Genomic DNA, 57671 nt, shown 5'->3' on the forward strand with positions numbered 1-57671 from the left:
ATAAAGGTAGTCAGTATCTATCGATTAAGTACGGTGAACGGCTTAAACAATCGGGACTTGCCGCATCAGTCGGCACGACAGGCGATTCTTATGACAATGCTCTAGCTGAAAGCGTGAATGGGCTATATAAAGCGGAGGTGATTGATTATTTGAAACAGGAATGGGATGGCGTAAATGATGTTGCGCTAGCGACCCTTGATTGGGTACACTGGTACAACTATGAACGATTGCATTCTACCAATGGATATGTATCGCCTGAACGAGGAATAGCGAAGCACTGCTTCGCCCGAGTGCAAGACGGAGAGCTATGCTCGTAGTGGATGCGGAAAATATGTACTATTGTTCATTAATTCCGTCAGGCTATGCTGCCTGACTCAAGCAAACCTGTCTCCGATAATACCAGGACGGTTCACTTGAGTACGTTCGCTCAGGTGATACGTTAGTAGTATGGAAGTTAGACAGACTATGTCGAAGCACAGCAGAGTTACTTAAAATTTCTGCTACTTTAAATGAAAAAAGTGTCAATTTACTTAGTCTAACAGAAAATATTGATACTACTACGCCCACCGGCCGTATGTATTTCACAATTCTTGGTGCTATTGCTCAAATGGAGCGTGAGCTAATACAAGAACGTGTTATCGCAGGACTTGAATCAGCTCGCAAACGTGGTCGTCTTGGTGGACGGCCTAAATCTATGACTGAAGCTAAAGTTAAGATTGCTCGACAATTGTTAGAATCAGGTTTAAGCTATGATGAAGTAGCTGAAAATATCAATGTGCCAAAGCCAACTCTTTATAAATATTTACCAGCAAGTAAACTTTAATCAAGAAGGAATTGAGATGTTTAACAAGCCATCCGATCAGATAAGCACAGTCAGAATCAAGAAAGGTAATTTTGTATACTATAGAACAATGCAAGGAAAGTTAGCCAATCGATTGAACATAGACTTAACTTGTTTTTCACTGGCTGAGCTTGAAGTTATTTTGAAAGACTTATTGCAAGAAATGGATCTAAAGGTTAGCTTATCTATCTATAAAGGCGACAATCATATTCGTGTTTCTTCACAAAATGCTAGTGAGGATTATTTGTTAATTGGTGATAGACCGTTGATAATCGATGGCGAACCAGTGACTGAATAAGATATCGCATCCATTCCATAAACTCAGCGTTAATCTGGAATTTAATGATGAAAAATAGATATACCTATGCAGCATTGGTAACAGTCTTGTCGATTATAGGAAGTATAGTAACCATTCTATCAGTGTGGTTGATTTATTAATTGAAACAGATTTTGATCAATACTCATAGCATCTAAAGCAAAGGAGTCTGTTTTGCATTAAGCTTTATGAATGATACAGCTAGAATTGTTGAGATTATAAAAAATAGCATAAATAGTATAGGTTCAGATGGTACCTTTAAAAGACGCGCATCAACTATCCGATCTTGGACAAAATGGATTATAGATGAATTAGAGGCCTAATTTTATTGATTAGTACATGCGCAGAAGATCAATAAAATTAAAAATAGTTGGATAAAAAATACTTTTTAAGAAATTTACTGGGTGTGTCCCTATTTGGATAATGAGGCTAAAAATAGACTAAATCGCTAGCAAAACAAGGCAAATTGTGCAGATAATATTGAAATATTGTCAAACAATTCAACGCAGTTTTGCCAGATTTAGGCATTTTAGGCCATTAAAAATACTTTGTTCCGAATTAGGGACACGCCCTAGAAAACAAGCTAAGAATGATATCAATATTGTTTAAAAAACTTCGTAATATGTGTTAAATTTAAATAAAAAGTAGGATAAGATTATGGATGGAATTAGCCCCACAATGAAATTTTTTATAGTAGGTCAAGGGATATTTTTTGCATTATTTTTTGGCAGCAGAATATACCGGTTCTTTAAGATTCGTCGTCGTGAAAAGCAGTGGGATCGTGAAGAATTAATTGAACAATTTGGTGAAAGTTATCAAAAAAATCCTGAATACCTTGAATATAAAGCCTTGATGAAAAAAGTAGGGATTAAGGTTTAGTAGGTTTAAGCGACAAGTGATGACGTAGATTCATAAGGGAACAAAATGTTTATCTTATGATGTAAGAGTTAAGGGCAACGTTCCATGAAAAGACTACTTTGCTAGTTTCAGACAAAGAAAAAACTCTCTATTTCGATTAATTTATAGCTGATATATAGGAAAATTGTATGCAAAACGAACATGAAAAGACTACTTTGCTAGTTTCAGACAAAGAAAAGGTGGTTGTTCCACGAGTTGAACATGATACGAATTACAGCAACTACGGTACGATTGTTAAATCCGATCAACGTAAAAAATTATGTGAAATTTGGCTTAACGATCCGCTTGAAATTAATGAAAACAATTATCATCCAGTAGAGTGTTCAATGCTTAATGCTTACGCTAATAGATTAGCGGATAAGTTTGGCACTCTCAATAAAGCATTGGATAAATATGGCGATTTAAAGCTTGCTATTAGTGAGCATCATCGCAGTATAAATACGGCCGATAAGATGGCAACCCTCGCTTTACATCAGGTGTTAAAAATTAATGACACTCATGCGGTCATGCGAGTCGTAAATGGTTGGATTTATTACTATGTAACTGACAAGAATGAATATACGAATGGCGTATTTTTAGCTGATGATGGCAATAGAGCAACCTCTAATGCACAATATGAAATGAGAAATATTATTAGACGACTTGAGCATGAAATTAAAGAAGGGTTTTTTAATTTAGTTTAATTGTCATCCTTATGTAGTACCTGCACAAACTAATGGGAAATTTGACGATGCAATCAGCAGATTTTGATAAACTCACTTCATCTCGACCTGTCAACAAACTAGCAATGATTGTCACACAGTCAAATGGGGTTGATAACGTTCAAGAAATTTATGATAGATTCAGAGATTTAGATGAAAGCATCGGACGTTTGACCGTTGAACTTAGAACAAGCGACTTAACCAAAAAAGAGAAGGACAAAATCGGTAAACAACGTAGAAAATTACGTTTAGAGAAAAACGAACTTAGCCGCAAATATCCATTTCTATCAAAGAAAAAGAAATTAGAGCTTACACCGCTTATTCTTGATGAAGTCAAAAAGATAATGAGTAAGGAAGATTGGAACGCTTGTGTAGTTAGAGCCAAAGCAAAACTTGAGCAGAATTTCATCGAAAATGATTTAATTGACCCAAATTCCCTATAAATTACGTCCCCCATTAAAAAACCTCTTGGCTTAACAAGAGGTTTTTGTCTTTAGGATAATGAGATTTTAAAAAGGTATGGGTGCAGAAATCAAATGCCCCAGCTGATTGTTTCTAAGCCAATTTTGCCATTGCGCGGTATATTTGACCAGTTTTTTTCGATATATCATATTATAGGTAGGCGTCCACGAATGATACCCTGATGCCCTACTATAATAATCTAATCTACCCTTGCTGGATTGATTTAGAGCTTCTGATAGCAGCATGGCTGCAATCCTAGCATTGTAGCAGCCACGATGCAGCAAATCATACTCTGAGCCGCCTAATCGAGCAATACGCGGCAGATGCGTAGAATTGATCTGAAACGCCCCAATATCATAGGTTGTGTTTCTGTTTCCTACCTTCTGTCCGGTCAATCCTCTTTCAATCGACTGAATACCTAATAAAAGGTCCACAGGCACCCCTTGATTAGCTGCAATATTAGCCACACAGGTAAGCGTAGGACGCCCGATTGGATAGTCTTGAGGGTTTAGGCTTGTAGAGCTATTACCTAAGCGTGAAAACGCATTATAAGGGGCTTGTTGGTAGCTTACGCGGCTGGCTTGAATACCTACCTCATTAGATGGCTGAAAGATAATTCTCGGATAGCTACTAGCTGAATTTGAATTATTATAAAAAGGATTATCTGCAACCGCATATCCACCAATAAACGTCATCAGTAAGATTGCAGATTTAGTCAACGTTTTAGCCAACATAAACACTTTTACCTCGTTCTTCGTCATTATGTAGCACTTGCACAAGGATTATTTTAAAAAAGGCAGGTTTACCTTTTGTTAATCAAAATAATTTACCAAATTTGTAATTCATGCTAAACAGGTGTTGCGGATGCCCATCTTTAGATTTTTTTATAAGCACTTTGCGACTACTAATAGTCCCCACCTTTGTTTTGGTTAAAGTGGGGTTGATTTTTCTGTGCTTAAGCATTATTTTTTTTAACGTTTATAATTTTTATAAGAAACAATGGAATACCTGCCATAATTAGTATTATTGGAAAAGCGTATATACCAAATATTTTTATCAACCAGTAAGAGATTAAACCCTCAATAAACAATACAATTAAAGGTAGAATTACTTTTAATTTTTCAGAGTCAACGTTCATTAAAGTTCCTTATGCTTAGTTGGGTGAGTAAGGGGGTATAAATGCTGATTTTTAACCTTTGTTTTGTGCAGGTGCCACATCATGAGATCGTTCTTTAATTAGTCAGTGGGTTTTTAATCCATAAATTATTGAGTGCATATTGTTTAAATTGGGCTTTGCCATCGACCGGGTATAAATTACCAGTGGCTAACTGCCAAGCACGATAGCCATAGCTCGCCACTATTAGTAATAAAAAAACTAGCAACGATAGCGTAGCGATAAACAGTAGAAAATGTCCCTGGATTAAGAACAGCATATCAACGATAAACACCATCCAAGCCATTAATGCTACGACACGCGCAGCAAATACGCGCTTCATAATAATGCTATGAACCGCATCATTGTCGAGCTGACGATTAAGCTTATGGCCGTTTACACGAATATATTGTCGCAACGCATCAATATCATCGGTATTGGCAGTAACCCTAAAGTTACAGGATGGGCAACCCCATGCCTCATTCTTAAATTCTAAATTAGCCGATAAGCACTTAGGGCAAACTTCCGTCTCAGCTTTTTTCTTAAAACCGCGTGTTCGATAGCCAACACCCCTTGGCATTACTAAGCGTAATGGTAGCGTGGCCACAACCAATGAACCGCGCTTTACCTTTTGGGTAAAGGGGTTTGATTTTTTGTCAGCAAGTTTGGTATTGCTTACAATATGATGTTCGGTATCTTGGTTGTGTTGTCCCATTTTTAACGTCCCCTAGCCTTATTAATAAGCTGCTTGGCAGTACGGTGATACATTTCGTATTCCCCGGTTTTTTCAGGGGTTACACCAGTAAAGATGCTGTAACGATGTGTGGCCTCATTGCTATCTTCCGGTCTTGGAATAACCATAAAATTTCCATACGCACCGGTAATGTTTGTCCCTGGCGTGTACCCCATGTATAAGCTACAAAGTGGCGCATTGGCAGCAGGGTAAAATCCCCCCATAGATACAAAAGCTAAGTTTGGGTTTTTAAAGCAATACATCGCTGAGTTAACACTCGATACCACCTTGCCAGTCGGTTGACTATAACCAGCCTTTTTATTATCAGCTGGACTTACACCTTGATCGACGTATTTTTGGTTCATATAAATTGCCGCATCGGGCAAGATTTGTTTGGCTTTTTCATCGACCACAACCACTAAGCTGTAATCTTGTTGCGGTTTACCGTTAATATTAGGGTAGAATGAAAACAGCTTTAAATCCCCTGCAAAGTTTGGCTGCTTTAATTGTGCTGCTTGCGTCAGCAGTAAGTTAACGGCACCAGGCTTACAAAAATTGTAGGCTTTATGCGAGGATTTTTTTGATTGCCAATATAAGTCCCCATAAGAATTACAAAGCACGTCATAACCCATGACTTTTTGTGTGCGGATATCGCCCACGTCGATACTGTCAGACGCGAACACTGGTACGCTTGACGCGATAACTGATATTGGTAATACAAACTTCATAAAATTGGTCAGCATTATTATTTTCCTTGTTTCTGTTTATTAATTTGATCAATTTTCTCTAGGATGGCATAGACCTGTTGGGTATGTGCGTAATTCATGTTACCTGAGTCGCTGTTCGCCGATCTACAATAATTTGGACCCGTACACTTATCAGGATCGCCCACCGATGACCATTCGTAAGCAACTTGTTTTTTCGCTTCTTTAAGGCTGACATTGCCCTTACCAAGTATGAAATCACCAAGTTGTTTGCGCTTAGATAACAATAACCACTCTCTAGCAACTGCTTCCTGCACTTGTGGGCTATATGGCACATTGGCGTACTTGCTCCATAATTTAGGTGCGCGTTGCTTCATATCAAGCACAGCAACATATACCATTTGATACTTACCTGCCGCCCAAATTGCACCTTCATTACAACGATTGCTGGTATTCATACTAAGCTGTGATAATAGCTGTGATAAGTTTCGATTGGTAATATCGTAAATTACTTTGCCTTGATAAGGTCCTGGACTCGTCCAGGAAGTATTACAGCTATATGCTTTATTACCACCGCCACGGTTAATAGAGAAATAACTACCGCGACTTTCATTGCCAGCAACTTTTTCTAATAATGTGGTCATTAGTGCGGTGATGTCATTCGGTAAGTTAGCGATATCAAGTGGCGTTGCACTGTCGCTTGTATATTGATAAGAGGTGACATATTCATCACCACTTGCTTCTAATTCACGGTCAATGACTTTAGGAATTGCCTGAGCGGTGGCAATCGCTTGTAGGGTATCAACTTTTTTACTGTAGTCGTGCATTCTTGCTTGTGCTAACGCAGCTAAAGCAACCTCAATACGCTGCTGCATCGCATCCGTCATTGCCTTTAAAAAATTCTCCTCAGTAGTCATCATAAGGTATTCAGTCATCATGGCTTTACTAGATAGACCAGCCATTGCCTTATACCACTTTGGATTGCCATATCGGTGCGTCCCTATTTGAGACACAATTTGAGCAATCGACATTTCATTAAAGTTGACCGGTGAAGCTAGTGGAGGCAGCGTACCGAAGGCTGCACCGTCATCACTGGCCAAGAAAGACGCCAATGCTTGATAGGACACGTAATTACCACCAAGATTGTAACCACTCATATCGGCGGTGACCGCGCCATTAACCGCACTCATGTTGGCTGCGCCAGCAGATAGCGCATCCCAATTACCAAGTTTGGTTACTGCTGGGAATGGTGTTAAGTTGGTAGCAACTGCACCACTACCATAGCGAGGCACGTTTAATGGCATGTTGGTGCCATAAAGCGCATTAAATTGCTGGCGAGCTGTGTTTCCTAAATACTTAGCATAGCGTTGATCTGCACCGCCAGTAAATCTGACATCAAAGCCTAAATGAGGGGTCGGATCAGATAATCTTCTGCCTGGCTTTTGATTGATATTTATAGGACCTCGACCTTGAGTATAATAAGGCCCTTTAACAACATTGGTACCAAATTGCCCTCCTTTGCCTCTTTCACCCAACCATAATGAGTACAAAGGTTCGTTGTTGGCCGCATTGTATTGCATGTGCAAGTGAACAGGGTAATTACCGCCTCTATTCCCTTCGATCGCTACCTGCTGACCGACAGCGATCGGGATATTGGCAGCTTTAGGATTAATAGTGTGCATGTATTCTAAGATACCACCATCTTTATTTCTCACCCCGACAGTATGAGAGCTATATCCTAAAGGGGGGCGCGTGGTGACACCGCTCCAAGGGGCATATAACGCATTATTACCAGTGGCAATATCAATACCTTCATGAAAGCTGGCATACGTGCGTCCATTCTTATCTTGACGCCATCTAAAATCACCAAAACGGCCAGTATTACTAGAATCGGCTCTAACCCTACCGTGCGGTGGCGCAGCTAATACCGTTACAAGCGGCGTTGGCTGTGGCGTTTTACTACTTTGAACGCCCTGAGGCAAAGGCGCGTCGGCGTAACTGGTCATCACGCCCAATACAGACAAGGTTAAAACAGATAATCGAAGGTGTTTTTTGCTCATTAGTAAATTCCAGCATTACTAATCATGAATGTAGTTCCAACACGACTTGGCCAGTTGGAAATCTACTTAAATCATGTTCTGCTTTTTGAAGGGTTTGGAATACGGAATGCGATACTGCAACGCCATAACGGTTTTTGAGTAATTGCAATGCCGTGTAGGTATCAAATTCTATTTTAGTTTCATCGACTGTCTGTGAGCCTTGAAACATCACATTTAGGTAATCTGCTAAAAGATTGGGACTTGCGACATATCCAATAAGACGCTCAATGTTTCCAGCAACCGCTACGCCAACTACAGGCGCAGGTCTAATGTCGTGATAAAAACAAGGATGCGTTGGGTTATTAAAAAAGGCATAATTGCTATCAACACCACCCAAACTACCCACCAATATCGTTACCAATTCAAACGGCAATATCAGCTTATGATTTAGTTCATTTTTAAAAGCAACTGATTGGAATATCTTACGATTGTGATAACCAAGATAATTGATGATATTAAACTCGGTTTCAGTGAGATCACAGACGAGAAGTAGAACCGATTGGCTAATAATACAAGGATCACTTGATGGTAGCCGTCGGCAATACAACTTTGCCTGGTTGACTGGCGTGATTGAATCAATTTTTTCTTGATTAATCAGTTGGTAAGCAGTCGGTCCCCCCACTAATTTTCGGTAATAATCTAGTAACCCAATGCTTGACGCGATATAAGGCGAATTATCCTTTAATCCACCTTTTCTAATTTGCTGTTTGCAGTTGTTTAATGCCAATTCGATCGTTTGGCCAATCGGATTAAAAAAGTCTGCCATTACAGTACACTCTCAAAGCGCATTTTGTTATTAACACCACCCACCGGGGTTGCACTAAGCAGATCAACAGCCAAACTTCTTGCTTCCACGATGTCAGGGCAGCCATCTTTTATTACACTTAAACCAACTGTCACATGATTACACTGTTTAATTCGCTCTATTAGTTTCGGTAGCAACACATTAAAGCTTAGGCGTATGGGCGGTAATCTGTTATCCCCATATTTCACAGAAGAAAAGTACAGGCAATAGGAGCGCGAGTTAGTTTCCACCCAGCCAAGCTTAAGTTCTAAATGCTTAATTGCCTCGTAGGTCGGTTTTTGAAAACCCACAATAAAAACGTCCTCATAAAACCCGAGAGCTATGAAAGGTAGGAAAGCATTTGGCATAAGCAGTCCACCTGAACGGCTTGATAAAATAGGACTGCGTTTATTATAAACAGCCAATATGGTAAATAATCTGATATAAGCCAAACATCGTGTGGCTTCTAATGCTGACTCTCGCCTTGCCATTGCCATGAGCTGCAAGGTTTGCTCTTTATTAAGTCTCAATCCCATAGGGTTTATCTTACTCCAAGCAGCTCAAATCACTTTTCTTGTTAATATCAACGCCCATTTTTTTAAGATAATTTTCCGTGGTAGCAACCTGCAAATTAGCCATGTCATCGGTGCTGGTTTGCTCGACACCATCACCTTTTTTATTCACAAGCATTACTGGTTCTTTTGCCATACCTTTAAGGGCTTCGACTGGGGTTTTCACCGACGAAGCTGATGTCTCAGTTTCCGTGGATGGTTGATTATCTTTGTGTTTTTCATAGGCATATACCACGCCACCACCAAGAATTGAAATAATCGCCGCAATCGCAATGTTTCTTTGCACTCTTTTATTTAAAATAGGGTTAATGGCTTGATGAAATTTCTTTTTGGAGGGTGTATCGCTTAGAGCATTGTTATCACCTTGATAAGCGTTTTTAAATGCTTGGTTATAAGTATCTTGTATGTAAGAGCGAACAACGTCTATCGGTAAAAATTCATTGGTTGAACGGCTTGGTTTGACCACATAAAACACTGGACGGTAGCACTGCCCGACGACTTGATTGCTGGCTTGATCCAAATAACTGATTTCCCCAAATACAATCGCATTACCCTTCATCATTTCAGAACGACAATTATCAATCAAAACCGATTCGTCATAATCTTCTAATCGCTGATTAGCAATAAATTCAGCGATCGTTAAATGATTTTGTTTGGTAGCATAGCTATCAAAGCCTTTAAAAGACAGTTGTAGGTTGCCAGTGGGTGCAAGTGTGGTTTTTTGGGCATACTGTGGTAAGTACAGATTAGCTGGGTCTTGAACACTAAAAGTTTTGCCTAATGGCTCAAAACCAATACCAAAGGTAGGATGAATATCCATTGCGGTGTCATCATCTTGCACGGTTGCGGCGTAAACAGTTTCATCAACCATAACTTATTCCTTTATAGTAGATTGGCGAGCAAACTACTCGCCGAATATAGATTTACGAACTTCGGGCAACGAAGAACCATAGACTAATCGAGGTTCACCTGTACGCTTATCTAAGAAGAATGCAGCAGGTACAGATGGCGTCGTTGACTTGCCAGCAAAGGCAGTTTTATGCGCTTCATAAAACAAAGCAAAGTTATCTTTGATAGCTTGTTTTTCTTTATCAGTCACAGCCTCAGCTTTCACCGCATCTTTACCAAGGGCTGCTGCAAATTCATCAACAGTCTTGGCTCTCATACCCGCAGCTGCTTGTGCAATAGCATCGGTACTTTCGCCTAAGGCCGTGGTTGGCAACCATTTAATCGTTGCACCTTTAGCTTTTAAGTCAATTTTTCGAGTATCTTCAAATAGTTGATGGCAGTATGGGCAACGTGGGTCATAGATAATATAGATCGTGTTAGCTGGCGAGATTGAAGCATTTTCTTTGAAACCACTTAACGCATCTAGAATTGGGAAAATATCGGGTACTTTGCCTTTAAACTCACCAATCGCTTGACCGGGTGTTAAGTCATTTTGGCCATATTCAGCATACGCACCTGCACTACTAGCAGCATTGGCTGATGCCGATTGCGCGGTGGCAGATTGTTGTTGTGGTTGGTTTTGAGGGTTGGTGCCGACAGTTGACTTACTATTCATGTTGCTGAACATGACATCCTGCGTATCAGCTTGATAAGCATCGCCATAAAATAGTGCTTTAGTGCCTTTGGCCCCATAGACGACGCTTTTATCACCATTAGGAAGCTCTAGCAAATAGCTTACTGCGCCAGCTTGTTCTTGTTTTTCAAGAATTTTGCCAAGTTTTTCAACGTATTTGTCAGGCGTTTTATTATAAGTAATATATTGAGCCACATTACTTGATAAGGATAAGACAGCTAGTAATGCCAAACCAAGTACAGCAGGGCTACGTTTAGCTGTCGATAACACAGGAGGGTTCGCCGTTGCAGATGATGTCTTTAGTGTCGGTTTTCGATTAATTACTGATAAATCTGCTGGCTGTGGGTTGTTAGACAAACTCATTGGGCATCCTTATAGATAATTTTATAAAATGGCTTAAGAGAATATAGGTTGCCGCAAATCTTATTTACGATGATCGCTACAATACTTGCCACTACCAAAGATGCAACCACATCAAAAAGGCTATGATTCATCACAAAGTAGATTAGGCTCATGATTGCAACAAACAAAAGCCCAATGAATACCGCTGAAAGCGTGTTGGCAAGCTTGCGATATTTTTTAGCAACATTTTCTAAGTCTGATGCCTGTTCGAGTAAACTTGGTTGAATATAACCAAAGCCCAAACGATTGTAAGTTTTCAATGGCTTATATTTCATAAATTCTCTGCACCTATCGAGTATTTAATAGAATTTTATAATCATTTTATCATATATATAATGCACTTATAATAGTTATTTTATATATAAAGTTTATCACCCCTTGCCGTAAAACCACCGACTTTAGGCGGTGGATATAAGGCAAACAACACGTCGTATAATGACGTATAGCCAATCTAGCACCTTGAAACCTTAAACATAACTTGCCACACTAATTCCGATGAAAACACTCAAGCTACGCATACGAGATAAACACACAGCAAAGCTTAACCGCCTAAGTGGTTTGGTTAATTTCGTATGGAACTATGTCAATGCGTTAAGCTACGAGCATCTTAAGCGTACTGGCAAATTCTTTAGTGCGTATGATTTAAACGAATATACCAAAGGTAGTGGTGAACTGCTAGGCTTACACAGTCAGACCATCCAAGCCATCAACGAAACCCACGCCAAATCGCGTCGCCAATTCAAAAAAACTAAACTAAACTGGCGAACCAACAACCCAAGCTCTAAGCGTAAGTCATTAGGTTGGCTACCGTTTAAACAATCTGCCATCAAACACATCGCCACACACCAAACTGGTAAAAAGGGCTTAAAATCCACCTTGCAACTAAGCCTAGCCAAAGGGCAAAAACTCATCATTGACCTATGGGATAGCTACAACTTATCACTATACCAAATCAATACCTGCGAGATTGTGCAAGACAGCCGTAACCGTTGGTACGCGTGTATCACCGTCAAGGATTACCCAAAACAAACCTGTGGAACTGGTAGCGTCGGTATTGATTTAGGTTTAAAAGACAGTGCCACCGCCTCAAATGGCGACAAGCTACAAATCAAGCAAACACTGAAATATGCCAAAGATTTAGCCATTGCTCAAAGAGCCAAAAACAAACGACGTGTTAAGGCAATCCATGCCAAAATCAAAAATACACGCCAAGACCTCATACATAAATTCACCACCCAATTAGTTAAAGATAATGCGCTAATCGTGGTCGGTGATATTCAGAGTAATCAATTTAATAGTAAAAAAGGCAAACTCGCCAAATCGGTTTACGATGCAGGCTGGTTTGAACTGAAACGACAACTGACCTACAAATGCGAGAACGCAGGTTGCCGTTTTGAAATCGTGAATGAGAGATACACGACCCAGCGATGTTCGTGTTGCGGTGACATCACTGCCAACAGTCCGAAAGGTAGAAAATCGCTTGGAATAAGAGAATGGACTTGTGCAACGTGTGGCACACGGCATGATAGAGATATCAATGCTGCTAAGAACATTCTTGCGGTCGGGCTTGACCGTCTAGCTGTAGAAATCCCCTTGCTTTAGCAAGGGGAGGAAGTCAACTATTAGACATAATAAAAGCCAGTTAACTGCTCAAGTTAACTAGCGATTGATGCGCTTTATTTATTATAATTTCTAAAGTTTTGGTGATTTAGAAAGCTTTTTAATTGTTTGGGTAATGTCATACTGCTTTTGCTTAGTCTTGGTATTGTTGACAATGTGCGATATCCAATCAGCTGTTTGATTAGCATGGTCAACATCAACTTCATATTGTGGCAAATCGCTGATTAATGGTTCAAATGGCTGTGAATTTTTAGTCATATTGCCAATTTCTAATTTCTGTTCAGCGGTAATTAACGCATCTTTCTCTATTTCACCAAAACCTTCACTTTCAATGATAATGGTATCGTCTTGATTTTGGTTCTGCATGGTAAATTGAATATCATCAAATGCAGCAAATTGAACCGTCTGCTTGTAGTTTTTACCACTGGTGTCGGCCTTATTCATGTTGTTAAAGCTGGTCATAAGATAAGCAACCATACTGTCAACGCGATTTTTTAACCCAGCAATACTCTGACTACTGGCCAAGCAATCATCATATTGGGTTGTTATCTGCTTAGTGGCTGAATGAATAGAGCTAGTTTGGGAGTCGCAAATATTATTAATATCTGATAGTAGTCTATCTTCCATTAAAGCGTTATATAAAAAAGTAGATTGCTCAGTTTGATAATCTTCTAACTCAACAAGACGTGAAACTGGAATAAAGCTATTAATATACATATCCGGTGAAGAAGTTACGTCTCCAGTAAACAAACTTTCAAAGCGAATAACCCTAGACCCACCTTTCATTGCCCCATCTTCGGTCTTAGAAACAATTAAATGGAATTGACCTTCGGATTGGGCCGCTAAATCATGCCAGTCTATCACTGGACGTGACTCCCGACGAGCAGAACGGTTTGCTCTGAAAATTAAGTCGCCCATATTATTTTCATGTTGGTGATAACCATCAATATACATTTGCTCAACATCACCTGCGATGCCTTGCACTTTTTGGACGGTTTCTGACTGCTTACCATCGGACAGTTTACCAATCATTTTCATATTACAGTTCGCCCAAATTGCTTCTGCTTCCTCGGCGGAGCCACGTTTAATATCTGAAAAAGATTGAGCAGCAAATACCATCGCGATATTAATGCCGCGAGCCTGGGCTGGTATGATGGAAATTCCGATACTCATCATATAGCCGATTTCATCTAGCACTACACGAAATGCGCTGTCCGCAGAGGTCGGTCTTGAATCAACAATCAATCGTTTACTACCCTCTAGAGCCGATCCTAAAGAACCAGCCATCATTTGTTTAATCGAGGCAATGATTAGCTTACTAAGCATATTGAGTGTGGGTACAGAACGCTCAAGAGCTGGCAGCATAACAGCAAGGCATCGACGGTTGAACACCACGTCAGAAATATCGACATCACCGATCTCAACACCGAAAATATGACCATAGTTATATCCTAGGTCATTAAACACACGCGTTAGCTGCATAGTGATAAAACCAAATTGCTCATTGGTTTTACCCTCTTGTGAGCCAGGCGTTTTACCCACAATATAACCCGGCAGCGAAATTAAGAAGTCACGTAGCCCTGCGGAAACTTGCTCAAATCCGTGGTACTTATTCATGTAAACCTGATTATTGGCCAATCGTTCAATTTCAGCCAATTCCATATAGGACAAATAGACAGCCGGTGAAAGCTCAATTTCACCTTGGTCTCGTAGGTAAACCAGTACCGAAGTCAAACAGGCAACAAAAGCGACGCAGCGGCCTACCCAAATGTCATTCCCATTACCGCCACTATCTAACATGCCGGAGATAATCTCGGTCAACATGCCAGCGGAGGTGTCGGCCATCATATTAAAGGTGTTGCTTGGTTTGTCGTCTTGCGGCTTAGAAAAATCACGCTTACCTGCGGCATAGGAAATAGCTAACAAGTCATCATGCCTCGCCAATCGACGTAATAATGAGGTCTGACGCTCGTAAAAACCGACCTCGCCTTTGGCATCACAGGCAATGAAACCACTGTTATTGAGAACCTGATTAAACAATAGGTTATGTATTAGCTCGGTTTTACCTGAACCTGTGGTACCCAATATCAACGTATGTACCCGATCGTCAGAATCCGTGGTCCAAAGCTGCAAGTTCGTTTCGCGATCCAATCCATACATGGAGACGCCCTTACCCCAAAATTTTGAGGCAACTGACGGTTTAAATTTACCAGCGGTATGCGAGGTTGAACCATCGGGCATGTTTAAATGTTTAGGAATGCGGTAAGGCACATTGTGCAGTCGTTTAGAAGGCTGTAGAAACTTACGCGCTAAAATAGCATTGACCGGGCTGATTAACAAAGCAGCCAGCGGCATGATGTTTAGAACAATGGAGACAGCACTTAAGAATAATGCCAGCAGTAAAGCGTCGTCAGGGTTAGACCACGCATCTGCCATTCTTACTGACCAACGCCGGGTATCGACACGTTGTTCTGTTGCAATTTTATCTTTAATCGCCCCTTGAAATATTGCCATCTTTCATTTGCCTTTTTTAAATCTGCCTTAATCTAGCCCTATTGTTAGTGGTTAATACTACTTTATGAGGCCATTAGATAATTATCACGTTCAAGCAACGCTTGACGCTGCTGGGCTAGATAATTGTCATAACTCATTAAGATGCTTCTTGCTAAATCACGTACTTGGTTGGCATGGATGGCTTTAACCTCGTTACGATCTTGAATTTTACTCTCCAGTCGTGCTTGCATTTCTCTAATCCGTTCTTTGGCATCTCCCACTTTAAAGATATAGGATAGCGCGGCAATAGCGTGTCGGCGCGTACCGGCAATTTCATACATATAATCGCGCAGTAGCATTTCCTCTTGGTCAGTGGTCAGTGACCATAACCGTTTAGGACCAATCGGCAAATTAAGCGGCGTACAATACTCATTATTTTTGGTTCGGGTGAATGATAAGAAGTTAAGGCCTTGAGACGACATACCAATCGAAGGCAAGATATGTTCAATCGCACGATTTTTGCTAAAGAAATTGCGGAAGGTTGCCAGCTCCGACCCACTAATTTGACTACATAGACATAACTGCGTGACGCCGCTTAATAATTGGATGTCATCTTCGCCGGTACCAAAATCAAAGTCTGTTAGACGCTGTGAGCCGAAGATCAGTTCTAACCCCCACTTACGCCCTTCACGCACATCCGTATCGACGAGTTTAATAAAAGTCATGTCATCGGTTGCATTGTGCATCTCATCAATCGCCAAGATTTTTTTATCTTCTTTGATGTTTTCATACATTCGCTGATAATAGGACTGAAAACTGTCATTAAATCTTGGGAGGTCATATTCGGTTAATGAGAATTTTTTAATACCTACCATGCGAGCCACTTGGTAAAACAGTGAGGTTTGTTTTTTATTATTTTTAGAAATTACATGTTGTAAATCAAGCGCGACAACACGCGCAGTATCGACATCAAACTCAGTTGGGTTACAGAAACATGGGTAAGAGTTTTGAATATCAGTGATAGTACGTAGCATGTAATCAACCATCGAGTCCCCACCGGGCGTCTTATTCTTATAAGTGTTTTTGATGGTGGGTTTATTTAAGATGGCTGCAAAATCGGGCAAAATAGGTACTGCGTAGCGTTGGGCTAAATCACGTCCACGCATTAACGATAAGTATTCATCGCTGTCATAAGGATATCTTTCTGCCATACGGTGCATGGTTCTCACCAAGCTTAGATACGTGGTATCTTCGGGATGGGCAATGTCAATTTCCTCAATGGGTTCACCATCTTCATTAAAGACAACCTTGGTTTTAAACTTAATGACATTGTTGTCAATAATAATGCGATCTAATTCTGAATTAACCCTTGATACATATTTTTTTGGAGCGGATGAGGCATCGGTTTCACTATAGTACAAAAACACTTCATCAATCAAACGTGCCACAAACGCGCCAGTATCTTCATAAGGTTCCTTGCGTTCATTGGGTGTCAGTAACGCGGTTAAAAAAGTAATCATTTGATCACGTTCACTTTCCAATGGAAATTGTAGCCCTGGTCTGATATCGAACGGATTAATCGAGTATTCTTTAGACTTTCTTAGCTGACGACTAACCACTTGACTTCGTTTATTACTTGGCAAACCATCAGACAGCAGATGAATAAACCCTGTTGAGCTGATTCCTTTATCAATAACGGTAATTAAAGGCAATCGTTTAAGGTTTGGCATAAAGCAGCTTTCAAGTAAGTGATTATTTAATGACACCGACTTACCTGAACCTTGACGCCCAGCATAGACAGTGACCCATGCACTCATGTTTGAACTAAATTTCTCAAGTGGCATGAGCTTATTATCTAAGGTGCGATGTAATACCGTACCATTTGGAAACGCGGACGCAGGGCGTGTTAAGGGTAATAATTCAATCGCTCGAGCTAAAGGAACAACTGCTTTAGTACCTTGATGCTTTTTACTCAGACCTAGGATATTGCTTTGAAATAACATCACCGGATCGCCGATATTTTCAACGACGGTCATGCCACCCCAAGAAGATAATGTGGTGGCCAATCGAGTTTTTAACGTGCGTAATTCTTTACGACCTATTTCGGTATCTTCCACCCAAGTCATTGCTGAGACTTGCATACCAACAATCGCCTCATTTTTCGAGCGTTTTAAGAAGTTAAGCTGTTCAAAGGCAGCTTTCACATTCATGTTGGTATCTTTAGGAACTTTGGCTAAAAACATCGTTAGCATTTGTTTGATGCTTGTACCTGCCATACCATCACTTGAAATCATATAGCAGACTGAATATGGCATAGAGCGACGATTGCCGTCAGCTTCCTCACTGGCCGACTCACTATAGGACTGATTGAACGAGCCAAAAAGTCCATTAAAGATAATGGGTTGGTTTGGTGGGATATCCATCACAAAGGCTGTATATAAGCGACCGCCCACTGAAATTGTGTTTTTGGGCAAGCCTTCTTTTACCCCATATACATTGATGGAGGATGTCATAATTTGCCGTGGAATTGGTGGCGGTAAAATATAACTAATATCATCGGGGTCAGCTGTATGTGACCATCTGACCGGTGTATGGTAGTTAGGAATACCAAGATATTCTGCGTTTGCAGTACCCAATGGGATGCTTGGCAGCCAACTATCACTGGTGCGGTCCGGGGCAACCTGATGACGAATAAATTTGATAGCGTCTAATACACTAATCACTTCAAGTTTTGTGTAAAAAGACTCTACGCTAAAGGCGGCCACAAATTGTTCAACAAAACTAATGTGTCTTGCTCGTAGCACTTCAACTGGCATTAAAAGATTTTGGCAATCGCGCATTAAGGGGCCGATCTGTTTTGAACGCTGCTCATTTTCAACTTGTAAGTCAATGTCCTCTAATACCCGAGGCTCAGTAATCAAGCAGAAATAAATTTCTTCCCCATACACGCTATTACTATATAAGTTGGTATCTTCATCAATTAAATCATCCATTGATAAATCAAGTGTTTTGGCCGTTTGCTTTTTCAGCATTCGCACCTTTTGCAGTTGAGAATTTGCCTCTAAATCTCGACGAAAAACACATCCTATCTTATAGCCATTTTGTGACATAAGCCCTGTTAACTGCTTATCAATGTGATCGACCATCTGTATAAATATTTGGTCATCTATCGTCGATAACAGCCCGTCATAACGAACAAACGTCATCATAGAACGGTCTTTTAGAACTAGCGTACTATAATCATCGGTTGTTTCAATATCACAGTAGTCCGATGGGTTTAACTTCATGGCAGATAACGCACCAAGAAATAAGTTATATATGATATTAGCAATCTTCATGGATAGCCTTACATTCAACAAAAATGGGGAATTTTTATGTAGAAATTGTACGAATTTCTTTAAATTTTAACATAATTTTTTTAAAAAAGAATAATCAACGTAATTTCGCTGTAACAAACCATGCAAAAAACCTTTTTTTAAAGTGTTCTATTTCTCAAATTATATATTTTTACATTTATTATCAAATACTTATGTTATTAACCAAATTAGCTAGGTTGCGTCCATTTTGTTACAATAACTTAGTAAAACTGTGTTTTGGGTTAACCCAAGCGTATTTTTAGTAAATTATATATATAGGTAAAAAATATGATATTTGAAAAAATTATAAATAACGAAACATTGCTAAATTCATTTAATAATGGCGATATTTCAATCGAAGAACTGGTTAATTTAATAGACAAAAGTTTAGAAGAAAACTATCCAAATACACAGCTTACCAATGAGCAAAAACTTGATGCGCTTGGCCTTAACAAAGCAGTGGTCAGTGACGAATATCAGCAAACAATGGCTGAAATGCAGCAGTTTGAGCAAACCTTGCCAATTTATCAAAATCGTATCGTCGATGAACCGGATTTAGCACTGGACGAGATTGACGAAAATAATGTTAAAAATGTTGATAAACAAACCTTTTTGGCATTTTTACAATTAACCGCCAGCGCACGTTATGGTGAGCCACACACGCTATTCCCCGATTATAATTCCGTTCAAAATGACACAGAATTTCGTAATGCCTTAGAGCGTGTTGCCAATTTTGATAACGATACCGGGCTATACCGTGTGTTTATCAATAAAATTCATCGCGCCCGATTAGATGAAAACAATCCACAATCATTGCGTGAGTCAATGGCATTCTTATTTGGTAATAAGTTGCTATCACCACCAACAGGTTGGAGTAACAGTAACACCAACGATAAAAGTTTAGCTAAAGCAGATTTTGATGAACGTGTTAAGTATGAGCAACAAGCAAAGCAATTCGCCGATTTAGTCAATAATCGAACGCCGCGTGAACCTTCTACCTATTTGCTTAACCCTTTTGTTGCCAAAGAAACGCATCCCAACGCGTTTGTAGGGCGTGATGCTTACTATAATGTGCAGCCACAAAACTTGCCATACACCGTCATTCCCCCACTTGATCAGAATGGTTATCCCATTAACAACATTGAACTACCGCAGGTCAATCATAAGCCAGTGCTGATTTATCCTGACCCAGCAAGATATACCAGTGACTATCAATATCGTGACTTCATCAAACAGATTGCCAGCCCTATTCGCTTAAAAGGCTTAACTGTTTTTGCGGTAACCGAGGATAATTTCCCAAAACGCTATGCCAATCTAGACGGTACCGTGGGTCCTTACAAACTTGCCGACAATAAAAAATATATTGAGACCTATCTTAACTATAAGTTGACCGGTAAGAACCAACGCGAAAGCCAATCGAAGGCTGCCTTTATTTATGAAAATGGCTTAGATAAAGTACCTAGCTATGAGCAGATGAAAAAGGACTCCCATGTCTTTGATGTATTTTTAGAGCTTGAAAACGATTATGTCTTAAAGCGCAACCGAGCCTTAGCCAATGAAATTAATGCAGAATTGGTTAAACCACGCCAGTCTGCTTACCGTCCACCTAGTATTCCGGTAGAAAGCAAGCAAGCCAAAGAAATCCAACAACGGCTATATAACAAAGCCAAGGCTGGCAAGCTCAATGAGGTAGAAAGCGCACAGTGGCAACAATTTCTCGATTATAAACGCCTAGGGGTCATCACTGAATGGGTCGAAAACGATAACCCAAATTCAAATAGTTATGGTCGCCGCCGCTTCGTTGACAATATCAATGATATGATCCACCAAGATTTCCCAGGTTATCTTGCTACCGGGGGAACCATTTTAGAATTTATCAATAAGCACAAACTCTATGAATTTCAGGGCAATCGAAAGTCACAAACCAGTCGTCCTGAACTCAAGTCGCTTGAGAGCATTGCTTCGGAAATTGGTCATAAAACCTTGATGGAGTCGGCATTAAACTTGGCAGAAGCGAGTGAAGCTTTTGGTGAGGCCAATGCAAGCTCATTGCGAAATGTTAAATGGCATGGTGGCTGGCTACGTGCAACCGTTTATGGTTCTGAACGTAACGGCGGTGTCGCTATTAGTGACAAAGGCATGGTGTCAATCTCAAGCTTTAAGGACGGCAATGTCACCTTTAGTAATGGTAAGCAAGCGATTGTGCATCCAACCATACAAGGCATCCTTAATGACTATTACAAGGGTAACTACATTGCCATCAAGCAACACTTGGATAAGCAAAGCTTTGATAAGTGGTTCGCAGCAAGTCAGAACGATATTAATTTGCATCAACAAGAGCAAGTTAACTTAGAAGCAAAACATGAAACTGAGCAAATGGTATCAGAGGCCATTACGCAGTCAGAGGCAAGTTTTGCAGAACAATTTACCAAAGAGCATAATTTTAAAGAATTACAGACGTTTTTAAACAGCGTCTTTACCCTATCTAATTTCCATGAGGATAAATTAGACCTATCACAAAACTATTACTTGGCTGAAACCAAAGGGTTTGTGGATTTTAGTCAGGTAGGCCCGGATGTTTTGCTCATTAAAAATGGCGTAAATGATCGCCAAAAAACATTTTTCCAGCATACCGGGGAAATGGATATTTCAAGCTCTAATCTAAGTAAATACGCAGTTAGAAAGGTTGAAAATGGCAAACAAGTCAAAGATGGGGCAATCTATCTTAGGAATAATGACCTATTAACACGATTATACCGCTTTGGTGAGGCTGGCCAGCTGGAAATTGCCGGGGCGCAGCATATCTATACTGAAAGAAAGAAAAACGCGTATGGTAGTTATCAAGCCAATACCACCAAAAACCATGTCAAACATACCGAGAAAAAAGGGGCATTTACGGTCTTATTTGATCAAGGCACGTATCGCACAGTCGAGGCCTTAAATAATGGGCAACTAGAAAACCAGGAAATTATCTTTGTTGAAGGTCAGGCAACTGGTATTTCAGCTAAAAAGTTTGCCCCAAATGCAATCGTGGTTTTCTATGGTGATGCTCACAATCTTGAACCAGTGTTAGATGAATGGGTGGGACGCTTTGGGAAACAGGGGCATGATTTTATTATTGCCGCCGATAATGACCACACTAAAGACAAGCTAGGCTATTTTAACAACGTTGGTAAATCGACTGCGGTAGAAGCGGTTGCCAATATGAAAGCCAAATACGGTGAGGATGTTTCGCTATCGTTAACCCTACCCGATTTTCAACATGCTAAGACCCTTATTGACCAAGAGGTTAAGCAATATGTTCAAGACGTCAATGAACTGATCAAAACTTATGCCAATGTGGATGGTGCATCAATACAAAAGCCCGATGGCACGTATGACTTGGAGGCGTTTAAAAACCTACAAAACAATTTTGCTCAAAGAACCTCAGATGATACTTGGCTATATGATTATCATAAGGTAGAAAGAAAAGTTCAGGCAGCCAATACCGCTGTGCGTCGCTCTAACTCTAACTCGATGTTAAAAGGTAGCGACTTTAACGATCTGCACAAAAACATTTACCAATCTAGCCCTATTTTGCTTGAAAATGATGCGATATACAGAGAATCGGCTGAACAGGCAGATTTTGGCATGCTACATGCCGATCCTAAAATTAATGAGGCCTTAACGCGTCGCAAGGTTCACGAACTCTATCGTGCTTACAAGCTTCAAGGAGAAACAAGCGATTTTTCAGAAGGCACCTTGCTTAATCAGGTTGCTAGTCAATACTTCTCAACTGAACCAAGCGGTGAAGCACGTCGCCAAGAGAAAACACAACAGCTGCTTGCCGAGTATGGTGAGATTAAAGCATTGGCACAAGAGTTTAGCGATTTAAATGTGACCGAGATTCGCGCTAAACAAATTGCAAGCTTGGCTACCTCAGGTAACTTCTCGCTTAACAACATTAAAAAATCATTAGTGGAAAGCTATGAGAGTAAGGCTGCAACACCGATTGCCGAACAACTTGTGGCACGACTGACCAGTGAGTTTGATTTAAAAAATAACGAGCATTATGGCCGCTTGATGCTCGATGTTCAGTCCTTTACTAAAGATGCTGACGGACATATCTACGCCAACGGTATCATCAACAACTCAAATATATCAGTTGCAGGAGGTTATCAGCCTAAAACTGCGAGTATTCGCTTAAAAAGTGTTGATGAACTACGTGCGATTGGCACCAATGAAAAAGAAATCGAACAGCTATTAAATAGCACTGAGCCGATGGAGGCTCTTATCGGAAAGCGAACCGATGCACAAGGGACACAGATGCTTGGAAATAGTCAACTTGTGCTTGCATTTAAAAACGTTGAGTTAAATGAAATCAAGCTACAAAAAAATAGCCTTGATACGCAATTTACCAAGCACACCGATGGCAAAATTAATCATTTTCAAATCAATGCCGCGCACTTAACCGGTGTGGCCAAAGATTACCTTAATCTGATTAATACCGATATTACGCAAGCTGCCAATCCTAAAACACTGCATAACAATGCAATGGCCACGCTAAACTTTGTAAGCCGTAGTGAAGCCAATGCCTTAACCACCAATTCAACGCCCTATTTACAGTTGGAAGAACTACACGGCATTTATGAAACGACCCACATGGGTCAAGACAATCAAAAAATCTTGGACTTTTTGATTGCCGAACTCGATAACACGGATGCGGAGGGTAATTTACGTCGCGGCAGTGTCGAAATTCGCCGTGCCACTATGGTATCTCCTGAAGGAATTTTTAAAGACTTTACGGCACCGCTATATATTCGTTCTGATGTGACCGCAAGTGAACAAGCCATTGCCGTAGAAGGAGGTGGGTTCATTAAAACCACGGTTCATACGCCGATAAATGGCCTTGATACGCTATTTAATATCGTCGTGCGGCAAGACCGCCGTACCAGTACCGCAGAAAGTAAAATCAGTCAATTTGACTTAGATAATATCTCTGCCAGTGACGCCCAAACGGTTAAAAGTATTGCTAAACACGTTAAGCACTTAGAAAGTGTCCGTGACTTTCTGTACCAAAGCGGCCTTAGTGACTTAATTGTGGAAGCAAAAGCACAGCAAATGGGTTTAACAAGCCAAGACTTAGGCATTGATCCAGGGCAATACCTAAATACTGGTAGTTTCTTTGATAATCGTTACTCTGATTTATTCATGGAAGAATTGGGTGAGTATCAGCAGGACACCAAGCATAATCAACAACGTGTCAGTGCAAGAATTATTGGTACCACCACCTATAATTTGGTGGGTGGCTATAATTCACACATCGCAAACTTAATTCAAGCGGATATTGATGCGATTGAACAAGGCCGTATTCGGGAAGAAACGCCTATCATGAAAATGGTGAGAAATGGGGTTTATCAGCACACCTCATTTGTCACTGAACATCGGCAGGATGGTCAAGTCGCGCCAGTCACAGCGATTGCAACGAACTATCTTATCACTGGCAAAGCAGATGAAGCTAAATCTGAGTATGTTTGGGAGCAGACCCAGCCACTTAATAAGCTTGTAAATGTATTAAACAACCCAAACACCCAAGGCGCGTTTATTCAAACAGAAGGCTCGCCGGAACGTAAAAATTGGCTACATTCCAGTACCAATCTAGGGCTTTTGGCTCCCAATACAAACTTATCCGTGGCATTTGAGAATCCGAATACCGTCATGCGTTTTGTGGCCAATAATACCCAAAAAGCGAACATGGTTCGTGAGCCGATGCCGCCAATTATGGCCAAATCGGTTGAACCACTACAATTTAATAATCAGCTTGATAGCTTCTATGATGCGACTACGTTAAGAAATACCGAAAGAAAGCTTAAAACGCTGTCAGTACAGCCAACCGATGCAGACGCCCTGGTTGATATGTTGGGTAAAAAGATTGCCATAAGCCCAGCAATCGAAAGCGTGGTTAAACACCTTCAAACCTTGTCAGCATCAAATGCCAAAGACTCAGGCGATTCACTTGGCCGCGATGCGATGGTCAATAATATCTTAAACGCTGCGGTGGCTCGAAGCCAAGAAGTCAAAGACCACTTTGCTGAACAAAAAAGAAATGTGTTCATTAAAGGCCTAGGGCGCAATGACAACACTGCTGCCTTATTCTTATCTAATTTACTTGATGAACGCCGCATTGAGCAATTAAAAGACTATATTCGTAGCGATGAAAAGCTTGCCACAGAACGCAATATACAAGGCCTTCGCGAGGTATTGGTTGCAAGAGAGCAGACTTTACGCCCAGCTATTGATGCAAGTCCAATCGGTTTTAATAATGATCTTGTGGATGAATTAGCTGGTAGCTTGACGGCTGCCAATAATCAGCGTTGGCTATTAAATGAGACAGGTGTTAGCCTCGATGCACAGCAGGAGCTTGGTATGGATAGCCCCGAACAAGCCCCTGCCCCTGAACAGACACCTGAACAATCACCAGCTAACGATAATGGTGCCGATATTGGCTTGACCTCGATTGAGGAGAACAGCCCTGTCGATGACAATACGCCAGTGACCGATAACAATGCCCCAGCGATTGATGACAATGTGCAACTACTCGATGATGCCACTCAAAAACTGGTAAGCGATTACCAGTATGAGCCGGGTGAAGCATTGGCGTATTACTTAGAAGTGAACGAGTTGTACCCAACTGACAGCCCACAACGCGAATGGTTGCATGTGTCCGGAACATCAACGGTATTAGACGTGGGTAATGAATACCATGTTAGCCAATTTGATGATGATTTTGAGTTGGTAAAAGATGGTTTTATTGAGAAAGCGAAGCTTGATAATGCTGATTTTGGTACCGTGCATCAACTGTTAACCGAAGCTGGTCTCAACACTATAGCGATTAACGATGCAATGGTTGCTGAATACGTCACCACCCAAAATCGCCTCAAAGAAGAACAGCAGGAATTGGCAGCCGATGAACAAGATAACCAACTTGACAGTGACAAGCCAATGCCTAATGACAATGAGCTGGATGTAGAACCAGGTCAAGATAATACGGCCACACCTGGACCAATGTCTGAACCTGAACAACAACCAACTGAGGATAACACGCCAGCCCAAGGCGAGTTATTAGATGGTGCAGCCGCGTCCGTGGCTGATGAAAAAATTATTTCTCAGCAAATTGGTGAGAAAATTATCGGGCGACGAACCGACAAGCTTGCCATGATTACTGCGGATGTGTTTGCTAAAAAAGGTATTAGTGCCTGGGGCATGGGCGAGATTAACAAGATTAATGACCCCTATGTCAAAGCAGTTTCTTTTATCTTGCGCGATAGCATCCCTGAAAAACCAAGAAAAAGAACGCGTACTTTCTCCTCCGCTTCGGTATTAAGGGAATGGGCAGAAGATGCGGCATACAAGCATGAGCTGTTTACGACGTTATTTAACAACTATAACGACATTCCTGAAACGGCAAGTGATTTTGAAAAGTATGCCAGTGGTCGCAGCTTAGGCTTAACCACCTTGCTTCAACTGCAAGCTGGAAATATCGAAAAATATTCTCAGCAGTACAAATACAATATGTATCGCATTGACAACACAGATAAGGATAAGCGTAATGGCTTTATTTATTCTGCCGCGATCTATAACAATTTTGTGAAGGCAGAAGTGCTGGCAAGATTGCCATTTGAGCAATGGAAGCATATTTCAGTCGAAAATCTAGCGTTAAAGCCAACCGAGGTAGCACAATCACAGGACAACCCTATTGTACTGGCTCAAAGCTTTGTCGATGAACGCCCTTCAAGAGCAGAAGGCCGAAGAACAGAGCAGCTTGGGTTCAACGACTTAAACAATCACGATACCACCTTTAAAATCAAGAACGACGAATCTAAGTTTGCCGCAGAAGTGGCTTTCCGGGATGTCGTGGGAATGAACAGCGGTAAATTACAAAATATCTTTGCTGCTTACTCATTACAGGGTTTTAAAGAGCATTTAACGCCTGAATCTGCCGAAGAACTTAATCGCATTACCGCAAGCTCAGATAATCAATTACTCAATACGGCTTTAGGGGTACTTGGTAAAACAGCGGTGACCGTCACTCGTAGTCTTAAAGGCGAGGTACTAGACAATATCATTCAAGACGTTGATATCGGTTCGACGAAAAATATTGAACTTAGCCAGCAATATCCGTTGGCGACCGATCCAACCTATAACAAAGTGACATTCTTTGCCTACTACAACAGTGCAGCGATGACCGCAGATGAAACCAAAGCTGGCTTTTTCCGGTTTAAAGAAGGCGTTGCAGAAGAAGATAAGCGTCTTTACGTGATTAAAGCAGCAATATCGCCAAGTGAGAAAGATCGTGGCAATGTATTTGAAATTGAAAAATTTACCAGTATGGAAGATATGCTCGCTATCGACCAAGAGCTTGCCAAAATTAACCCTAGTAAAGAGCGTGTTATTAAGCAGGATGAATTAGGTTATTCGTTTAAACGAGACATGACGAATTACGCTTTATGGGATAAGCTGCATGAGTATAACAGCACCACCTTAAAAGGTATTGAATCTCGTGAAAAAGCCCTTGAACAGTTTGTAGAGACTGCCCTACCTCAGCATTTGCTAAGTAAAGAGCAGGATAAAAAAGCAACCAATGAGGCAAAACCCTCACTTAAGAAAACCGATGTTAGAAATACCTTAAGTGATTATCAGCGCGAAGGTGAAGATTACGACTTTGAAATCACCGATGAAGCGATTTTACGGCACTTCGGGTTTATGGGCGTGGAATTTAGTAGCAGTAACTATATCAAGCCTCAAGAACGCGCCGTCATCGCTGAGAATACCTTAGTGGCTTATACCGATATGGCTAAAATTATTGGCTTACCTACCAATGCAATCGGCCTGGGTGGTCAATTAGGATTAACGATTGGACGACATGGCGGTGGCGCAAGAGCGGCTGCTTTTTATGATCCACGCCAGTTTGATAATCACGGTAATGGCGAATATGTCAACGTTGGGGGCTATATCAATATCACCCGGAGTAAAGGGCTTGGCACCTGCGCTCATGAATGGGCGCATGCGCTAGACAATTACTTGATTGACAAAGATGAAATTACTGGCAACCCTAAAATGCCAAGTTCTTTAAATAATTATCAGATCGATCAGCTCAACATCCGAGACGAGCTGAAAGATGCTTATAATAAAATCAATAAGGTGTTGGATAGAAGCGGTATGGCCAAACGCTGCCGTGCCTTACCCACCCCAGCTGCTCGAAAATATTGGTCAGACCCAGCTGAATTGTTTGCTCGGGGCTTTGAGGCGTATGTCAAAGAAAAAGGACAACAGCTAGGTATTCGCAATGACTTTTTGGTGAACGTGCGCTCAGAGCAAGAGTTTGCTGCCGCTACCGGTTTAGGTAAAAAGCTTTATCCTTACCCAACTAAAGAAGAAATGCCGCAAATTATGGAGGCGTATGACGATTTCTTATCTACGCTACAACAACGAACCGTGGAAAAAGTGGTAGAGCTTGAAAATGCCCAGGGCAAGCGTGAAATGGTCTTTGAATCAACGGCGTTGTTTAGTCGAGCCGCCACCCCTATCGCGCCAGCCAATAACATTGCCAACTTCCCATTGAACAAACGCGGTCAAATGGCTGCTGATGCCATCAAACTTGATGCTCAAAAAACAATGGTGTTTGATACATTGGCCAAACGTTTTGGCGAACAGAATACCCAAAATCTACTTGGTAGTGGACTTGTTGAAATTATCACCAAAGATGAAGCTCAACAACGCGGTACCGTTAAGAGCGTTAATGAGTTAAATGGCGTCGAAGGTTTTTACAAAGACGGTAAATCCGTGTTAGTGGCTGATAATCTAACAGAAAAATCGACAGTGGCATGTCTGCTACATGAGTTGGGCGCACATCATGGCTTCCAAAAACTGATGTCAGAGAAAGCCTATGCTGGCGTGATGAATGATGTTCACTCATTGATCGCCGCGCAGAACCCGATTGCACTTGAAGCTCAACAGTTAGCAATGCGTGAAAACAATCCAATGCGACAAGAATTGGAATTACTACCGTACATGCTAACCGCTTACGAGAACAATGAGCAAGTTAACCCACAACACCGCAATGAAGTGGAACGTGTGATTGATAAAACCATGAATGAAATGAAGCTCTACATGCGTGACAACTTTGGCTTTGATGCAAAACTGAATCCAACCGATCTTGCGATCATGGCAGAAGGTGCGATTATTGATATGGCCGAGAAAGTCAAAGAGTTTGATAATGACCTATCTATTGATGCCTTGTTTAGCCGTGCAATGCCACAGGCCAATGACAGTATCAATATTAAGGTACCATTGGTCAGCTTTAACCCAAATGATGCTTATCGACGTGTCATAAGCGAAATGAAAAAAGTCAATGATGTGCGTCTCACCGGTATCACTGATGTTCAAGGGCGTACCACACACTATAACTTCACCCAATTTTTTAAAGAGGATTTTGCCCCAGCAAAACGTGGTGATGATGTTAGCAACGTAGCAAATCCCGATATTCATCACTTCCTGCTAAATGGTGGCAGTCTTGCAGAAAGTAAGCTGGCTGTCGCAAGCGTTGTTGAAGAACGTGCGTTGAAGGCAGAGCAAGAACGTATCGCTCGTCTTGAACAGCAAGCTCAAGAACTGGAACAACAAGCCCAAGAAGCGGCTAAAGCAGCTGAACTTGCCAATTCAACGGCAAGCGAAATAGAGAGCCTGGAATCTGAACAAACACCTGATGCCAAAACCGAGAATACTGGCTTAAATAATGCCGGGTATGGGGATGGGTACATTCGTATCGAACATGCCCAGCAGGACCTATCACAGCCGCAGTTTAAGGCACTCAATGATGCGGCAATGACTGGTTTTAAAGCAGGTGCGTTGGTAGATAAAGCGGCTGATGTGATGGTGATTTATAGCCAAAATGACGATATGCTCAAAACCATTGATCATTCGCTTGATAAAGCCATGAGTGTAAATGACAACAAAGTTGCACAAGACGCTTTGGTGGAGTTTAAAACTCGAATCTTAGCCCACACGCTAAACCCAACTCAATCTAATCCAACGATTGAAGAATATGGCATCAATGAACGCTTTGCCAATATGCTTTTAAGTAACATCGTACAAAAAGCAGCATACAACCCTAAAGACAATACAGGGCTTGAAGCAGTCCGGGCCTTAAATCAGCAGTTTGCAGCGCGAACACCGGATTTTGATCTCGAGAATGCCAAGGAAGCATTAAAAGAACATATCTTGGTTGAGCCTATTTATGATAAACAGCTGGTGCGTGGCATTAGCCATAAAATTCGCAATGCTGGTGAATTGAATGACGATGAAATCAAAGTGGTGGTTGATATCATGGCTGCACAGTACCGTGACTATCCACAAGCCACTGAGCGGTTGCTGTATGGCGCGAAAAAAGTACATGAGTACGACGCTGATGTGCAATTAAGCCATGCTGAGGCCTTAATCAACGATCAGGCCGACGAACATATTGCCGTGCTTCACAAAGGCTTGTTTAATTTAGCAACTAAAGGCGATTTCGCCCATTCATCACGCCAGCTGGTCACCAATACAGCCCGGTATGAGTTGGTGGCATCGGTACTTAGTGCAACCATGAGTAAAGAGCAAGCTGATTACTTGGTGCATAAAACAGAGAACTTAAACCAGTACGATAAGCTCAATCCATTGGCCAAAGTACCTAAAGAGCCAAGTAGTCCTTTCGAGTTGGGCGACTTCCGCGCTGTTTTATGGGTAGAACGCTTTATTTCAGATAATAACCATAAAAATATCACAACGCTTGGCCAACAACGAAAATCAATGGAAAATCTTGAGAAAATCAATAATCTGATTTTATCTCAAGTCGCTGAGTTAACGAATGAGGCCTCGCTCGATGCCCAGCAGTCGAAGGATAACGAGCAAACCGCCCAGGCGCAGGTTAAACAGCCGCAGGTCGATGATGTTGATTTACGTCGGCAAGTTGGCCAGGGGGGTGTTTTTGATATCAATGTGCAAGATTATGTGACCGCTTATCTTACCAACGATAAAGAAAACATGAAACGCCTGGAGCCACTCGTTGCTTATTTTAAAGATGGCAATGCAAATAAGATGGTCAATGAATTTATTGATATTGCTGCACACGATACCGCCGTTAATAACCATCTTCGCCGAGCGTTAACCGATGCCAACATCAAAGACGGCAATATCTTATCAAGCTACCCTACTACTAATGGATTGGTACAAAATGAGGATTTTGCTAAGGTGGCGGCTATTGGTACAGCAGCAGTCATGCAGGTAGTGAAAAATCAACACTTGGAAAACTTATCACGGCAAGACTCACTTGAGCCTGACCTGATTGCCGAATGTACGCTGCATAATTCTTTACAGCGTCGGGAATTTAACCATCAAGTGCATGGTAAAGATGGCACACTACAAGCGTTTAAACCCATTATGATTGCGGCATCAAAAATGGCTACCACGGATCATGCTGTGCGTTTTGAGCTTAACATCGAGCCTAAAGTGTTGGAAAGCAAAGAGCTAACCGATAGTTTTGAGATCATTTGTGATGACGACTTGCCAACCCAACGTGCTAAGAGCTTATTGGCCGCTATTACGATTAGCCACGCTGATATGAACGATGAAAAGCGCATGGCGCAAAAGCTACATACCCGAGATATTGTTGAAAGTAGTTTGAAAGCCATTGGCACAGATGAAGCCTTGAAGTTTGTTAAACTGATGAAGGCCACCAATCCGAATGCCGAGCATTACCAAGACTTAAAAATCTCAGGTAATATGGCCAATAAACAGCAAACACAAACTGAGGCATTTAGCTTGGTTAAAGCGATGCTTAATGAAAGTGCTGGCGAGCTGTCTGATAAAACAGAACGTATCTTTAACCACGCAACACGTTACGGTGCTTGGTCACGCGATATCGAAAGAGAACGCGATAGTGTCAATACCATGAAACAACGTTTGCTCGATGCGCCTGAACAGTCAATTAATGGTGATTTTTCATTCTTGGGACAAGCCAATAAACTACTGGAAGATTTAAAGGTGGTTGAGAAAGTTAACCATCGTTATGTTAACAGTAAAATTTTGGGTGAGTATAAGCCTATCAAAAATGAGGCCAACCAAGCCAGCGCGTTTGAGGCGACGGTTAATGAGCTAAAATTTGGTATGGAGGTTAATACAGCAATCTTGGAGCAAGCGGTTCGAGTACGTGCTGAACATGATGAAAACTTTGTTAAAACCGCTAAAATGTTGGGTGACTTAAGTGCAGCTAAAACCGCAAAAGATATGGTTAAGCTGCTTGAGCATTCTAAAGAACCGTCAGAAGCAGAGCCTAAACGCCCTGCTGGATGGGAAGCGATTGAGAAGCTATCAGATATGTTCGTAGTTAAGGCTATCACGTTAAATAGCAACCTAAACAGCTATCAACGTCATAAGAGTTTCGATGGTTTGGCTGAGATTGCTGGCAAGATATCATCCGATGATCAGGTACACGAACAGCTGCAACGTTTTAAAGTGGCAAATGAGGTGTTACAGCAAAATCAACAGCGTCAATCTAACAATGATGCTTCAATTCAGAATGCTCTTGAACAATCCTATCGACAAGATAGGTTATCTAACCTGGAAATGTAATTAAACGAAGCCGTCCAAAAAATTTTGGGCGGTTTTTTATGATTTATTAGTAAAAAATCCTTTTTTATCTTTATAACATTTTTAAAGCTTTTTAAAGCTTTTGTCCTTTTTTTCAAAATCTTGGGAGACCGTATAGTTACTAGCTTTCAATAGGGTAAAAATTTTTTATATGACGAAGATTTTAGGAGATATGACGAACATTTTAGGAGATATGACGAACATTTTAGGAAAATATGACGAAGATTTTAGGAATTTCTGCGAAGATTTTAGGAGATATGACGAACATTTTAGGAAATGTGACGAATGAAAATGTTATTTATTCGTCATATTGATAGATTAATACGCTTTTTAGAAAAAATATCAGCGATATAATGAAATTTTTGGGAAAAATCGTCAAAAAGGCTACTAATATGACGAACATTTTAGGAAATATGACGAATGATTATAAAGATAATTCGTCATATTTGCCTAAATTTTGGTCAATTTTTTATAAAAAATAGCAATATGACGAACATTTTAGGAAAGAAAAGTTAAAATAAAGGTAGATATGACGAACATTTTAGGAAATATGACGAATAGATATGTAGGTAATTCGTCATATAACCCCAAATATTAGTGAATTTTATACAAAAATGAGCGATATAACGAACATTTTAGGAAAGAAAAATTAAAGCGATGGAGAATTTGATAAAAAATTTAGGCGATATGACGAATAGGTATAACGATTTTTCGTTAAATGTGGTACTATCATCGTATAGTAGTGTAGAATAAAGTGAAATAGCGATGGAAAGAAAATTAGCAGATTTAGATGAAATAGATAAGGAACATTTTGAAGCTATTATCGGCTTTATGAATGAAACACATCAAAATAATATGAGGCAGCGATTAAAGCTTGCCCAAAAATATGGCTTAGATTTAACCGATGACGCTGTACTTGAATTAGTTGCGCCTAAAAGCATTAATCAAGATTTACCTGCTACATCACCAGTATCAAAACCACAACCTACGCTAACGCCTGTAGCTACTACTACACCATCACCAATAATAGAAAGCAAAACTTATGAGGTTGCAGCAGCGCAACCACAACAGCCACAGCAACCTACACCTGTTTATGGTGAAAATTGGATTGTCTTGCAAAATCGTTTATTAAACGCGATCACTGACTTGGACTTAAATGAAAGAAGATTGATTATGTTTTTGTCCCCACTGGTACGCAAATCAGTCGAACAAAATCCTAATCAACGCACATTTGTCATCAAGGTTCAGGACTTTCAAACTGAGTATAGCATTAAAGGCAACGCCTATTATGTGCAATTAGCTGAAAGCTGCTCGGCTTTGGTGAACAAATCGTATGCGTTTTGGGACTTTAAGAAAAATCAAAAACAGAAAACGAAAACTGAGGTTAGTTGGTTAACTAAAGCTGTATATCAGGATAAATTGGGCGAGATACATGTTGATCTTCATAACGATGTTGTCGAAATGTTGACAGTATTTGATAAGGCAAACCCATTTACTAAGTATGAAAGACAGCTAATTGTGAATTTAGGCTGTTACGGTATGATTTTATTTGAACTGATTTCAAGCTGCATGCACCAGCAATATAAGCAGAAATCTTACACGATCGAATATTTAAGAGAAAAATTTAATTGCGTTGATACCTATACAAAAATGGCTGATTTTAAGGTATATGTTTTAAATAGAGCCATAAAAGACATAGAGCAATATACTCCTTATCGTATTTCCTATACCCAAAATAAAAAAGGTAGAGTGGTATCGGAGATTGTCTTTAGTTTTGAAGATACTAGCGAAAAAACTTTGAAAAATACGCGAAAAGAAGCCAGTGAGCATGAAGCTAAGGATGAAATTCATTTGTTAGAGCAAACGTATGATATGGATAAGGCCCCAGGTTGGCAGAGCAAAGGTTTATCAGACGCACAGATTAAAAAGCTTGCCATATATACTAAAGATTTTGTTGACGCTAACACCGGTAAAATAGCACCAAATGACCGTAGAGATTATCCGGAGATTTTTGAGGATTGGAAACAGGACCTAAAAGACCCTGCTACCGTTAATTCATTTCATAAAATCCAAGAGTTATTAGACCGTAAAAAACAGTGAATGTAATTCTATAGATTAGATGGCTCTATTGAATATTAAAGGTCATTAAGTGCCTGTACTTTTGGCAATAGGGCGTCAAGTTTAGCGACAATGCGTTGTTGCTCGGCAAGTGGTGGTAATGGTACAAGAGCATTTTTCAAACGAGTATCATTTATAGCAGGGTAAGCTACCCCTTTGGCGTTATCGTTGTGATTTGCATAACTATCAAAATACGGACTTAAAAGTACCCTAAAGAGATATTGATTAGTGATATCTAAAGAAGTATTAAAAACTGCAAACCCTGTGCTGACGATTGGTTCAGGTTCAATATTCTTATCAATTATGCAAATATTCATTAGATAGGGTCTGACTGTTGAGTAAATTATGTCTCCCTTTTTAACTATTTTTCTTGCTCGAGAGGGAGCTTGATTCGGCCTTAGTATTTCCATATCTTCACCAAGTTTGAATAACTTGTTATTAATTGATGATATGTCAATGTAAGTAAAATCTTTATCAGGCAATTTTTGCCCCCAATTAAACGTTAACTCCCCTAATCTCACCCACTCCCAATTACCTGGGATATCGAATGGTTTTTCTTCATCGGTAATGGCGGACAAGGGTTTTTCTCGTTTGATTTCTTTGGCGTCAATCAAGCGTTGTTTTTCGGCTTGGATTTGTTTAAGAAGGTGGCTCGCCATGCCATCTGCTTTGGGGTCTTGCGTGGTCAGTTTGCCTTCAATAGCGGCTTGTAACAATGACGCTTGCATACGGCTAGGAAAGGCGGTTTGCAAAGTATGTAGTTTATTTTCATCGGCTTGCAGTTGCTCAAGCTGTGGCAATATTTCCTCCAATTTTTCTACAATTCTTTGTTGAGCTTTTAAAGGAGGCAAAGGAATTAATGTGTCTCTAACTTTATCAGAATTAAGATTTTTGACTACTGCACCTGACACACTTTTATCAAATTCCGTTTTTACAAAAGTGCTGCTTAGCAAATAATAAAAAAATTCTTTTGAAAGGTTAGAGCTTAATGGTGTAAGGCTTAACCATCCGTCGTGAATACATCCATCTACTTCAAGAATATAGGGTCTGCCATAACTCATAGAATTGGTAAGTAGTAAGCTACCTTTCTTCACCAATCTAGTTTTAACCAGTCCTGCTGGTTTAATTTTTTCTCTAGTGGAGGTAATGTATTTACCACCAATATCAGTATCACCAATTTTAATCCAATTTAAACCATCATTAGCAGTAGTTAAAAATTGCTGAATAGGTCTTGGTGAGCCACCTCGAACAATATTAAAGATATCGCCTATTTTGACCCAAACCCAATTATTCGGAATATCAAACGGCAAATCATTTTCATCAATCGCTGGCAATGCTTTTTCTCGTTTAATCTCACCAGCCACGATTAACCGCTGTTTTTCTGCCTGTATATCTGCCAATAAATCTTGAGCATCGCCATCTTTGGCAGGATTTTGCGTAGTTAGCTTGCCTTCTATTGCTGCCTGTAATACTGACTTACGCATCTTATCCGCCAGCAACACCGCATTGGCAGCCTTCTTTTTGTAGTTTGCCATTGGTTATGCCTCGCCTACCGAATCTTCCGTAATCACCTCGTTAATCAAATCTGCCTTGACCAAATCAAGCCCAATTAAATTGGCAATTTGGGTCAACTGCTCATCAATCCGGCGATTTAACTCGTCACGCTGTTCATGAAACGTGCGGATGGTATCTTCGGGACTTAAGACTTCTTCTTCAATGGTCGGATAGCCACACAAATCGAGGTCATACGTCACCTTGGTTTCGGTGATAGTCTCGGTACTACCATCTTTTTTGGTGACCAATTTTTCATCGGTGATCTCGGTTTTAAGCTCCTTTGGGGTAAATGCTTTGGCCTTATAAGTATCAGTTTGTGTGTCTTTGATCTCCACACGGTTTTGCCACCAGTCGATTGCCTCAGCAAAATGCTCAATCTTCATCGGTTTGGTTTTGGAAAAATGTTTTTGCTCGGCTGGCATGTCGAGACGATAAAACCAAACTTGCTCAGTTTTTTTGCTATTATCAAAAAATAATACGTTGGTGGTGATACTGGTATAAGGTGCAAACACGCTCGCTGGCAAGCGGATAATCGTATGGAGATTAAAATCCTCAATTAAGCGTTTTTTAATTGCTGATTTTGCCCCATCGGTACCAAATAGAAAGCCGTCAGGAATAACCATCGCACAGCGTCCGCCACCGTCTTGGATTTTTTTGAGGCGATACATTGCTACCGACATAAACAAATCAGCGGTTTCTGAGGATTGAAGCTCGTTTGGAAAGTTATTTTTAATGTTTTCGCCTTCTGTGCCACCGTAGGGTGGATTCATAATGACAATATCGAAGCGTTCATTATCCTCCAATTCACGCACATTACGCTCTAGGGCATTACCGTGATAAATCTGCGGATTGTCGATATCGTGCAGAAGCATATTGGTGACAGCGAGCATATAAGGTAGCGGTTTTTTCTCGATGCCATATACGCTGGCTCGTAGTTGGTGTTGCTGGGTAATGGTTTTGGCTTTTGGGGTCAAATGCTTTAACGTTGAGGTTAGAAAGCCACCGGTACCGCAAGCGAAATCTGCTACCTGTTCGCCCAATGTTGGGTCAATCATTTGCACAATAAAATCGGTTACTGCCCTTGGGGTATAAAACTCGCCAGCATTACCGGCACTTTGCAAGCTTTTGAGAATGGTCTCATAAATTTCACCAAACGCATGACGGTCGCCGTAGTCCTCAAAGTTGATATCGTTGATTTCATTAATCACTTGACGTAGCAAGATACCATCTTTCATAAAATTATTGGCATCTTCAAACATCGTCGGCACAATAGCTTGACGGGGCGTTGTTTTATCAGTAATTGGTATGTTTTTTAACGTCGGTATGACATCGTTATTAATAAAATTGAGCAGCGCATCACCGGTGGGTGCTTTACCGTCTTTGTTATCGACCGCCCAATTTCGCCAACGCATATTTTCCGGGATGATAGATTGATATTCTTCCTCGGTATCTTCAAGCTCCCATTCTTGTTCTTTGCTATCGTAAATCTTTAAAAATAAAAGCCATACCATCTGCTCAATACGCTGGGCATCACCATTAATACCGCTATCACCACGCATAATATTTTGAATACTTTTAACAAAACTACCAATACTCATAAAACAACCTATTGTTGGAAAAATTTATAAAATAACGCTGACTATGCCGCTGAATCAAAACCATACAACATGGCTTGTAATTGTTTAATCGCTTGTTTATAGCCTAGCTTGCCGCCAAACTCTTTGACAATTTGCACTTGCGTACCAATGCTATCAAATGGCTTGGTTTTCAATACAATCATATCTTCAAAAGGCTTGATACCTTCGTCTTTATATTTATCAAGCAAAGCATTTAGTACCTTTTGGCAGGTTTCATCATATTGATGCAGATAGCCACGCTTTTTAACTTGATTGGCTCGTTCGGCTCGGCTTAATGGGGGTTTATCATAGGCAATATGCAGTATCAAATCAAATGGGTCTAAATCATGCCTACCTGCCAAATCTTCTAACACTTCAAAAAATACGCCGTTGTTTTCAAGCTCGTCGATGATGGCTTGTTTCTTATCAGCATCTTGCCAAGCATGGATAAAATCATCAAGACTGGCATATTCCTGCAAAATGTTGCGGCGGCTGTAGTCTTTTAGACTTTCGGTAACCAATTTGCCATTGGCGTCATAAAATTGCACATGTTCTTTGCTAATCTCAATCGGAACGCCTTTGACATAAACTTTGCGTGGTGGCGGTGGTTGGGGTGGATCAAATATTGGTGGCTCGCCTGTTGTTCCACCAGTGGGTTCATCATTAGGTGGCTGCCCCTCCCCTTTCTCACCTTCATCTTCGCCTTTATCATCACCACTATTAGGCGGTACTTCAATAATTTGCACTGGCTCACCATCAAAGTTTGGATCGGCAAATAACTTGGTCACATTGCGAAAATCCATAATGGTAAAAAACAGCTTACCGTGTTTTTCATTAAGCCGTGTGCCACGACCAATAATTTGCTTAAATTCAGTCATCGAACCAATATTACTATCAAGAACAATCAACTTGCAGGTTTTGCAATCTACACCTGTGGTCATTAACTTGGAGGTGGTAACAATGGTTGGGAAGGTTTCATTGACATCAATAAAGTTATCGAGTTGGTCTTTGCCTTCTTTATTATCGCCTGTGATACGCATAACGTACTTAGGATGATCTTTAACGATATCAGTGTTTTCATTGACCATCGCTTGTCGCATCCGCTCGGCATGTTCGATATCAACACAAAATATGATGGTCTTGGCATAGCGGTCATTGTCTTTTAACCATCGGGTAATACGCTTGGCAACCGTAATTTCACGCTCATTTAGCACGATGTTTCGGTCAAAATCTTTGATATTATATTCTCTATCTTCGACCAATTTTCCTTCGATATCTCTCGTTCCTGCTTCGGGTCGCCAGCCCTCAAGATCTTTATTGAGTAACACACGCATAACTTTGTAGGGAGCCAAAAAGCCGTCCTGGATGCCTTGTTTTAAACTATAAGTATAAATAGGTTCACCAAAATAGTAGGTACTACTCGCCTCTTTGGTTTCGGTAGGCGTGGCGGTCAATCCCAAATGAGTTGCTGTACTAAAATAATCAAGTACACGCCGCCATAGTGATTCCTCTTTGGCACTGCCACGATGACACTCATCGACGATAATTAAATCAAAAAACTCGGGCTTAAACTGGCGGAACGGTTCCTCGCCTTCCTCGCCAGCCAACTGTTGATAAAGGCTCATATAAATTTCATACGAGCTATCAAGGTCTTTGCCTTGCACTTTGGTAATGATTTTTTCAAACGGCTTAAAATCATTTTGCATGGTTTGGTCAATTAGGATGTTACGGTCAGCAAGAAACAATATTTTCTTTTTTATCCCGGTTTGCATCAATCGCCAAATAATTTGAAAGGCAGTGTAAGTCTTGCCTGTCCCTGTGGCCATCACCAACAAAATACGGTCTTGTCCCTTAGCGACTGCCTGTACCGTCCTATCAATCACAATGCGTTGATAATAGCGCGGCTTTATGTTTTTGAAACGGTCAAAATAGTAAGGCTGCTTAATAACCTGTTCTTGTATAGGGGACAGCTTTTTAGCATTCGCATAGCGTTGCCATAACTGCTCAGGCGTAGGAAATTCATCCATTGTTAGATTGGTTTCTTTACCTGTCAATAAATCACGTTCAACGAAGCCGTAACCGTTGGAGGAATAAGCAAATGGAACATCAAGAATCGACGCATAATCAATCGCTTGCTGCAAACCATCACCCACACTTTTATAGCCTTTTTTGGCTTCGACGATGGCTAATGGGGTTATCAAATTGGCAGCTGTGAGAAGGTAGTCACATTTTTTGCCCTGACCACGCTTAACGATATTGTTTTGTACTAAAACTTGACCATCGGTAAAATAATATTCCGTGAAAATCTGCTCTGTTTTCCACTGTGCTTTCATTAACGCTGGGTCAATATGACGCAAGCGCATATCACTTTCGCTTAAAACTCGCATAGCTGTTGCTAACCTGTAGGTTCTCTTAGTCAATTTGAACTTAAGATAGCATATTAAATATTTTTTTGCTAAAAACTACATCATAGTAAGGATTAAGAAATATCAAACCATATTTCCAGCACTTACCTATTAAATCTGATATTCTTTGATTTTGTTCTCTAAATCACTTTGAATAATTAAAGGAAGTTTATGAAAAAACTATTTAGTTTATTAACTTTATCCATTATTAGTGTTTCATCATTTGCCAATCAAAATATTGCCAATGATAAGCAGATGGATAAATATTTAACAGGCTATGCTAAAGAAGCCGCTCAATATCAAACATGCGGTGAATACGATATGGTAGATATTGCAAATGTAGGTATTTATTTTGATGAAGTTGTTACGCCAGCTTATTCAAAAATTCTAAGCAAACGGTACGGATCAGAAAGCAAAGCGGCAAAGGCAATAGTTAATCGTCTTGATAAAATGACTAAAGCTGAACAAAAAAAGCTGATTGCGTCAGGTGTTCCAAGTGGTATGTGCGAAAATCTTTTAAACTCACACAACAAATAAATTAACCCCTCAACAAGGAGGGGTTAATTAATGAAAATATAATTTTTTGGTTAACCAAGTATCGCTTTCAAGAAATTCATACCAGTAATACTTGATAGTACGTCATTGACCCAAAAGAAATTAAACGCCAATGCACCAAAAACGAAGAAACCCAATACCCTACCCATCCCTTGATTGCTTGTACCCTGAGATATTTGCCACCAGGTCACAAAACCACGATAGAAAGCTAATAAGCCTATTAAAGCCATCAAACTTTGAATTAGCCCTTTGGTGAGGCTTTGTATTTGGCTGGCTGTGGGATCAGGATTATAGCTTCCCACGCTATAGTTCTGAACAGCGTCGGTTGAGCCTGTTAAAATCGCACTAAATAATGTGGCTGGCAAAAGGTTTAATGCCAGGACGAATAATGCCCCGGCAATAAATAGCTGAAACCAGGCACTCGCCATCGTCGGTTGCGCCTGTGATGGAAATAGCTTATTCATTTGGCCATTGCTATGAGCCGTTGTTAAACCCCATATATTAAGCAAGGCAATTATCGTCCAAACCACTGCCACCGCCATTATAAAATAGCGCAAGAATACAAATAAGTAGCCTAACGAGGCTACTACATTGTAGAGTATTAAAAAAGCATTGGGTGTATTCATCTTTATTTTTTAACTCAAAAATGGTTTATTTGCGCGTGACCATAACAATGCCGGTATCTTCTTTTAACTCAGCGACGCGTAATTCAGTATTTGGGATAACAGACCCCACTTCTAATGAGTATAACGCACCTGTTTTGGTGTCTCGTACCCAAGCTCTGCCACCTACCATCGCCTCTGTGCGTAGGCCAGTTGATTTTGGCAGCATGGTAGCGCGTAGTCTTTCATTCGCTGTTGGGCTATCTTCAAGCTTTTGAATGATATGGGTCATACCTTTCTCTTGCTGCGCTAATTGTTTTTTCAAATCAGCATTTTCAACTTGTAAGTTATGGTTCCAGTCACGAAGATTTTGGATTAATGACATATAGCGTTGACGCTGCTCCTCTGTCATATCAATGACTTTGGGTTCAACTTTTTGATTTTGTTCTTTCGCTGGAGCTGGCAAGCTGATGATGCCATTGTTTAACTGAGTGGCAATATCTTGAGCGGTTTGGTTCTCGATAGCTAAGATATCATTCGGGTCACTGATAGCGACACGGTTACCGGCCACTGGATCAAGATGATAAATTTGTTGATAAGCCCCTCGTGGCTCAGTGGGGTATTCCTGCATTAATTTAGCTTTCTGACTTTCACGAATACCATTAACCACCGTAAAGTATTCAGGTGAATTAGGGGTCATTTGTGTGCCGCTTGGTGAAACTAAAATGCCACCCTGATTGTATGGCGAGCTATCAATCGCTTTTTTAATAGATTCATCAACAAGGCTATCAAAAGGCTGTGGCTGAAAATACCAACCGTTTGGGTTGTTTTCAAAACTCGCTAAATACGGCGGTGGCTGTGTTGTCACAGGTTCCGGTACTGACGCAACCATTGTGGCATCTTTGGCCGGTGCTTTCTTTTTGGAATTATCTGCTGGCATTAACAAGAAGATGGCTAACCCAATAAACAGCAATATAAAACCTGCCCCTACACCATAAATGATGTAGTTCATTGTTTTTTCTTGCTTACTAGGCTCTTTAACCGCCTTTAAATCCGTTGTTTTAGTGTTAACTACCGTTTCTTTAACTTTGGGTTTACTTGGATCAGTATTGATAGAATTAGCTGTCATGTCGCTTCCTTAATATAACTTATTGCTGTCTTGCTGTATTGGATGTTCGCGAACTGTTTAAGTTTAGCGACGCCGTACTAGCGGTTGTGTCAACGTTGGAAACCAATGTCATACTTAACGGTGTACCCTGTCGAATAATGTACGTTGGTTGACGATTAGCAAATACACCGATGTCTTGATTTAACCGCCCAGCTAGTGACGATAGTATTTGTCCTCGGACTTGTTTAGCGTCTGCCCCTCCCCTCGAAACAATGACCGTACCTTCATCCGTGGTACGTGTTGTAGTGTTTGACTCAGCATAAGCATTGCCGTAACCCTCAATCCCTGCTTGCGCCAAGGCTGTTAGATAGTTTTGGAAGTAGTGACGATCTACTTTACTTGCTACCCCACCACTATTTGAAAGTGTTAAAGCAATGGCATTAATGGGTATAAGTGACTGGCGTGGGTTTTTTGGTTGTAATGCAGTAAACGAAACGCCTATGTTTCTGCCCTGCGGCTCAATCTGACCAAACACTTTTGACCCGTTAAACACACCACCAACCACCTGCGCTGTCACGGTAGAACCGTTGTCGGAGTTTACTGTATTGGTTACGACGACAGGAAAGCTTGTACCGGCCCGAATAATATTTTTTGGGAGCAAATTACTCGCTGTTGATTTAGCATTGGCATTGGTTGATAAGCTGTTGGAGCCGTAAAGTCCATTACCAGTAACCGTAGATGGCTGTGCATAATTGCGATTAGCTGCGTTATATTTTTGACCGTATATTTGGGCAGTATAATTGTTACTAGCATTATTACTTGCCGTCAGCATTTGGATTGACTGGTTTAGGGCATTTTTTGCTACCGCTTGTCGGCTCTGTGCTAAAGCCGCTGCTTGTTGCTGATATTGCGACCGCTGTTCGGCCAACCTTGCTTGTTGTGCATTGCGCTCAGTGGTATAAGCGTCATAGTCTGCGCCAAGCGACTTCTGTATATTCTCATAAACAAGGTCGGGTTGTGGCTGTGACTGCCCCTGAGACTGACCATTGTTATTTTGCGATTGGGCTTGCTGAGAACCTGAGTTATTTTGATTTTCAGCTTGCATCGCTCGCTGCAATCGTTGTTCGTAATCATCGGGTTTGATCGTGATACCACCTGCGATATAAGTCAACACCTCGCCGCCCCGAGTATCTTTAGGTTGATATATCGAGCTATCAGACAGTGGTTCTTGGTAATATTGCATACGCTCACCATTGGCTGCCTGACTATTGGCATATAGTAAGCGTTCATTGTCAGGTATTTTATTAATATCTGCGGTTCGATAATTAACACCGCGATATTTTTCGGCAATTTCAGTAGCCGATACGTTAGAAATGCCACCTGTTGCTTGTGTGGCACTAGCTGGCATGGTCGCTAATGAAGGTGCATTTGTTACCCCTTGAGCGGCTAATTCAGATGCTTCACCTTGGCGGCGACGCATATCATAACGAGCTTGTTGCTCATTTAGTGGCGCGTTAGGGTCGGTCTTAAGCTCAACACCTGCTTCACCGCTATCAGTGTCACTTAATTTTTTGCTATCGCCGGTGAAGGCATAAGACAACCCACCAATGATTGCAAGCGTCATAACACCACCAGCAAACAGCATTATGCGTGACTTAGGGTTTGCTAAAACAGCTGGCAATGAATTAACCTTAGCCGCTCTAACCTCAGGCTCCACATATAATTCGTCGCCAGGCTTTTGATTAATGCTAGTACCCTTTACTGGCATCGGCACGTTAATATCATAAATACTTTCATCAATAGCTGGGATATCAGCTTGTGTGTTATGGGTAGGACGATAGGTATCTGTCGTAGTGCTAGGCTCAATAGACTCAGTAGGATGGTTAAATGAGGGGGCGTCGCCAACAATCGGTTCAGTTGATGGCGTGGTGTATGTCATTGATTTTAAATTCTCGAAGTTCTGTTTTTTCTCAACTTCTTGCATTATTTGCCTAGATTTATCATAGTCAGGCATACCTATCGCGGATAAGCCTTTTACAGGACCATAAATATCACCTGAACCTTCGATATCATCTTCAAACTCTCGATTACTGTTAGCCATATTTTATCTCTCGTAATAAGGTAAAGAATTTTGCTCAAAGGACACGGTTACAGGTTGCCCTCGACGTTGTAAAAAGGTGATGTCATTAACGCCTTGGTCAAAACGATAGATTTTTGTGCCGTCAGAACTTGCCGCTCTATACATGAAATTTGGATATAAAACATCAAAACGCGTTTTAACATATAACTTATCGTTGTATTCCCAGCCTCTAACTGCGCTATCGGAAGAAGTTAGAGGGGTGGCATCGTTAGGTGGATTACCGTCTAAAAACGCGAGTGCAATGGCATCTTGGTCGGGCGTACTTGCAAGACTATTACCGGAAATAGCAGCAAACGGCGATACGGATGATTGATCAACATCCGGATTTTTACCTGCAATCTTGGCATCTAATCTGATATCAACTTCGCTTTGACCTGAGGCTACAAGAAAAATAACAGGCGTTGCTTTGCCTCTTAATGTGATTGAAACCGTACCATAGTCAATCGCTTGTTTTGGCTCTAATGTAAGAATATTGGTCAGATTGGCTTTAGGATCGCTATTGCCGCTTGAGTTAATGCCATTGGCATTTTGTGAGGCTGTATAGCCATTATCATCGTTTATATTGCTTGAAGCTCGATTGGCTGGCGTTAGGTTGGACCCAGTTGTGGTGTCGGCAGCTGCCTGAACAGCTTGGGTGTTTGCCTGGGCTGCTGCAATGGTACTTTGTGAGTTAGCGTCAGAAAATTGATTGCGGTTTAATGCTACCTTTTCGATATACCAAGGATTACCCTCCATGTCGGTAAATACAATCGAAGTTAGCATATTTTTTGCAACACGCACGATTGGGGGTGTTTTACCAGGCGATAAATCGACAGCTAATGAACGAACCACTGGGTTTGGTAATTGGTTATAAGGCGTGGCAGCAATTCGTTGCTGCTCAAGCAATAAGGTTTTAAGCTGCTGGAATTGCTGAGGCGTTAAGTTTGAGCCTAAGTATTCATTGACCTCATTATTCACCATTGTCCTAGTGCTTGGAGCAACGAACGGCTGAATATCCATTGGGGTCTGATTTAGAATGGGCGATTGTGTTTGTTGTGAAAAAGATTGCGCCTGACCTGAATAATTCGACATATCCATCGTATTCGGTGGTAGGGGTGCAGCTGTAACACGTACCGCTGCTATCGCTGTTAACAGTGCAAGTAAATGTTTTTTCATAGGGGTTCCATTGAATAAATAGGTAGGATGCTTGAAGCTTTATCTTGGCGATTCAGTAGGGATAAGTGTCACGGACGTAATACCCAATCCTCTTGGATTGATGGCCGATGCGGTATCTGCCAATACGCGAACCGTGGCAATATAGTATTGTTGGCTAACTGGTTGTTTACCACCTGAATAAACATCAATAACCATTGGATAGCGAACAATCCAAAATGGTTGACCTAAATTGTTTACCCCTGTCTGTTCAATTTTTGCCGCGCCTAATATGCCAGCATTAATCGTTAATGCTTGATTTTTCACCGTCTCAACCATTGGTTGAATGGCTGTGACTGTATCTTTGCGGCCGGATGGTGTGTAGTATCTTCCAAGTACATCATCTACATGCGACATATAATTCACATAGCTAAAGCTATATAGCCCTACTACCCCATCCTTAGCAAAATCAGCAATAGCTACATCGGTTAAGTTGGGATTTTTGGTTGGTTCAACAGCACAGATCGCCTTATTGTCTTTTGTAGCGATATAACGGTTTTTTGGATAAAACATAAAAACCACCAACATGGCGACTAATAAAACGGTTAATGCTAAAACCACTAGCACCAAACGCATAATTTGTTTTCGCTGACCAGCGACGTACTCTACTAGCTGGGTATTCTCGCGAGTAAGAGACGCTGCTCCTTGCTGTGCGCTAAAAATTAAGGCGGTAATCTGTTCATTATCTAGCTGCTGTGACATTATTTTTTCCTATTGATATTGATACGGTTCTACACTTTCATTTCCGACTACGCAGCTGTGATAAGTGCCGTCATCGAGATATACATTCTCATATTTAGTAAAAAAAAGTAGCTTAATAATTCCCAAAAATATGCAAGTACAAAGAAACATAATTATATAACTAAAAAATGTTATAATTTTTGCATTTATAGCACGTTGTTTTTTTAAGATATCCGGCTGGACTAGGAAATCCGTATCAATTTTTCGCCACTTGCTATTTGGGTCATTATGCGGTGTTTCAGGGACATACAACCATATTTTATCTTCATCTTTGGTGTTTTTTTTGTCCTTAATAAGTCTAAGCATCGCTTAAATTTCCTACTGAAAGTATCATTGAATATATTATGATATTTTCTATTAAAAATCACTTGAAATTATTATTTTTAATTAGTTATGCGTGAATTTATTACAAACTATCGCTCGGATTTTTCATTAAATGCCAAACAAACTTTGGCTAATACACAGGCTTCAACGGTCCAGTCCTATCTTGCACGTTTTCAAGGTATTACTGGTCTTTTGCCAAATAGAAACTTATATGGGAAGTTGGATGAAAAAATTGCTCAGATACGTCGCAAACGAATAGATGGCAAGATTAAGAGCAATACGGTAAGACAGTACAAAGCATCGTTATGTTTTGGCCTATCTTTGGTGGCCTATGAGGAAGAATACGGCATTAGTCCTTTAATTAAGGCGAGCTTGACCTACAAAGAAGCTAATGAGCTGTATGACAAAATGGTGGCGATTACCAATGATGAAACAGCCAAGCTTATAACCTCAAGAGATATTAAGGCGCATGCAGAAGCTAATACCAGTACGATGAAGTTGAAGGCTGTACCAAGTGGATTTATTGAAGCATTTACCGAAATTTGTAAGCTACCTAATGATTACCGGTATGCTAAGGAAAGCCTTAAGTTTTTACAGGCAAATGTGATTGTGGGATTAAGGCCAGCAGAATGGTTTGATACTCAGATATTATCAATCGACGAGCTAGAATTGACCGAACATTTTAAAAAGCAGAAGGATATTACCGCAAAGGTTTTTCTTGGCGAGGATATACAGACTGGCGAGATATACTTATGCTTGAAAAATTTTAAAAATTCACAGGGCCGAGCCTGTGGCGATTATAGATATATTTGCCTTGACCATCTAAGTCAAAGAGAACTTGGTCTAATCACTGATTGGATCAAACTGAGTAATAGCTATGTTGAGTCCCTTGGTATTTTTAGCCCAAATGATTACTACAAACGATTTATGACCAAGCTTCAAGATACAATTCGGTATATGGAAAATAATGAGCAAAGTCTTGCTAAAATTTTACAAGCAAATTTTGTGAAAAGACGCGCTGATTATAATGCCAACCAAAAGAAAGCGAATGCTAAGATGAAGCTGTACCGGGGTAAACCGCCAATCAAACAGCAAGTGAGCCTCTACTCTACTCGTCACCAAGCCATTGCCAATGCAAAGTTTGCAGGGTTTAGCGACCTACAAATTGCCGCAATTTTTGGCCATTCAAGTACATCCACTGCTCGACGACACTATGGCAAAGTTGGATCAGCAAGTGGACGATCAAAACTCTCTCCCCACCCCATCAATATGAAACAAGTGGTATTAAAATCAAATCTAATCGAAAAACAAGCTAAATTGGTTAAGGAAGTTGCTCCTAACCCATCTATCAAACAGAACAATGGGCCTTCGCCATTCGAGTGACAGCAAGTAATTGCATAGTATAACAATACATTGTATGTTGCATTTGATAAACTGTTACCTCAATCAAACGAACTACCCTTGGATTTTTACGGTTTTAAGTTTAATAACGTCAAGCCCATCTATATTGACAATATACTAACGATGCCCTAATAATCGACAAATAATGAACAAACAATTAATTATCAGTCTAAAAATGTTTTTAATGTTTAGTATCTTCTAGGTTATCAGGCGAAGCCATATTCACAAAAATTGGCGCAAGAAACTTCAATTTAAATTGTTTACGACCTTCTCCATAGCGGTAACAATGCCAATGCGCTTGGCGTATGTGAGGTTTCATTGAAACTAAAGTAGGCGAACCTAGCTCAAGTTGACGTTTAAAACCCCTAATTTCACCGCCTAACCTTCGACCGACATGAAATATGCTAGGTTTATCAGGAGCAATAAAGCGTTTAGTCTTAGGTTGAACTGATGGCAATCGTCTTAAATAATCTAAATCAACATCATGCCCCAAATTATCTTCAATTTGGGGGCTTTCTACACACAGTAATAATAAAAGGCTTAAATATAGCCGAGAATTGTTAATGTGCATATCCCATATATCAGGACGTAAGTTTTTAACTTGCTTCTCATCAAGTATGCGTGACGAGCCGTAATGTAAACTTTCAAGTAGGTTATATTGGCTATCTATGATAAAAAAAGAAGTTGGCATGTAATTTTTAATATTGGTTGTTTTATCTATCTCGTCTTGACTGATATGCGGATAAATCAATACCCAAACTTTACTATCCATATAAACTTTATATGCCCAAAATCCATGACATTTTAAAAGCTGAATGCTACCGTCCGGCATAGACAAATTTAAGTGATGGTCTTTTAGTTTGATGTAAACTGCCCATGCTGGCAGGTTGTTGAAGATCAATGAAGGTGTTTCATAAGGCAGTGGTGAATGCTGAACTTGCTCAAACAAGTCGGTGTCAATTTCATAAATGTGTGGTTTTAAACGCCATGTCGCAAACATGGCTAATGAAAAGGCGTCTTTGCCAGCTAACGGATTGTCAGTATTTTGTCCTAATGTTAAAGTTCCATCCCCGTTACGCCTCATATTATATTTATGTGCAATGTAGCCCATTAGAAAAGACATGTCTATATAGGCTTGATCCTCTTTCAACTTTTCTTCTTTACGCAATAAGTAGTTTTTCGATAATAAATTAAAATCTAATTTACGGTCTGAAAACATCCGATTAACCCTGTGCATAAATTCAAACGGATCATCATCCATTGATTCTCTATTCAACATATCGCTCTCTTTCCATGCGTTAAATTCAAATCGCCCAAAACTTCATCATAAGCAACAAAGTTACGATAAAAGCCGATAATGTGATCACACCGCTTAAATTCTTATAATACTCAGTCAATGAGAAGCTTAGTAAATGTTGGGTAGAGTTTTTAGCCTCATACTTAAACTCGCCAGTTGAACTTTTTTTAGCAGTCCGCAATTTTGGTCGCAGGTTTGCCGCAGCAACCTGACGATGATTGGCTTTCGAGCTTCTGCTACGGATAGAGGAATATGCGTCAGAAAACTTATCGACAGGTACATACTGCTCACCCTCATAATAGCCCTGATAGCATGTTTTCATAGTGTCATTAGTCATTTTTTATCTCTTATAATTATGATGTCTTTACATAACCTACTAGAATATCAGTGTTAGGTGCATATTTGAACGCATATAACCAGGCCTCTTGATAGCTTGGAAAAACATAGATACCATCGCCCATATCACTGTTTGGGTCAGTCCCATCTTTTAGCATAGTTGTCAAATTCACTTCATTTTTTGAAATAAAGCGGCCCTTATCGTGATTCTTAATGATGACAAATTTATCATACACGCCAGCTGTGGCAGTCATCATAATGCGTTTATTTTCATCAAAATATTTGGCACTTTCACCAATCGTTTGAAGATAGCGTGAAATTGCGATACGTGCATCAATGTGAATGTTCAGACTATTACATACCACATTAATCAAAAAATAATTATTCTTTGTATCGCACTCTATGATTAGCTGAGCATCATTGAGCCGGATATGTTTCTTGTTATAACTGACAACCTGATACTCAAGCTCAGGGTCATTAAATTCCTCTGAAAAATATCCTGCTTCTAAACCCTTTTGAATGATACGAGACACTTCGGCGGTTGCTTTGAAATGATCCTTGCAATGGTCTATATCTTCATCCAAAACCAAGCTTAATACGTCAAGGTAATCAAACTTGTGCTTTTCAAATAATTTACGCTGGGCAGTAACAATAAATGATTGTTTTGCTTGTTCGCGCAACATGGCCAACGTCTTATCAACAAACACTATTTTTGATGGATAAATACTACTTTTCTTGCCAGTAAAATATTCATCGGTTTTTTCGTCAAACTCAGAAGGTTTGTCATGTTGGGACTGTATTAAATATGGTACTTTAACCTTGTCTTTGCCAATAACAAAATCCGTCAGAGATTGAAAAGCTTGAAACTCAAAATCGTCATCTGATAAGTGACCTTTAAATAGATAATGAGGAGTTGACAAATGTGTGTTATCAAGAACTTGCTCAATCTCAAAAATTGGTGTCATTATTTGCTTCCGACTAACTGATGTACCCAGCTTTAACTTGTAGTTTTTCGAGGATTTACCTACTAAAACTAAATTAATTTACGTTAAAAAACATTATATATATTACATATTGCTTTATCAATATAATATATATTCGCTATATACACTCAAATTAACTGGAGTATCTATGAACAACAATCGCGTATTATGTCTTAAATCTGTGAACAAAATATTGGTGAGTTAAGGGCCATAATATGACAATCAAAGAAAGTCGCCCTACGCTCTTATTATCAGCAATTAAATCAAAATATCCTTCTGTTGAGTCCTATATTGATTACGTGCGTCAACATAAGGGGAAGCTTTTTCAAAACTGGAATACGTTTTGCTATATGTCTGAACAAGGCTGGCGGCAGGTATTAAATAATTATGAAGAAGCTCAACAATCAATGATCCCTGACACCGAATTTTTATCGGTTTTCATCGCTTCTACTTGGGACACAAGCAAAAGTATTTACAAATTTAGACGACCGTTATTTGAGCAATTACTGATTTCAAACATGCCTGAAAATTTGCCAAGTAGTATTTTATTAAAATTACGTGAATATAGTGCCTATATCGACACGTATGACTATTCAATTAATGGAGTTAGATGCTATGGCTTTTATGCTTATATCATTCAAGATACCATAAAAAACACTTTAGCCTTGCAACTTGCATTTGATACTGAGAAGGGGCTAATGACCATTAGCTTGCCAATCAGTCGCGATGATCATGTAACTGTAAAAGATAGCATAGGCAGTATTGAATTGGGTGCATTAAACAGTAACTTAGCCTGTTCTTCTCGCCAGCAGCTCATAGTCTTACTAACACCATTTATTAATATGGTTCTATATACAATAAGTTCTAATGCTGTTTTTAAATCCCTAGATCGCGCTGGTACACCGAGTCGTACAAAGATTAGCCGTGGGTCCCATTCTAGAGAATTATTAAAAGCACAAAATATTACTGAGTGGTTATTGGGCAGTGAATATCATAAACAATTAAACTTGCCTCTTGAACAAAGAGAACCTGGACGATTTAACTTAAAGTATAAGCTAAATTATCAAGGTCGTAATATAAAATATATCTATTGGAAGGGAAGATAATTTGACAGTTAAGAAAAAGGCTTGCGTGATGCAAGCCTTTTAGTTTTTAGCAATTAATTCACGAGTGCTTATTTTGGAGAAATTGGCGGAGGCTGTCAAAGCGTCGATCATACGCCTGTTCTGAAAGTTTTTCGTTAAGTAATTCCAACTGTGTCTCATCTAACGAAATGCTATCTAATAACCCAACAAATAACTCAACAATTTCAACTGACGGCTGTTTAACCGGCTGGCTTGATGTCGAGGTTGTAGATGCAGCACTCTTATTGTTAACAGCGGTGTCAGCTGACTTATCCTGAGCCTTGAGTACAAAGTCGTCTTGCTGGGTGGTTTTCGCACTTACTGCGCCAACTTCGTCTGCATCTATACTTTCAGATGATTGATCTCTTTGACTTTCGGCTGTTTCAATAGGCGTATTAGCCAACTTACTTTCAGTTCCTTGGGTTGGGGTATCATCCTCCTCCCCTTTCAACTTTTTAGTTAATTCACGAACCTTTATCTGAGAGATATCACCCTGGGTATGCTCAATAAACTTATTTACTTCCTCAGGATGTTCTTTAGTCAGGGTAGCAAGCGTTCTCGCTGCTTCCACCGATTTAATTTTACCATCGTTAATTGCTTTTTTAACAAGCTCAGGCGAATCTTGCAAGCCAAGATGACGTGAAACCCAAGTTTCACTCTTGCCAATTTTTTGAGCAATGCTTCGATTAGTTTCACCATTATCAAGATAAATCTTTAATTGATTGGCGATATCTAATGGGTTTAAATCTTCACGCTGGATGTTTTCAATTAGTCGTCCGAACGAGTTAATATTAATATCTAAAAAGGCAGGGATTTCAGTCAAACCAGCGAGCTTTGATGCACGTAACCGACGGTGACCATGATTGATAATGTATTCACCTTCAATCGTGTCATGAGGTCGCAATGATATCGGCGATATAACGCCATTTTGTTTGATACTTTCTGCCAATTCATCTAACGTCTCATCATTAAATTCTTTGCGAGCATTATCTTTATCTTCGTGGATTTTGCTAATATCAAATTTATTGACTGTATCAACATGTGGCTTATTTAAAAGCTGTCCGGCTTTCAAACCTGCTAATGACTTTGATAAATTACCTAGGCTCATTTCTTATCTCCTATCATTCTATTAACGATATCAGTAAATACTGGCCGTGATTTTGCAGCAACCTTTCTAGCTGCGTGTTCTTGAATTTCCCAAACTGGTAAGTTTAATGCAGATGTGTCAGCGAATGCTTGACGTTCCAATAACATTAAATCATTCGGGTATAGCAAGTGGTTATATTCATTTTTTAACTCAGCCAAAATGCTTAACTGTCGATTATTATTTTTATTAACGCGTGACGGTAGCAGACCCAAAAATAATAAATTAGGGTTGTAGTCGTCTTTAATATTATTCATAGTAGTGATCAAATTTATCGCACCTTGAACAGAATAGGTACTCAATTCGATTGGTGACAATACATAATCAGCTACAACCATTGCGGCAATTTGACTGATAGCAAGCGTAGGCGGCGTATCAATCACGCAGATATCAAATTTATCATCAAGCTTTTGCAAATTATTTGCCCAAACAGCAATATCAATATCAGGATTTCCTAAAACAGAGGCCAGGTCATTAGTTGAATAAAGTAACCCAAAGCGTTGGTCATCAAATGCTGATAAATCTGAGTTTTCTTCAAATAGTGAGACTGTTGGTAAGCTTGCAGCATTACCCATTTGCTCTTGGTTATTCTCCAAATAATGCTCAAAGAATAATGACGAGTTGGCTTGGGTATCAATATCAATAAATAAAACTTTATGCCCCATTTTATAAGCTTGCAAAGCAATGTGAACGGCAATGGTTGTCTTACCTACCCCACCCTTTTGATTAGATATTGCTAATTTTTTCATATTAATCTTGTCCTTTCTTACTGTTTCTTAACTCATAGATGGTTTTGATGGTATTTAATACTTGCTGTGCATACGGTGCAATTTCGGCTGGCATCTTCACAGTAAACTCTACTGAATCAGAACACTCAACCTCACTGAAAACACGTACACAAATATTTTTTACCCTTTGATAGCTCATTTTGTTTTTTGCTGCAACTTCCTTGATATCTAATCCGGCCACTAAAACATCATAAGCAACTTGTCTTGCTTTGTCCCTTATTCGTGTTTTTTGGCATGCCGTATTAAACTCTTTGTCAGATACAACGCCCATTAAATCACTGGATTTAACCATGTTGATAACCTTTAATATGTTGCTCGCATAAATATAATAGCCCACATGAACTATTTTGACAATTAAAATTTAATGTTTTTAAAATATTTTATAATGTTCTGGATTTAAAATAAATTTTTAAAGGGATATGAGATATAAAATATAGAAAAATTGGTGACTCTCCAATATAAGGTAAAAAGTTTGCGTCGACGCAAACTTAAGCAAACATTTGTTAGATATATTATGACTTATCATTTAAGAGATTTAGTTATATAATCAATAATAATCATATATTATTTAATTTATTCCTTTAAAAGTTTGCGTCGACGCAAACTTAAGTCAACAATATTTTATAAATAGGATAATCAATGAAAGTAGCGTTAATATCATTGGCTGTAGTCACTACTATTACGGTTGTAGGATGTAAACAGGATATTGATACGGTCAAAGATAAAGTTGCTGCGGTATCGCAAAACGAAAGCATACAGCAAATAACTAAGCAAACAGGTAAATATATAACTTCTAACTTGCCAGCAAGCTCTTTAACGACTGAACAAGGCTTTAATCAAACGATAGAGTTACCACACAATAAATTCGATATAACTGTTAGTGATGGCGATACTATCTCTTTTAAGATTATGGGGCAACGAGTACGTGTCAGATTGCTAGGTATTGATGCCCCGGAAAAAGCACAGTCTTATGGAATACAAAGTCGTGAAGCACTAAAAAACTGTATAGCCAATGGTAATGGCCAAGTACATTATAATAAAAAGGATGGTTATGGCCGTGTTCTAGGCATCGTGGAAGTTAATCGAGTTAATTGCAATATTGAGCAAGTGTTAGGTGGTCATGCGTGGTTTTATGAGCAATATGCCAATGAAGTCCCTTACTCTATGCGAACGAAATTAGCTGCCGGGCAATCGGCTGCTAGACAAAAAGGTATCGGTTTGTGGCATGAAACAAATCCCCAAGCTCCTTGGGTCTGGCGTAAACTTAAAAAATAGTATTTATGCGGAGGAATCTATAAAAATTACAGTAAAATTAATAACTCATAGGTTTACAACGTTTGTTTTGTTTTTTAAAATGTTGAAAACCAATTATCATTTTTCTTTATCCAACATATTATTTATAACTCTGCACACGACAAAAAATCAGCACCAACCAATTTTCATGGGTTTGGGGGTTAAAAAACTGACCAACTGTCGAAATACGGCTTTATCATTGTTCAACAACACCAAACGCAAGCCCTCAATCAACAAATCCAAGCCTAATGCAAATAAACTGGCCTGAGGGCGACCGTTTGACTTGGGCTTACGTTTTAATGGTCTTTGCTTATCATGATGAATACCGACATGATAAGCCCAACAAAACGCTAAAGCATTGACTGCCACTAACTTACTCACCCTATCCATCTTAGTCAAATGCGTCTCTTCAAGATTAAAACCACGACCTTTAAGACAAGCAAATAAACTCTCAATCTCCCAACGCTTAGCATAAATTGTCATCGCATCAAGGGTTTGTAGCTGATTGGTTGCTACAATCACTAAACCATGGTCTTTATCACGTTTGGCAAATACTCGGACAGCACAGCCATCGACTATCAATATCCGTCCATGTCGATAGGTTTCTTTGTGGGAGACATGACGCAATAAGTCTTTAATCTGTACCAGTTTGCCGTGATGGTTCACAACTTTGCTGTTTTTCTTAATACGGATGGCAAAGGGTATGTGATGCGCTGTTAGCCAGTTAAACCATAACTCACCAACAAATTCTCTGTCTGCCAGTATCATCTCAATATTGTCTTTACCAAACTGCTTGATAAAGCGTTCAATGAGTTCGGCTCGCTCAAGGTGGTTTGTGTTACCCCGTTTGTCTAGCATGTCCCAGTACAGTGGTATGGCAATGCCCTTATAGACCACCCCTAGCATAAATATGTTGATGTTGCTTTTCCCCCATTTCCAGTTGGTGCGGTCAATGGTAAGGGTGACTTTGCTAAGTCCAAATAGCCGATATATCAATATGGCTAGTTGGTCATAGTCGATGACAGCACTGGCGATAAATCGCTGTAGCCTGCGGTAGTGACTGTCCGTCTTGCCACTATTAGGTAGGTGCCTTGCTATTTTTTTTTAGATTACTGCTTTGGGCGGTAATCAGGGCGATTATCATGAGGCTTAAACAGGTAATTCTTGCCTTGTTCATTGTAAGATTTTGCGTTAATATTTCACTGAGTCTGTTAAGGTTTGGCATAATGGTGGTTCGTGAGAAAAATTGTTATTATGCCATTGCTTTAACAGACTTTTTCGTTTTTTTGTCGTGTGCTGAGCAGAAATTTATATCCAATGTTCAACACGGCCTAATTTTAACCTGCCATTCATAAAAGGAATTTATTATGGTAATAATCAGCCATAAAAAAAACACAGTTAATAATCTTCGTCATTCAAAAGAGTTGTTATTACTTTGTAGCAGTATGCTACTAATAGCTTGTAGCTCAGCACCTGCGCGTACAGGAACAGTGACTAGTGTAAGCGGTGATAATCGCGCCCCTACGACCGCTACCATCAAAGCTAATAGTCAGGTCGCCAAACAATTAAACCTTAACGATCAGCAAGATTTCACAGACGCGCGTCGCGGACTTATCGCCAGTCCTAAAGATTTGAAAATCCCATCCTCTAAAGACGCCTCGAAGAACGTCTGGAATATGAGTGCTTATGATTTTATAGAAGGTGAGGCTCCTGCTACAGTCAATCCTAGCCTGTGGCGACAAGCTCAGCTCAATAATATTCAAGGACTATTCGAGGTAACACCAGGTATTTATCAAGTTCGCGGTTTTGATTTATCTAACATGACGTTAATCAAAGGCGATAGTGGCTGGATTATTATTGATACGATGACCTCAAAAGAAACCGCGCGCTATGCTTATGACTTCGCTATGCAGCATCTAGCTAAGCGCTATCCGAATACAACCAACGTCAGTGCTATTTTATTTACGCATAGTCATGTTGATCACTTCGGCGGAGTATTAGGCATTGTTAGTCAGCAAGATATTGAGCGTAAGAAAATTCCAATTATTGCACCTGCTGGGTTTATAGAAGAAGCGACCAGCGAAAATATCATTGCTGGTAATGCTATGCTACGCCGCGCCGTTTACATGTACGGCAAAGACTTGGCGCGTGATGAATTCGGTCATATCGATACTGGCTTAGGAAAGAGCCCAGCTTTTGGAGAGGTCAGTATTACCAAGCCTACGGTATTAATTGATCGCACTCCTACTAAACTAAATATAGATGGCGTCAAGTTCGAGTTTCAGTACACGCCTGAGTCAGAAGCTCCAGCAGAACTAACCTTCTATCTACCAGAATACAAGGCTTTTGGCGGTGCAGAATTGGTGTCACGAAATATGCATAATCTGTATACGCTACGCGGTGCAAAGGTACGTGATGCTTTGAAATGGAGCGGTTATATAGAAGAGGCGCGTAATATATTTGGTGATGCCGATATCTATTTCGGTAGTCATCATTGGCCTATGTGGGGGCAAGACAATATTCAGAAATTCTTAAAGCAACAGCGCGATA

The 57671-nt window shown here is 40.1% G+C and carries 42 protein-coding genes and 1 pseudogene (1 of these 43 running past the window's edge); 16 read left to right on the forward strand and 27 right to left on the reverse strand.

Annotated elements, in window-relative coordinates:
• The 8 genes and pseudogenes from RTJ53_RS07875 to RTJ53_RS07905 all read left to right on the forward strand — a co-directional run.
• Positions 1-317, forward strand: a 317-nt coding sequence (locus tag RTJ53_RS07875) for an integrase core domain-containing protein (protein ID WP_312276545.1), incomplete at its 5' end; no start/stop codon positions are given.
• Positions 318-424: 107 nt separating this feature from the next.
• A pseudogene (locus RTJ53_RS07880) lies at positions 425-661 on the forward strand (recombinase family protein); the annotation flags it as partial.
• Positions 638-823, forward strand: a complete 186-nt coding sequence (locus tag RTJ53_RS07885; RefSeq protein WP_312276626.1) for a helix-turn-helix domain-containing protein — start codon at positions 638-640, stop codon at positions 821-823. The pseudogene RTJ53_RS07880 and the gene RTJ53_RS07885, both read left to right, overlap by 24 nt.
• Positions 824-839: 16 nt before the next feature.
• The gene (locus RTJ53_RS07890; protein ID WP_135890406.1) at positions 840-1139 is read left to right on the forward strand and encodes a hypothetical protein; all 300 of its coding nucleotides are present in this window, start codon (positions 840-842) and stop codon (positions 1137-1139) included.
• A gap of 206 nt (positions 1140-1345) precedes the next feature.
• A complete protein-coding gene (locus RTJ53_RS11890) occupies positions 1346-1480 on the forward strand; it encodes a DUF7226 domain-containing protein (protein WP_472795625.1) in 135 nt (44 codons plus the stop codon).
• A gap of 334 nt (positions 1481-1814) precedes the next feature.
• Positions 1815-2036 (forward strand): hypothetical protein, encoded by a 222-nt coding sequence (locus RTJ53_RS07895; protein ID WP_312276546.1) that lies wholly within the window; start codon positions 1815-1817, stop codon positions 2034-2036.
• 167 nt (positions 2037-2203) lie between these two features.
• Positions 2204-2758 (forward strand): hypothetical protein, encoded by a 555-nt coding sequence (locus tag RTJ53_RS07900; protein ID WP_312276547.1) that lies wholly within the window; start codon positions 2204-2206, stop codon positions 2756-2758.
• A 47-nt stretch (positions 2759-2805) separates the two neighbouring features.
• Positions 2806-3219 (forward strand): hypothetical protein, encoded by a 414-nt coding sequence (locus tag RTJ53_RS07905; RefSeq protein ID WP_312276548.1) that lies wholly within the window; start codon positions 2806-2808, stop codon positions 3217-3219.
• Between the two features lie 66 nt (positions 3220-3285).
• On the opposite strand, the gene RTJ53_RS07910 is transcribed toward RTJ53_RS07905, so the two are convergent.
• From RTJ53_RS07910 to RTJ53_RS07955, 10 genes are all read right to left on the reverse strand, one after another.
• Positions 3286-3972, reverse strand: a complete 687-nt coding sequence (locus tag RTJ53_RS07910; RefSeq protein WP_312276549.1) for a lytic transglycosylase domain-containing protein — start codon at positions 3970-3972, stop codon at positions 3286-3288.
• 221 nt (positions 3973-4193) lie between these two features.
• Positions 4194-4376: a hypothetical protein gene (locus tag RTJ53_RS07915; protein ID WP_138018298.1), complete on the reverse strand. Its 183-nt coding sequence runs from the start codon at positions 4374-4376 to the stop codon at positions 4194-4196.
• Between the two features lie 94 nt (positions 4377-4470).
• Positions 4471-5106 carry a hypothetical protein gene (locus tag RTJ53_RS07920; protein WP_128682216.1) on the reverse strand — a complete coding sequence of 212 codons (636 nt, stop codon included), beginning with the start codon at positions 5104-5106 and terminating at the stop codon, positions 4471-4473.
• Positions 5107-5108: 2 nt separating this feature from the next.
• Positions 5109-5867 (reverse strand): hypothetical protein, encoded by a 759-nt coding sequence (locus tag RTJ53_RS07925; protein ID WP_128682214.1) that lies wholly within the window; start codon positions 5865-5867, stop codon positions 5109-5111.
• Between the two features lie 2 nt (positions 5868-5869).
• Entirely contained in the window at positions 5870-7888 is a 2019-nt protein-coding gene (locus RTJ53_RS07930) for a M23 family metallopeptidase (protein WP_312276550.1), read from the reverse strand.
• 22 nt (positions 7889-7910) lie between these two features.
• Positions 7911-8693: a hypothetical protein gene (locus RTJ53_RS07935; RefSeq protein WP_312276551.1), complete on the reverse strand. Its 783-nt coding sequence runs from the start codon at positions 8691-8693 to the stop codon at positions 7911-7913.
• Positions 8693-9247 (reverse strand): hypothetical protein, encoded by a 555-nt coding sequence (locus tag RTJ53_RS07940; protein WP_312276552.1) that lies wholly within the window; start codon positions 9245-9247, stop codon positions 8693-8695. Before RTJ53_RS07940 ends, RTJ53_RS07935 begins: the two co-directional genes overlap by 1 nt.
• A 10-nt stretch (positions 9248-9257) precedes the next feature.
• Positions 9258-10154: a hypothetical protein gene (locus RTJ53_RS07945; protein WP_128682205.1), complete on the reverse strand. Its 897-nt coding sequence runs from the start codon at positions 10152-10154 to the stop codon at positions 9258-9260.
• Between the two features lie 33 nt (positions 10155-10187).
• Complete coding sequence (locus RTJ53_RS07950; RefSeq protein WP_312276553.1) at positions 10188-11228, reverse strand: thioredoxin domain-containing protein; 1041 nt, start codon at positions 11226-11228, stop codon at positions 10188-10190.
• The gene (locus RTJ53_RS07955; protein ID WP_312276554.1) at positions 11225-11542 is read right to left on the reverse strand and encodes a hypothetical protein; all 318 of its coding nucleotides are present in this window, start codon (positions 11540-11542) and stop codon (positions 11225-11227) included. Before RTJ53_RS07955 ends, RTJ53_RS07950 begins: the two co-directional genes overlap by 4 nt.
• A gap of 220 nt (positions 11543-11762) precedes the next feature.
• Here RTJ53_RS07955 and RTJ53_RS07960 point away from each other — a divergent pair, with 220 nt between their 5' ends.
• Positions 11763-12869: an RNA-guided endonuclease InsQ/TnpB family protein gene (locus RTJ53_RS07960; protein WP_312276555.1), complete on the forward strand. Its 1107-nt coding sequence runs from the start codon at positions 11763-11765 to the stop codon at positions 12867-12869.
• Positions 12870-12959: 90 nt separating this feature from the next.
• On the opposite strand, the gene RTJ53_RS07965 is transcribed toward RTJ53_RS07960, so the two are convergent.
• Positions 12960-15401 (reverse strand): type IV secretory system conjugative DNA transfer family protein, encoded by a 2442-nt coding sequence (locus RTJ53_RS07965; protein WP_312276556.1) that lies wholly within the window; start codon positions 15399-15401, stop codon positions 12960-12962.
• Between the two features lie 62 nt (positions 15402-15463).
• Positions 15464-18718, reverse strand: a complete 3255-nt coding sequence (locus tag RTJ53_RS07970) for a hypothetical protein (RefSeq protein WP_312276557.1) — start codon at positions 18716-18718, stop codon at positions 15464-15466.
• A 306-nt stretch (positions 18719-19024) separates the two neighbouring features.
• On the opposite strand from RTJ53_RS07970, the gene RTJ53_RS07975 reads away from it, so the two are divergent.
• A complete protein-coding gene (locus RTJ53_RS07975; RefSeq protein ID WP_312276558.1) occupies positions 19025-32383 on the forward strand; it encodes an LPD1 domain-containing protein in 13359 nt (4452 codons plus the stop codon).
• 783 nt (positions 32384-33166) lie between these two features.
• Positions 33167-34501 (forward strand): replication initiation protein, encoded by a 1335-nt coding sequence (locus RTJ53_RS07980; protein ID WP_312276559.1) that lies wholly within the window; start codon positions 33167-33169, stop codon positions 34499-34501.
• Between the two features lie 35 nt (positions 34502-34536).
• Here RTJ53_RS07980 and RTJ53_RS07985 read toward each other — a convergent pair whose 3' ends face one another.
• The 3 genes from RTJ53_RS07985 to hsdR are packed head-to-tail and all read right to left on the reverse strand — an operon-like array spanning position 34537 to position 40076.
• Positions 34537-36054, reverse strand: coding sequence for a restriction endonuclease subunit S (locus RTJ53_RS07985; RefSeq protein WP_312276560.1), 1518 nt, complete (start codon positions 36052-36054; stop codon positions 34537-34539).
• 3 nt (positions 36055-36057) lie between these two features.
• A complete protein-coding gene (locus RTJ53_RS07990; protein ID WP_312276561.1) occupies positions 36058-37671 on the reverse strand; it encodes a class I SAM-dependent DNA methyltransferase in 1614 nt (537 codons plus the stop codon).
• Positions 37672-37712: 41 nt separating this feature from the next.
• On the reverse strand, positions 37713-40076 hold the full coding sequence (gene hsdR, locus RTJ53_RS07995; protein WP_312276562.1) for an EcoAI/FtnUII family type I restriction enzme subunit R: 2364 nt from the start codon (positions 40074-40076) through the stop codon (positions 37713-37715).
• A 189-nt stretch (positions 40077-40265) separates the two neighbouring features.
• On the opposite strand from hsdR, the gene RTJ53_RS08000 reads away from it, so the two are divergent.
• Positions 40266-40631 carry a hypothetical protein gene (locus tag RTJ53_RS08000; RefSeq protein ID WP_128681458.1) on the forward strand — a complete coding sequence of 122 codons (366 nt, stop codon included), beginning with the start codon at positions 40266-40268 and terminating at the stop codon, positions 40629-40631.
• A gap of 50 nt (positions 40632-40681) precedes the next feature.
• Here the strand turns inward: RTJ53_RS08000 and RTJ53_RS08005 are convergent, their stop codons facing one another.
• The 5 genes from RTJ53_RS08005 to RTJ53_RS08025 are packed head-to-tail and all read right to left on the reverse strand — an operon-like array spanning position 40682 to position 46392.
• The gene (locus tag RTJ53_RS08005) at positions 40682-41275 is read right to left on the reverse strand and encodes a hypothetical protein (protein ID WP_128681459.1); all 594 of its coding nucleotides are present in this window, start codon (positions 41273-41275) and stop codon (positions 40682-40684) included.
• Positions 41276-41300: 25 nt separating this feature from the next.
• Positions 41301-42380: a hypothetical protein gene (locus RTJ53_RS08010; protein ID WP_138018271.1), complete on the reverse strand. Its 1080-nt coding sequence runs from the start codon at positions 42378-42380 to the stop codon at positions 41301-41303.
• Between the two features lie 19 nt (positions 42381-42399).
• The gene (locus RTJ53_RS08015; RefSeq protein WP_312276563.1) at positions 42400-44460 is read right to left on the reverse strand and encodes a DotG/IcmE/VirB10 family type IV secretion system protein; all 2061 of its coding nucleotides are present in this window, start codon (positions 44458-44460) and stop codon (positions 42400-42402) included.
• A 3-nt stretch (positions 44461-44463) separates the two neighbouring features.
• Entirely contained in the window at positions 44464-45654 is a 1191-nt protein-coding gene (locus tag RTJ53_RS08020) for a DotH/IcmK family type IV secretion protein (RefSeq protein ID WP_312276564.1), read from the reverse strand.
• Positions 45655-45693: 39 nt separating this feature from the next.
• Entirely contained in the window at positions 45694-46392 is a 699-nt protein-coding gene (locus tag RTJ53_RS08025; protein WP_128681463.1) for a DotI/IcmL family type IV secretion protein, read from the reverse strand.
• Between the two features lie 432 nt (positions 46393-46824).
• Between RTJ53_RS08025 and RTJ53_RS08030 the strand changes: the two genes are divergently transcribed.
• Positions 46825-48138: a site-specific integrase gene (locus RTJ53_RS08030; RefSeq protein WP_138018274.1), complete on the forward strand. Its 1314-nt coding sequence runs from the start codon at positions 46825-46827 to the stop codon at positions 48136-48138.
• 199 nt (positions 48139-48337) lie between these two features.
• Here RTJ53_RS08030 and RTJ53_RS08035 read toward each other — a convergent pair whose 3' ends face one another.
• From RTJ53_RS08035 to RTJ53_RS08045, 3 genes are read right to left on the reverse strand one after another with little or no spacing between them, the layout of a single operon-like run.
• Positions 48338-49417 (reverse strand): AcrVA2 family anti-CRISPR protein, encoded by a 1080-nt coding sequence (locus tag RTJ53_RS08035; protein ID WP_312276565.1) that lies wholly within the window; start codon positions 49415-49417, stop codon positions 48338-48340.
• A 43-nt stretch (positions 49418-49460) separates the two neighbouring features.
• Positions 49461-49790: a hypothetical protein gene (locus RTJ53_RS08040; protein ID WP_128681466.1), complete on the reverse strand. Its 330-nt coding sequence runs from the start codon at positions 49788-49790 to the stop codon at positions 49461-49463.
• A gap of 16 nt (positions 49791-49806) precedes the next feature.
• Positions 49807-50754 (reverse strand): hypothetical protein, encoded by a 948-nt coding sequence (locus RTJ53_RS08045; protein WP_312276566.1) that lies wholly within the window; start codon positions 50752-50754, stop codon positions 49807-49809.
• 233 nt (positions 50755-50987) lie between these two features.
• Between RTJ53_RS08045 and RTJ53_RS08050 the strand changes: the two genes are divergently transcribed.
• On the forward strand, positions 50988-51878 hold the full coding sequence (locus RTJ53_RS08050) for an AcrVA2 family anti-CRISPR protein (RefSeq protein WP_312276567.1): 891 nt from the start codon (positions 50988-50990) through the stop codon (positions 51876-51878).
• Between the two features lie 58 nt (positions 51879-51936).
• Here RTJ53_RS08050 and RTJ53_RS08055 read toward each other — a convergent pair whose 3' ends face one another.
• The 3 genes from RTJ53_RS08055 to RTJ53_RS08065 are packed head-to-tail and all read right to left on the reverse strand — an operon-like array spanning position 51937 to position 54120.
• Entirely contained in the window at positions 51937-53004 is a 1068-nt protein-coding gene (locus RTJ53_RS08055; RefSeq protein WP_312276568.1) for a ParB/RepB/Spo0J family partition protein, read from the reverse strand.
• Positions 53001-53789 (reverse strand): ParA family protein, encoded by a 789-nt coding sequence (locus RTJ53_RS08060; RefSeq protein WP_312276569.1) that lies wholly within the window; start codon positions 53787-53789, stop codon positions 53001-53003. The genes RTJ53_RS08055 and RTJ53_RS08060 overlap by 4 nt, the downstream gene beginning before the upstream one ends.
• A gap of 1 nt (position 53790) precedes the next feature.
• Entirely contained in the window at positions 53791-54120 is a 330-nt protein-coding gene (locus RTJ53_RS08065; RefSeq protein ID WP_312276570.1) for a hypothetical protein, read from the reverse strand.
• A gap of 347 nt (positions 54121-54467) precedes the next feature.
• Between RTJ53_RS08065 and RTJ53_RS08070 the strand changes: the two genes are divergently transcribed.
• Positions 54468-55103: a thermonuclease family protein gene (locus tag RTJ53_RS08070; RefSeq protein ID WP_312276571.1), complete on the forward strand. Its 636-nt coding sequence runs from the start codon at positions 54468-54470 to the stop codon at positions 55101-55103.
• Positions 55104-55250: 147 nt separating this feature from the next.
• On the opposite strand, the gene RTJ53_RS08075 is transcribed toward RTJ53_RS08070, so the two are convergent.
• The gene (locus RTJ53_RS08075; RefSeq protein ID WP_115304568.1) at positions 55251-56219 is read right to left on the reverse strand and encodes an IS4 family transposase; all 969 of its coding nucleotides are present in this window, start codon (positions 56217-56219) and stop codon (positions 55251-55253) included.
• A gap of 269 nt (positions 56220-56488) precedes the next feature.
• On the opposite strand from RTJ53_RS08075, the gene RTJ53_RS08080 reads away from it, so the two are divergent.
• A protein-coding gene (locus tag RTJ53_RS08080; protein WP_052024207.1) for an alkyl/aryl-sulfatase crosses the window boundary here: on the forward strand, positions 56489-57671 show its 5' portion. The gene runs 884 nt beyond the window's last position; 1183 of the gene's 2067 nt are visible here — the first part of the coding sequence; its start codon is at positions 56489-56491; its stop codon lies beyond the right edge, outside the window.

Origin of the sequence: Moraxella sp. CTOTU46711, assembly GCF_031975715.1 — a bacterium.
Lineage (GTDB): Bacteria > Pseudomonadota > Gammaproteobacteria > Pseudomonadales > Moraxellaceae > Faucicola.

Coding starts and splice junctions, on each gene's coding strand:
- RTJ53_RS07890 (WP_135890406.1), top strand. CDS start 840: ATGTTTAACAAGCCATCCGATCAGATAAGCACAGTCAGAATCAAGAAA.
- RTJ53_RS11890 (WP_472795625.1), top strand. CDS start 1,346: ATGAATGATACAGCTAGAATTGTTGAGATTATAAAAAATAGCATAAAT.
- RTJ53_RS07895 (WP_312276546.1), top strand. CDS start 1,815: ATGGATGGAATTAGCCCCACAATGAAATTTTTTATAGTAGGTCAAGGG.
- RTJ53_RS07900 (WP_312276547.1), top strand. CDS start 2,204: ATGCAAAACGAACATGAAAAGACTACTTTGCTAGTTTCAGACAAAGAA.
- RTJ53_RS07905 (WP_312276548.1), top strand. CDS start 2,806: ATGCAATCAGCAGATTTTGATAAACTCACTTCATCTCGACCTGTCAAC.
- RTJ53_RS07910 (WP_312276549.1), bottom strand. CDS start 3,972: ATGTTGGCTAAAACGTTGACTAAATCTGCAATCTTACTGATGACGTTT.
- RTJ53_RS07915 (WP_138018298.1), bottom strand. CDS start 4,376: ATGAACGTTGACTCTGAAAAATTAAAAGTAATTCTACCTTTAATTGTA.
- RTJ53_RS07920 (WP_128682216.1), bottom strand. CDS start 5,106: ATGGGACAACACAACCAAGATACCGAACATCATATTGTAAGCAATACC.
- RTJ53_RS07925 (WP_128682214.1), bottom strand. CDS start 5,867: ATGCTGACCAATTTTATGAAGTTTGTATTACCAATATCAGTTATCGCG.
- RTJ53_RS07930 (WP_312276550.1), bottom strand. CDS start 7,888: ATGAGCAAAAAACACCTTCGATTATCTGTTTTAACCTTGTCTGTATTG.
- RTJ53_RS07935 (WP_312276551.1), bottom strand. CDS start 8,693: ATGGCAGACTTTTTTAATCCGATTGGCCAAACGATCGAATTGGCATTA.
- RTJ53_RS07940 (WP_312276552.1), bottom strand. CDS start 9,247: ATGGGATTGAGACTTAATAAAGAGCAAACCTTGCAGCTCATGGCAATG.
- RTJ53_RS07945 (WP_128682205.1), bottom strand. CDS start 10,154: ATGGTTGATGAAACTGTTTACGCCGCAACCGTGCAAGATGATGACACC.
- RTJ53_RS07950 (WP_312276553.1), bottom strand. CDS start 11,228: ATGAGTTTGTCTAACAACCCACAGCCAGCAGATTTATCAGTAATTAAT.
- RTJ53_RS07955 (WP_312276554.1), bottom strand. CDS start 11,542: ATGAAATATAAGCCATTGAAAACTTACAATCGTTTGGGCTTTGGTTAT.
- RTJ53_RS07960 (WP_312276555.1), top strand. CDS start 11,763: ATGAAAACACTCAAGCTACGCATACGAGATAAACACACAGCAAAGCTT.
- RTJ53_RS07965 (WP_312276556.1), bottom strand. CDS start 15,401: ATGGCAATATTTCAAGGGGCGATTAAAGATAAAATTGCAACAGAACAA.
- RTJ53_RS07970 (WP_312276557.1), bottom strand. CDS start 18,718: ATGAAGATTGCTAATATCATATATAACTTATTTCTTGGTGCGTTATCT.
- RTJ53_RS07975 (WP_312276558.1), top strand. CDS start 19,025: ATGATATTTGAAAAAATTATAAATAACGAAACATTGCTAAATTCATTT.
- RTJ53_RS07980 (WP_312276559.1), top strand. CDS start 33,167: ATGGAAAGAAAATTAGCAGATTTAGATGAAATAGATAAGGAACATTTT.
- RTJ53_RS07985 (WP_312276560.1), bottom strand. CDS start 36,054: ATGGCAAACTACAAAAAGAAGGCTGCCAATGCGGTGTTGCTGGCGGAT.
- RTJ53_RS07990 (WP_312276561.1), bottom strand. CDS start 37,671: ATGAGTATTGGTAGTTTTGTTAAAAGTATTCAAAATATTATGCGTGGT.
- hsdR (WP_312276562.1), bottom strand. CDS start 40,076: ATGCGAGTTTTAAGCGAAAGTGATATGCGCTTGCGTCATATTGACCCA.
- RTJ53_RS08000 (WP_128681458.1), top strand. CDS start 40,266: ATGAAAAAACTATTTAGTTTATTAACTTTATCCATTATTAGTGTTTCA.
- RTJ53_RS08005 (WP_128681459.1), bottom strand. CDS start 41,275: ATGAATACACCCAATGCTTTTTTAATACTCTACAATGTAGTAGCCTCG.
- RTJ53_RS08010 (WP_138018271.1), bottom strand. CDS start 42,380: ATGACAGCTAATTCTATCAATACTGATCCAAGTAAACCCAAAGTTAAA.
- RTJ53_RS08015 (WP_312276563.1), bottom strand. CDS start 44,460: ATGGCTAACAGTAATCGAGAGTTTGAAGATGATATCGAAGGTTCAGGT.
- RTJ53_RS08020 (WP_312276564.1), bottom strand. CDS start 45,654: ATGAAAAAACATTTACTTGCACTGTTAACAGCGATAGCAGCGGTACGT.
- RTJ53_RS08025 (WP_128681463.1), bottom strand. CDS start 46,392: ATGTCACAGCAGCTAGATAATGAACAGATTACCGCCTTAATTTTTAGC.
- RTJ53_RS08030 (WP_138018274.1), top strand. CDS start 46,825: ATGCGTGAATTTATTACAAACTATCGCTCGGATTTTTCATTAAATGCC.
- RTJ53_RS08035 (WP_312276565.1), bottom strand. CDS start 49,417: ATGGATGATGATCCGTTTGAATTTATGCACAGGGTTAATCGGATGTTT.
- RTJ53_RS08040 (WP_128681466.1), bottom strand. CDS start 49,790: ATGACTAATGACACTATGAAAACATGCTATCAGGGCTATTATGAGGGT.
- RTJ53_RS08045 (WP_312276566.1), bottom strand. CDS start 50,754: ATGACACCAATTTTTGAGATTGAGCAAGTTCTTGATAACACACATTTG.
- RTJ53_RS08050 (WP_312276567.1), top strand. CDS start 50,988: ATGACAATCAAAGAAAGTCGCCCTACGCTCTTATTATCAGCAATTAAA.
- RTJ53_RS08055 (WP_312276568.1), bottom strand. CDS start 53,004: ATGAGCCTAGGTAATTTATCAAAGTCATTAGCAGGTTTGAAAGCCGGA.
- RTJ53_RS08060 (WP_312276569.1), bottom strand. CDS start 53,789: ATGAAAAAATTAGCAATATCTAATCAAAAGGGTGGGGTAGGTAAGACA.
- RTJ53_RS08065 (WP_312276570.1), bottom strand. CDS start 54,120: ATGGTTAAATCCAGTGATTTAATGGGCGTTGTATCTGACAAAGAGTTT.
- RTJ53_RS08070 (WP_312276571.1), top strand. CDS start 54,468: ATGAAAGTAGCGTTAATATCATTGGCTGTAGTCACTACTATTACGGTT.